General features: G+C 41.7%; 64 protein-coding genes, 1 pseudogene and 1 riboswitch (1 of these 66 only partly in view). Of the genes and pseudogenes, 43 read left to right on the top strand and 22 right to left on the bottom strand.

Features of this window, described 5'->3' with window-relative positions; translation table 11 throughout:
* A protein-coding gene (locus tag FGG79_RS16270) for an MFS transporter (protein WP_138780240.1) crosses the window boundary here: on the top strand, positions 1–992 show its 3' portion. The gene continues 214 nt to the left of window position 1, outside the view; 992 of the gene's 1,206 nt are visible here — the last part of the coding sequence; its start codon lies beyond the left edge, outside the window; it ends in the stop codon at positions 990–992.
* A gap of 66 nt (positions 993–1,058) precedes the next feature.
* On the opposite strand, the gene FGG79_RS16275 is transcribed toward FGG79_RS16270, so the two are convergent.
* The gene (locus FGG79_RS16275) at positions 1,059–1,334 is read right to left on the bottom strand and encodes a hypothetical protein (RefSeq protein WP_138780242.1); all 276 of its coding nucleotides are present in this window, start codon (positions 1,332–1,334) and stop codon (positions 1,059–1,061) included.
* Between the two features lie 143 nt (positions 1,335–1,477).
* Between FGG79_RS16275 and FGG79_RS16280 the strand changes: the two genes are divergently transcribed.
* Entirely contained in the window at positions 1,478–1,633 is a 156-nt protein-coding gene (locus FGG79_RS16280) for a DUF1540 domain-containing protein (protein WP_138780244.1), read from the top strand.
* A gap of 95 nt (positions 1,634–1,728) precedes the next feature.
* On the opposite strand, the gene FGG79_RS16285 is transcribed toward FGG79_RS16280, so the two are convergent.
* Positions 1,729–2,943 carry an MFS transporter gene (locus FGG79_RS16285; RefSeq protein ID WP_138780246.1) on the bottom strand — a complete coding sequence of 405 codons (1,215 nt, stop codon included), beginning with the start codon at positions 2,941–2,943 and terminating at the stop codon, positions 1,729–1,731.
* Positions 2,944–3,242: 299 nt separating this feature from the next.
* On the opposite strand from FGG79_RS16285, the gene FGG79_RS16290 reads away from it, so the two are divergent.
* Positions 3,243–4,235, top strand: a complete 993-nt coding sequence (locus FGG79_RS16290) for a nuclease-related domain-containing protein (protein ID WP_138780248.1) — start codon at positions 3,243–3,245, stop codon at positions 4,233–4,235.
* A gap of 12 nt (positions 4,236–4,247) precedes the next feature.
* Here FGG79_RS16290 and FGG79_RS16295 read toward each other — a convergent pair whose 3' ends face one another.
* Positions 4,248–4,562, bottom strand: a complete 315-nt coding sequence (locus FGG79_RS16295; RefSeq protein WP_138780250.1) for a winged helix-turn-helix transcriptional regulator — start codon at positions 4,560–4,562, stop codon at positions 4,248–4,250.
* Positions 4,563–4,728: 166 nt separating this feature from the next.
* On the opposite strand from FGG79_RS16295, the gene FGG79_RS16300 reads away from it, so the two are divergent.
* Positions 4,729–5,577 (top strand): VOC family protein, encoded by an 849-nt coding sequence (locus tag FGG79_RS16300; protein WP_138780252.1) that lies wholly within the window; start codon positions 4,729–4,731, stop codon positions 5,575–5,577.
* 223 nt (positions 5,578–5,800) lie between these two features.
* Positions 5,801–6,784 carry an LLM class flavin-dependent oxidoreductase gene (locus FGG79_RS16305; RefSeq protein WP_138780254.1) on the top strand — a complete coding sequence of 328 codons (984 nt, stop codon included), beginning with the start codon at positions 5,801–5,803 and terminating at the stop codon, positions 6,782–6,784.
* An 86-nt stretch (positions 6,785–6,870) separates the two neighbouring features.
* Here the strand turns inward: FGG79_RS16305 and FGG79_RS16310 are convergent, their stop codons facing one another.
* From FGG79_RS16310 to FGG79_RS16320, 3 genes are all read right to left on the bottom strand, one after another.
* A complete protein-coding gene (locus tag FGG79_RS16310) occupies positions 6,871–7,143 on the bottom strand; it encodes a spore coat protein (RefSeq protein WP_138780256.1) in 273 nt (90 codons plus the stop codon).
* A 207-nt stretch (positions 7,144–7,350) separates the two neighbouring features.
* On the bottom strand, positions 7,351–7,893 hold the full coding sequence (locus tag FGG79_RS16315) for a DUF6944 family repetitive protein (protein WP_138780258.1): 543 nt from the start codon (positions 7,891–7,893) through the stop codon (positions 7,351–7,353).
* Between the two features lie 58 nt (positions 7,894–7,951).
* Positions 7,952–9,034 carry an MBL fold metallo-hydrolase gene (locus FGG79_RS16320; RefSeq protein ID WP_138780260.1) on the bottom strand — a complete coding sequence of 361 codons (1,083 nt, stop codon included), beginning with the start codon at positions 9,032–9,034 and terminating at the stop codon, positions 7,952–7,954.
* Positions 9,035–9,198: 164 nt separating this feature from the next.
* Here FGG79_RS16320 and FGG79_RS16325 point away from each other — a divergent pair, with 164 nt between their 5' ends.
* Genes FGG79_RS16325 through FGG79_RS16345 form a run of 5 tightly spaced genes read left to right on the top strand, consistent with a single transcriptional unit; the run spans position 9,199 to position 13,350 of the window.
* Entirely contained in the window at positions 9,199–9,813 is a 615-nt protein-coding gene (locus FGG79_RS16325; RefSeq protein WP_171050977.1) for a DM13 domain-containing protein, read from the top strand.
* Positions 9,814–9,826: 13 nt separating this feature from the next.
* The gene (locus tag FGG79_RS16330) at positions 9,827–10,534 is read left to right on the top strand and encodes a response regulator transcription factor (protein ID WP_138780274.1); all 708 of its coding nucleotides are present in this window, start codon (positions 9,827–9,829) and stop codon (positions 10,532–10,534) included.
* Entirely contained in the window at positions 10,524–11,576 is a 1,053-nt protein-coding gene (locus FGG79_RS16335; RefSeq protein ID WP_171050978.1) for a sensor histidine kinase, read from the top strand. The genes FGG79_RS16330 and FGG79_RS16335 overlap by 11 nt, the downstream gene beginning before the upstream one ends.
* A complete protein-coding gene (gene msrB, locus FGG79_RS16340) occupies positions 11,573–12,715 on the top strand; it encodes a peptide-methionine (R)-S-oxide reductase MsrB (RefSeq protein WP_138780278.1) in 1,143 nt (380 codons plus the stop codon). Before FGG79_RS16335 ends, msrB begins: the two co-directional genes overlap by 4 nt.
* On the top strand, positions 12,712–13,350 hold the full coding sequence (locus FGG79_RS16345) for a Crp/Fnr family transcriptional regulator (RefSeq protein ID WP_138780279.1): 639 nt from the start codon (positions 12,712–12,714) through the stop codon (positions 13,348–13,350). The genes msrB and FGG79_RS16345 overlap by 4 nt, the downstream gene beginning before the upstream one ends.
* A gap of 150 nt (positions 13,351–13,500) precedes the next feature.
* Here the strand turns inward: FGG79_RS16345 and FGG79_RS16350 are convergent, their stop codons facing one another.
* Both FGG79_RS16350 and FGG79_RS16355 read right to left on the bottom strand, forming a co-directional pair.
* Entirely contained in the window at positions 13,501–13,911 is a 411-nt protein-coding gene (locus tag FGG79_RS16350) for a VOC family protein (RefSeq protein WP_138780281.1), read from the bottom strand.
* A gap of 138 nt (positions 13,912–14,049) precedes the next feature.
* On the bottom strand, positions 14,050–14,472 hold the full coding sequence (locus FGG79_RS16355; protein ID WP_138780283.1) for an organic hydroperoxide resistance protein: 423 nt from the start codon (positions 14,470–14,472) through the stop codon (positions 14,050–14,052).
* Positions 14,473–14,639: 167 nt separating this feature from the next.
* On the opposite strand from FGG79_RS16355, the gene FGG79_RS16360 reads away from it, so the two are divergent.
* Complete coding sequence (locus tag FGG79_RS16360) at positions 14,640–15,068, top strand: MarR family winged helix-turn-helix transcriptional regulator (protein ID WP_138780286.1); 429 nt, start codon at positions 14,640–14,642, stop codon at positions 15,066–15,068.
* Between the two features lie 61 nt (positions 15,069–15,129).
* Here FGG79_RS16360 and FGG79_RS16365 read toward each other — a convergent pair whose 3' ends face one another.
* The gene (locus FGG79_RS16365) at positions 15,130–15,417 is read right to left on the bottom strand and encodes a hypothetical protein (RefSeq protein ID WP_138780288.1); all 288 of its coding nucleotides are present in this window, start codon (positions 15,415–15,417) and stop codon (positions 15,130–15,132) included.
* An 87-nt stretch (positions 15,418–15,504) separates the two neighbouring features.
* A complete protein-coding gene (locus FGG79_RS16370) occupies positions 15,505–16,041 on the bottom strand; it encodes a flavodoxin family protein (protein WP_138780290.1) in 537 nt (178 codons plus the stop codon).
* A gap of 181 nt (positions 16,042–16,222) precedes the next feature.
* Between FGG79_RS16370 and FGG79_RS16375 the strand changes: the two genes are divergently transcribed.
* Together FGG79_RS16375 and FGG79_RS16380 are read left to right on the top strand one after the other, a co-directional pair.
* A complete protein-coding gene (locus FGG79_RS16375) occupies positions 16,223–17,098 on the top strand; it encodes a LysR family transcriptional regulator (protein ID WP_138780292.1) in 876 nt (291 codons plus the stop codon).
* A 99-nt stretch (positions 17,099–17,197) separates the two neighbouring features.
* On the top strand, positions 17,198–18,361 hold the full coding sequence (locus FGG79_RS16380) for an iron-containing alcohol dehydrogenase (RefSeq protein WP_138780294.1): 1,164 nt from the start codon (positions 17,198–17,200) through the stop codon (positions 18,359–18,361).
* A 104-nt stretch (positions 18,362–18,465) separates the two neighbouring features.
* Here FGG79_RS16380 and FGG79_RS16385 read toward each other — a convergent pair whose 3' ends face one another.
* The gene (locus FGG79_RS16385; protein ID WP_138780296.1) at positions 18,466–18,921 is read right to left on the bottom strand and encodes a hypothetical protein; all 456 of its coding nucleotides are present in this window, start codon (positions 18,919–18,921) and stop codon (positions 18,466–18,468) included.
* An 89-nt stretch (positions 18,922–19,010) separates the two neighbouring features.
* Here FGG79_RS16385 and FGG79_RS16390 point away from each other — a divergent pair, with 89 nt between their 5' ends.
* The 4 genes and pseudogenes from FGG79_RS16390 (at position 19,011) to FGG79_RS16405 (ending at position 24,179) form a co-directional block, all read left to right on the top strand.
* Positions 19,011–20,462, top strand: coding sequence for a DEAD/DEAH box helicase (locus tag FGG79_RS16390; protein WP_138780298.1), 1,452 nt, complete (start codon positions 19,011–19,013; stop codon positions 20,460–20,462).
* Positions 20,463–20,617: 155 nt separating this feature from the next.
* Positions 20,618–21,439, top strand: a pseudogene (locus FGG79_RS16395) (AMP-binding enzyme); the annotation flags it as partial.
* Between the two features lie 286 nt (positions 21,440–21,725).
* Positions 21,726–22,583 carry a dimethylarginine dimethylaminohydrolase family protein gene (locus tag FGG79_RS16400; protein WP_138780302.1) on the top strand — a complete coding sequence of 286 codons (858 nt, stop codon included), beginning with the start codon at positions 21,726–21,728 and terminating at the stop codon, positions 22,581–22,583.
* Between the two features lie 195 nt (positions 22,584–22,778).
* A complete protein-coding gene (locus FGG79_RS16405) occupies positions 22,779–24,179 on the top strand; it encodes an alkaline phosphatase (RefSeq protein WP_138780304.1) in 1,401 nt (466 codons plus the stop codon).
* Positions 24,180–24,250: 71 nt separating this feature from the next.
* On the opposite strand, the gene FGG79_RS16410 is transcribed toward FGG79_RS16405, so the two are convergent.
* Positions 24,251–24,430, bottom strand: a complete 180-nt coding sequence (locus FGG79_RS16410; protein ID WP_138780305.1) for an H-type small acid-soluble spore protein — start codon at positions 24,428–24,430, stop codon at positions 24,251–24,253.
* A 50-nt stretch (positions 24,431–24,480) separates the two neighbouring features.
* Positions 24,481–24,621: a hypothetical protein gene (locus FGG79_RS21885; protein WP_171050979.1), complete on the bottom strand. Its 141-nt coding sequence runs from the start codon at positions 24,619–24,621 to the stop codon at positions 24,481–24,483.
* A gap of 175 nt (positions 24,622–24,796) precedes the next feature.
* Between FGG79_RS21885 and FGG79_RS16415 the strand changes: the two genes are divergently transcribed.
* Positions 24,797–26,197 (top strand): esterase/lipase family protein, encoded by a 1,401-nt coding sequence (locus tag FGG79_RS16415; protein ID WP_138780307.1) that lies wholly within the window; start codon positions 24,797–24,799, stop codon positions 26,195–26,197.
* A 69-nt stretch (positions 26,198–26,266) separates the two neighbouring features.
* Here FGG79_RS16415 and FGG79_RS16420 read toward each other — a convergent pair whose 3' ends face one another.
* On the bottom strand, positions 26,267–26,581 hold the full coding sequence (locus tag FGG79_RS16420) for a thioredoxin family protein (RefSeq protein WP_138780309.1): 315 nt from the start codon (positions 26,579–26,581) through the stop codon (positions 26,267–26,269).
* Between the two features lie 123 nt (positions 26,582–26,704).
* On the opposite strand from FGG79_RS16420, the gene FGG79_RS16425 reads away from it, so the two are divergent.
* A complete protein-coding gene (locus tag FGG79_RS16425) occupies positions 26,705–27,748 on the top strand; it encodes an oxidoreductase (protein WP_138780550.1) in 1,044 nt (347 codons plus the stop codon).
* A 34-nt stretch (positions 27,749–27,782) separates the two neighbouring features.
* On the opposite strand, the gene FGG79_RS16430 is transcribed toward FGG79_RS16425, so the two are convergent.
* The 4 genes from FGG79_RS16430 to FGG79_RS16445 form a co-directional block, all read right to left on the bottom strand.
* The gene (locus FGG79_RS16430) at positions 27,783–28,880 is read right to left on the bottom strand and encodes a Ger(x)C family spore germination protein (RefSeq protein ID WP_138780311.1); all 1,098 of its coding nucleotides are present in this window, start codon (positions 28,878–28,880) and stop codon (positions 27,783–27,785) included.
* Positions 28,877–29,986, bottom strand: coding sequence for a GerAB/ArcD/ProY family transporter (locus FGG79_RS16435; protein WP_240794313.1), 1,110 nt, complete (start codon positions 29,984–29,986; stop codon positions 28,877–28,879). The genes FGG79_RS16430 and FGG79_RS16435 overlap by 4 nt, the downstream gene beginning before the upstream one ends.
* Positions 29,983–31,488 carry a spore germination protein gene (locus FGG79_RS16440; RefSeq protein ID WP_138780313.1) on the bottom strand — a complete coding sequence of 502 codons (1,506 nt, stop codon included), beginning with the start codon at positions 31,486–31,488 and terminating at the stop codon, positions 29,983–29,985. The genes FGG79_RS16435 and FGG79_RS16440 overlap by 4 nt, the downstream gene beginning before the upstream one ends.
* A 142-nt stretch (positions 31,489–31,630) precedes the next feature.
* Positions 31,631–32,587 carry an ABC transporter substrate-binding protein gene (locus tag FGG79_RS16445; protein WP_138780315.1) on the bottom strand — a complete coding sequence of 319 codons (957 nt, stop codon included), beginning with the start codon at positions 32,585–32,587 and terminating at the stop codon, positions 31,631–31,633.
* A 223-nt stretch (positions 32,588–32,810) separates the two neighbouring features.
* Between FGG79_RS16445 and FGG79_RS16450 the strand changes: the two genes are divergently transcribed.
* The 5 genes from FGG79_RS16450 to FGG79_RS16470 are packed head-to-tail and all read left to right on the top strand — an operon-like array spanning position 32,811 to position 36,743.
* A complete protein-coding gene (locus FGG79_RS16450; RefSeq protein WP_138780317.1) occupies positions 32,811–33,797 on the top strand; it encodes a FecCD family ABC transporter permease in 987 nt (328 codons plus the stop codon).
* Between the two features lie 3 nt (positions 33,798–33,800).
* Positions 33,801–34,856 (top strand): FecCD family ABC transporter permease, encoded by a 1,056-nt coding sequence (locus FGG79_RS16455; RefSeq protein ID WP_138780319.1) that lies wholly within the window; start codon positions 33,801–33,803, stop codon positions 34,854–34,856.
* Positions 34,857–34,871: 15 nt separating this feature from the next.
* The gene (locus FGG79_RS16460; protein ID WP_138780321.1) at positions 34,872–35,690 is read left to right on the top strand and encodes an ABC transporter ATP-binding protein; all 819 of its coding nucleotides are present in this window, start codon (positions 34,872–34,874) and stop codon (positions 35,688–35,690) included.
* On the top strand, positions 35,687–36,451 hold the full coding sequence (fhuF, locus tag FGG79_RS16465) for a siderophore-iron reductase FhuF (protein ID WP_138780323.1): 765 nt from the start codon (positions 35,687–35,689) through the stop codon (positions 36,449–36,451). The genes FGG79_RS16460 and fhuF overlap by 4 nt, the downstream gene beginning before the upstream one ends.
* Before the next feature lie 28 nt (positions 36,452–36,479).
* Positions 36,480–36,743 (top strand): DUF2573 family protein, encoded by a 264-nt coding sequence (locus FGG79_RS16470; protein ID WP_138780325.1) that lies wholly within the window; start codon positions 36,480–36,482, stop codon positions 36,741–36,743.
* Between the two features lie 101 nt (positions 36,744–36,844).
* Here FGG79_RS16470 and FGG79_RS16475 read toward each other — a convergent pair whose 3' ends face one another.
* Both FGG79_RS16475 and FGG79_RS16480 read right to left on the bottom strand, forming a co-directional pair.
* Complete coding sequence (locus FGG79_RS16475; RefSeq protein WP_240794314.1) at positions 36,845–37,192, bottom strand: spore coat protein; 348 nt, start codon at positions 37,190–37,192, stop codon at positions 36,845–36,847.
* A 17-nt stretch (positions 37,193–37,209) separates the two neighbouring features.
* A complete protein-coding gene (locus FGG79_RS16480) occupies positions 37,210–37,467 on the bottom strand; it encodes a hypothetical protein (protein WP_138780328.1) in 258 nt (85 codons plus the stop codon).
* A 288-nt stretch (positions 37,468–37,755) separates the two neighbouring features.
* On the opposite strand from FGG79_RS16480, the gene FGG79_RS16485 reads away from it, so the two are divergent.
* The 3 genes from FGG79_RS16485 (at position 37,756) to FGG79_RS16495 (ending at position 40,909) form a co-directional block, all read left to right on the top strand.
* Positions 37,756–38,673, top strand: a complete 918-nt coding sequence (locus tag FGG79_RS16485; protein WP_138780330.1) for a proline dehydrogenase family protein — start codon at positions 37,756–37,758, stop codon at positions 38,671–38,673.
* A 90-nt stretch (positions 38,674–38,763) separates the two neighbouring features.
* Positions 38,764–39,267 (top strand): GNAT family N-acetyltransferase, encoded by a 504-nt coding sequence (locus FGG79_RS16490; protein ID WP_138780332.1) that lies wholly within the window; start codon positions 38,764–38,766, stop codon positions 39,265–39,267.
* A gap of 178 nt (positions 39,268–39,445) precedes the next feature.
* Positions 39,446–40,909 (top strand): potassium/proton antiporter, encoded by a 1,464-nt coding sequence (locus FGG79_RS16495; RefSeq protein WP_138780334.1) that lies wholly within the window; start codon positions 39,446–39,448, stop codon positions 40,907–40,909.
* A gap of 144 nt (positions 40,910–41,053) precedes the next feature.
* Here FGG79_RS16495 and FGG79_RS16500 read toward each other — a convergent pair whose 3' ends face one another.
* Positions 41,054–41,680 (bottom strand): YczE/YyaS/YitT family protein, encoded by a 627-nt coding sequence (locus tag FGG79_RS16500; protein ID WP_138780336.1) that lies wholly within the window; start codon positions 41,678–41,680, stop codon positions 41,054–41,056.
* A gap of 331 nt (positions 41,681–42,011) precedes the next feature.
* Positions 42,012–42,149: a YuzL family protein gene (locus FGG79_RS16505; protein WP_138780338.1), complete on the bottom strand. Its 138-nt coding sequence runs from the start codon at positions 42,147–42,149 to the stop codon at positions 42,012–42,014.
* 477 nt (positions 42,150–42,626) lie between these two features.
* Between FGG79_RS16505 and FGG79_RS16510 the strand changes: the two genes are divergently transcribed.
* The 16 genes from FGG79_RS16510 (at position 42,627) to FGG79_RS21890 (ending at position 56,051) form a co-directional block, all read left to right on the top strand.
* A complete protein-coding gene (locus FGG79_RS16510; RefSeq protein WP_138780340.1) occupies positions 42,627–45,011 on the top strand; it encodes a 3-hydroxyacyl-CoA dehydrogenase/enoyl-CoA hydratase family protein in 2,385 nt (794 codons plus the stop codon).
* A gap of 37 nt (positions 45,012–45,048) precedes the next feature.
* Entirely contained in the window at positions 45,049–46,227 is a 1,179-nt protein-coding gene (locus FGG79_RS16515) for an acetyl-CoA C-acetyltransferase (RefSeq protein ID WP_138780342.1), read from the top strand.
* Positions 46,228–46,301: 74 nt separating this feature from the next.
* The gene (locus FGG79_RS16520) at positions 46,302–48,086 is read left to right on the top strand and encodes an acyl-CoA dehydrogenase family protein (RefSeq protein ID WP_138780344.1); all 1,785 of its coding nucleotides are present in this window, start codon (positions 46,302–46,304) and stop codon (positions 48,084–48,086) included.
* 152 nt (positions 48,087–48,238) lie between these two features.
* Positions 48,239–49,018, top strand: coding sequence for an SDR family NAD(P)-dependent oxidoreductase (locus tag FGG79_RS16525; protein ID WP_138780346.1), 780 nt, complete (start codon positions 48,239–48,241; stop codon positions 49,016–49,018).
* Positions 49,019–49,049: 31 nt separating this feature from the next.
* Positions 49,050–49,352: an ArsR/SmtB family transcription factor gene (locus FGG79_RS16530; protein ID WP_138780348.1), complete on the top strand. Its 303-nt coding sequence runs from the start codon at positions 49,050–49,052 to the stop codon at positions 49,350–49,352.
* Positions 49,353–49,473: 121 nt separating this feature from the next.
* The gene (locus tag FGG79_RS16535; protein WP_138780350.1) at positions 49,474–49,830 is read left to right on the top strand and encodes an arsenate reductase family protein; all 357 of its coding nucleotides are present in this window, start codon (positions 49,474–49,476) and stop codon (positions 49,828–49,830) included.
* 128 nt (positions 49,831–49,958) lie between these two features.
* Entirely contained in the window at positions 49,959–50,342 is a 384-nt protein-coding gene (gene gcvH, locus FGG79_RS16540; RefSeq protein ID WP_138780352.1) for a glycine cleavage system protein GcvH, read from the top strand.
* 99 nt (positions 50,343–50,441) lie between these two features.
* A complete protein-coding gene (locus FGG79_RS16545) occupies positions 50,442–50,678 on the top strand; it encodes a YusG family protein (protein WP_138780354.1) in 237 nt (78 codons plus the stop codon).
* A gap of 229 nt (positions 50,679–50,907) precedes the next feature.
* Positions 50,908–51,264 carry a toprim domain-containing protein gene (locus FGG79_RS16550; protein WP_138780555.1) on the top strand — a complete coding sequence of 119 codons (357 nt, stop codon included), beginning with the start codon at positions 50,908–50,910 and terminating at the stop codon, positions 51,262–51,264.
* Between the two features lie 5 nt (positions 51,265–51,269).
* On the top strand, positions 51,270–51,584 hold the full coding sequence (locus tag FGG79_RS16555; RefSeq protein WP_138780557.1) for a thioredoxin family protein: 315 nt from the start codon (positions 51,270–51,272) through the stop codon (positions 51,582–51,584).
* A gap of 254 nt (positions 51,585–51,838) precedes the next feature.
* Positions 51,839–52,189: an SCP2 sterol-binding domain-containing protein gene (locus tag FGG79_RS16560; protein ID WP_138780356.1), complete on the top strand. Its 351-nt coding sequence runs from the start codon at positions 51,839–51,841 to the stop codon at positions 52,187–52,189.
* A 108-nt stretch (positions 52,190–52,297) separates the two neighbouring features.
* Positions 52,298–52,404: riboswitch (SAM riboswitch) on the top strand.
* 151 nt (positions 52,405–52,555) lie between these two features.
* Complete coding sequence (locus FGG79_RS16565; protein WP_138780358.1) at positions 52,556–53,578, top strand: methionine ABC transporter ATP-binding protein; 1,023 nt, start codon at positions 52,556–52,558, stop codon at positions 53,576–53,578.
* Positions 53,575–54,243: a methionine ABC transporter permease gene (locus FGG79_RS16570; RefSeq protein ID WP_138780360.1), complete on the top strand. Its 669-nt coding sequence runs from the start codon at positions 53,575–53,577 to the stop codon at positions 54,241–54,243. Before FGG79_RS16565 ends, FGG79_RS16570 begins: the two co-directional genes overlap by 4 nt.
* Before the next feature lie 15 nt (positions 54,244–54,258).
* Positions 54,259–55,083 carry a MetQ/NlpA family ABC transporter substrate-binding protein gene (locus FGG79_RS16575; RefSeq protein ID WP_138780362.1) on the top strand — a complete coding sequence of 275 codons (825 nt, stop codon included), beginning with the start codon at positions 54,259–54,261 and terminating at the stop codon, positions 55,081–55,083.
* Positions 55,084–55,219: 136 nt separating this feature from the next.
* Positions 55,220–55,585, top strand: a complete 366-nt coding sequence (locus FGG79_RS16580) for a carboxymuconolactone decarboxylase family protein (RefSeq protein WP_138780559.1) — start codon at positions 55,220–55,222, stop codon at positions 55,583–55,585.
* A 319-nt stretch (positions 55,586–55,904) separates the two neighbouring features.
* A complete protein-coding gene (locus FGG79_RS21890; RefSeq protein WP_171050965.1) occupies positions 55,905–56,051 on the top strand; it encodes a YuzK family famiily protein in 147 nt (48 codons plus the stop codon).
* Positions 56,052–56,280 lie beyond the last annotated feature (229 nt).

Consider the following 56,280-nt stretch of genomic DNA (forward strand, 5'->3'; position numbering starts at 1 on the left):
TTGAACTGTTGGGAAAGAAGAGAACACTGATCATGAGTGTCATGTTATTTGGGGTGTCATCATTCATTTATTTCTGGATTAATGATTTTTATTTGTTAATGGGGTTGCGCTTTTTCCATGGCATTTGGTTTAGTATAGGTACGACGGTACTGGTCGCTATTGCTGCAGAAATGATTCCTTCTCACAGAAAGGGAGAGGGGCTTGGTTATTTTGCCATGTCCATGAACTTGGCTGTCGTGGTCGGACCGTTTATTTCGTTAGCACTTATTCAATGGATCCCTTATTCATCATTGTTTATGGGTCTTGCCTTAGTAATCGTCATCGGTTTCCTTTGTTCATTCGGCATTCAAGTTACGGAGGACGATGTGGTGGAAGCGAAAGTGTCGGGACGATTAACATTTAAGGATTTGATAGAAGTTAAAGCGATACCGATTGCCCTTGTAGGATTCTTAACATCATTTGCCTACTCCGGGATCATGTCGTTTATATCTGTATATGCTAAATCAATTCATTTATTTGAATCCGTCAGCTTATTCTTCGTTGTCTTTGCAGCTGCTATGCTACTATCGCGACCCTATACAGGACGTTTATTTGATCGATCAGGCCCGAACTCGGTCATCTATCCATCCCTCATTATTTTTGCCATCGGTTTGATTCTTTTGAGTGTCACTCATTCCGTCCTACTATTATTGATTGCAGGAACGCTTATCGGACTTGGTTACGGTGCTTTGCTTCCAAGTTTTCAAACCATGTCTATACAGGTCGCACCTAAAAGGAGAACAGGGCATGCGACGGCTACGTTCCTTATTTTTTATGACCTTGGGATTGCCATTGGATCGTTTGTATTGGGCGTCGTTTCATCCCAGTTTGGATTTCCTCCTTTGTATCTTATTTGCAGTGGGATGATATTCGTCACAATCGCGGTTTATACTGTAGTGACCAAACGTGGACAGCATGATGAAAATCAGAACGTGAGCGTATTGGAACTATAAATGAATATGTAAGAAAGAGGCCCAACATAAGTAGAGGACTTACCGAATCGCGGTAAGTCCTCTTTCTCATTCATTAAGTGAGGATACGGATTGTTTATCAAAGTGTATACGGGCAACTTTTTTCTCGTTTTTAAATAATAAATAATGGGCAATGGCAATCTTTTCTTCAACATATTCAAGGGAAAATGTCCCTGATGGATCTGTAAGACTCCCAATTGCACGGGATAAGTTGTCGATTACGTGCTTTAAATGATCAGTTCTCTTCAATTCATTATCTCTATTCATTTGATCCATAATTTCAAATGCAAGGTTTTGTACATGATACAAGCGTCTTTGCTCCATCCCGAAGATTCTCCCTTCTAATCCATCATATCTCTTTAATTATATGGTGGAAACTCCAGGTATATGATGATCCTTCACCACAAATCAAGTATGAATCAGGGGAGAAACGTACACTCTAAAGATAATAAGGGAGGTGTATGAAGATGGCACAAGATGTACTTTGTGAAGTAAGTAACTGTAAATACAATAGCGAAGGCAAAAAATGCTCCGCCGATCAGATTTTCGTTGTCAGTCATAAAGGAAACAAAGCCCACAACAGTGAAGAAACCGATTGTAAAACGTTCGAAGCTGGTATGTAATGTACGAGAAGGCAACCATAGGCGTGGTTGTCTTCTTTTTACATAGTATTGATAATAATTCTCATTCTTATACAAAAAAGCTCACAAGAGTGAGCTTAGTGTGTATTAAACTGCTGTTCCGATAGAGTGGTTGTTCTGATTTGCCGGTATCTCGAGTAGAAAAGTCCCGTCATGGCAAGGGAGAGGCATCCGAATAATACCGTCATGATCTGCAGTCCGACAAGATCAAATAGGAGCCCGGTTAAGAGAAGTACTACCTGGAATATTAATCGGTCCATCATATTTCTAAAAGAAAAGAAGCGGCCGTGAAACTCTTTCGGGATTCGCGTTTGAAAAATCGTGGCGGCAGTAGGGAAGAAGCACCCAACAGCAAAACCAAACACAGTAAACGCAAGCACCGACATGACCGGACTGGTGGCGAAATAAAGGAGCAGTTGGGCAATCCCAATGACAAAACTAAAGGTGAATAAGATTTTGTAAGGCGACACTTTCTCCCCGATTTTCTTTACAGTGAACGCACCCGTCATAAAGGCAATACCTTCAGCTGTGTAAATCCATCCCTTTATCGAAGAACTATCTTGAAGCTCACTGATGTTGATAACCATCAAGTTAAACCCCCCGATAAATAGCAGTGGTATGAGGGTCATCACAAGCGTCATAAGTACAATAGGAAGTCCTTTGATGACTGGGAATACGTCCTTAAAACCTGCTGCCTTTGGTTTGGAGCCAAGCTGTTCGGATGGTGCTGACTCTTCTGCAATTGATAGGAACAGGGTCATGATGAAGAGGGCAAGATACGCCAATAAGGAAAGAACATATAGCATGGATAAAGACATGACGACCAATAGAATGCCCGCTAATGCAGTACCAAGGATCCTCGAAAGGGTGGCGACATTCATATGGACCCCATTCATTTGCAATAGTTCCTTCTCTTTCACCACCATCGGAATGGCAGCTTGCAGAGCAGGGAAATAGAAAGCGGCAGAAATTTGAATGCTGATTAAGAACACGACCATCCATAGCACTGAGCCCGTGGCGATTGCAATCAGCATGAAAACAACACTTAATGCTCTGGTGAAGCCTGAAATGAGCATCACCGTCTTTTTATTCGCCTGATCCGTTACTCTACCGGCTAATGGTCCGACCACAAGACCCGCAAGCAGCCCGGAAGCCAGTATGACCGACTTCAGAAAATCAGAAGGCACCTTCTCCTGCATAAATTCCAGATTTCCGATGATCCCGAGCCATAATCCAAGACCAGCAATAAACTCTCCAATCAATAAGATCCACACATTTTTATTTCTCCACATATAGGTCCGTCCCTCGCAGTCGATTTATTTCGTTAGTCTAAATATACTATGGGTGGGGTGGTTATGGGAATGGTTTTTTTGTGAGGTGGAGTAAGGGGGAGTTGTGAAAAGGGGTGGAATTGGCTAATCGCTGATAAAATTGAGAATTCGCTGATAAAACTTGATTTTCGCTGATATATCGAAAATTCCGCTGATAAATTCAGAAATTCGCTGATATAATTTAAACCAACCTCTTTGAGCAGGATTTTCTCTCGGTTAAAGAGAATACAAGTAGTACAAAATCAGATTGGAGTGATTAAATGATTGAAAAGGAAAGAACTATTCCCCGAATTCTCCTCATTTTGCAAGCTTTACTTCGCAGGCTCCCTCTCAACCACCCTAAAATTCCTCAAATTTCAGAAGAGATCGGCAAAAGAATGGCAGGTTTTAAGGGAGAGAAATCTCTTGATTACCCGTTAAGCTTTTTAGAACCTAAAAAATACTTCATTCTCCATGATCTTAGAATTCCTTACAAAGATAGCTTTTTTCAACTAGATACCTTGCTCATCTCAACTAAATTCATCCTCATAATTGAAGTGAAGTACATTTCTGGCATTGCTTATTTCGACCCCGTTTTCAACCAATTAATACAAACAAAAGCCGGCACTGAACTGGCTTTACCGGACCCAACAGTGCAAATTAAAAGGCAGGGAGCCAAGCTTTTGAACTGGCTTACAAAGAACGGATTCTTCGATATTCCCTTATCTTCATTCGTAGTCATGAGCAACGACCGATCAATCATTAAAACCACTTCAGAAAACAAAACCCTTAATAAAATAGTCATTCATCGTCATAATCTTTTGGACAAGGTGAGGGATTATGAGAGACTTAATCGAAAAGAATCCCTTTCTACAAAAGACCTGAAAAAACTAATTCGCACATTGAAAAGACACCATACAGAAGCCCGTCCATCTATTTTAGAACGATTTAGTATTTCTGAAGAAGATCTATTAAAAGGGGTGATATGTCAAATGTGTAATAATCGCCCTCTAGTTAGAAAGCATAGTACTTGGGTTTGTATAAAATGTGAAAGGAAAGATAAATCTGCTCATATCCAGGCACTAAAAGATTATGAGCTATTAATAGGTCCAACGATAACTAATAATCAACTAAGAAAGTACTTGCAAATTGATTCCTCACATGTTGCCAAAAGGCTCCTCCAATCTCTAAACCTCTCCACCACAGGCACCAAAAAAGGCACAAAATACATCCTCTCATTAAATGAAAAATCCAAACAAAAAACCCATCAATAATCTGACGGGTTTTCAATCCTTCTCAATCCATTCCTGGGACCACTTCTCTATATCTTTCATTAAGGGCTCTAAAGAATAACCTTTTTTCGTTAATGAGTACTCAATACGCACGGGCGTTTCAGGGAAAACGTCTCGTTTGACGATTCCTTCTTCTTCAAGATCCTTTAAGCGTTCAGAAAGAAGTCTGCCACTTATGCCTATGCCGTCTTTGATGGTGCAGTTTCGTTGTGGACCGGAAAGCAATTGATAAATGATGAGCGCGGTCCATCGTTGACTTAAGATGCCAATCGCTTTCTCAAATCTTGGACAAATTTCTGATTGGTTCATTTTCAACGCCTCCTTTTTTAAATAGTATATCACATTTGGGTATAACTAGTAATTTAATTACTTGACGTCATAAAGTTATAAAAATAAAATAGGTTACATAAAGTAACTTGTTTTAATGAATTAAATTAATACGTTATCATAGTCAGAATGAAACGGAGGAATCAAGATGAACTTTCATAAAGAACCACACACATTTGTTGGGGAAGTAAATATAAAGGTACAAAACGTAGAGCAATCTCTTTCATTTTACCAAGAAGTAATCGGATTTAAAGTGTTAGACCAAACAGGGAAAAGAGCTACTCTAACGGCAGACGGTATACACCCATTATTATCGTTGGAACAACCTGATGATGTTACACCTAAGCAGCCTAGAACGACAGGTTTGTACCATTTTGCTTTGTTGTTACCGAATAGAGCAGATCTAGGAAGAATACTGGAACATTTTATCAAGTTGAACATTCAACTTGGATCTTCTGACCACCTTGTTAGTGAAGCACTGTATGTATCAGATCCAGATGGAAATGGTATCGAGATTTATAGGGATCGTTCTTCATCTGACTGGACGTGGGATGGGAATCAGGTTGTAATGGGCGTAGACCCAATCGATGCGCGTGGGATATTAACTGAGGCAGAAGGGCAATCGTGGGATGGACTTCCTGTCGGTACGGTTATGGGACATATCCATTTGCACGTTTCAGATTTGAAATCGACAGAAGAATTCTATGGGAAAGGACTGGGATTCGAGGTAGTCAGTCGATTTGGAAGCCAGGCACTATTCATCTCAACAGGTGGATACCATCATCATATTGGTCTTAATACCTGGAACGGGATCGGGGCTCCAAGACCTGCTGAGAACAGTGTGGGTCTCAATTGGTACACTCTTCACTTTCCAACCGAAGAAAAACGAAACACCATCCTTAGCCAACTCGAATCAATAGGGGCAACCATCCAAGAGCAAAACGGTAAACTCCTAACCCAAGACCCGTCAGGAAACAAAATATATTTAAGCTTGTAAGGAGAGAGGGACGGACCTCACTTTGAGGTCCGTCCCTCCTTCGCGTCATCCTCTAAAAAGCTATTCCAAAGCCAATTCTTTTTCTATTCAGCATGAGGTGACCACGATTCCTGTAATCTAACAAGGTCCGTCCCTCGAGCAAGGATTTTTGTTTGAGGATCATTCCGTGTGATAATTGTGGGTACAGAGGAAGTTATGTTTAGATTGTAAGGGAGTGGCTTGAATGAAGTTGAGCGTATTGGATCAGTCAGTGATTGTGAGGGGGAGGGATGCGGGTGCCGCGTTTAAGGATACGGTTAGCCTTGCCCAGCGGTCAGAGGAGTTGGGATATACACGGTTTTGGGTGGCGGAACATCATAATACGAATGGCCTTGCTGGATCAGCACCTCAAGTGTTGATATCACATATTGCTTCTATGACGAATTCGATCCGGGTTGGATCGGGAGGTGTTCTCCTTCCACAGTACAGCCCTTACAAAATTGCAGAGGATTTCAAAGTGTTAGAAACACTTTTTCCAAAACGGATTGATCTTGGAATCGGGCGTTCCCCTGGAGGTTCGTATGAAACGAGGATGGCTCTGACGGATGGGCTGAAAAAGAGTATGAATGAGTTCCCGAAACAGGTCGAGGAACTGATGGGTTATTTGCATGACGTGGATGGTCAGGAAGTACAAGCTTATCCCAAGGTCATATCTCCACCCATTCCCTGGATCCTGGGAATCACCCATCGTGGTGCACGAGTGGCGGCTGAACAAGGTACAGCCTTTACATATGGTCACTTCATCAATCCAGCAAATGGGAAGAGGGCGATTGATTATTATCAATCTCACTTCCAGCCTTCCCTCTCTTTACCCCAGCCTAAGAGTAATGTGTGCATCTTTGTCGTTTGTGCACCAACCCAAGAGGAAGCGGAAGAGATCGCCATTACCCAGGATTTGTGGTTATTGGCAGTGGAAAAGGGTAGGGATACTGAAATCCCGACGACAGAAGAAGCAAGGGCAAGGAAGCAGACACAATTGGAAAAAGAAAGAATCGTGGAAAACCGGAAAAGAACCATTGTAGGAACGCCACAAAAAGTGAGGGAAGAGCTCCACATGCTCAGTGAAGTCTATCAGACCGATGAATTTATGATCATCACCAATGTGGAAAAAAGAGAAGATAAAATAAAATCGTATGAGCTAATAGCTGACGCTGTTCTTAACGGATAGCTATTCCTGCCTTTATAGAAAGAAATAGAAGGAGCCGGTTCCCCTTAGTTAGGGGAACCGGCTCCAGTCTTATCTCTTTCGTTTCATTAATAATAAGGATATGGATAAGGCTGGTACCCGTAATAAGGTGGTGGGTAACCGTAACCATATCCATAACCGTACCCGTATGGACTTAAAAGGCTGGCTCCTAGCAGCCCTCCAGCAAGCCCTCCTAGAAACGGGTATCCAAATCCGAATGGCCTTCTCCCAAATCCTCCGTATCCGAATCCAGGCCTGCCGAACCCCACACGCCCGACTGGGCGACGGACATTAGTAAAATCCACATATGATTCATTACTGAAAGTCTGAAAATCATTCATAGCCAAAACCTCCTCTCTCTCTATGGTTATGAGTATTCGATTAGGGGAGGAATGGTATGGGTGTTCGCCCAGACAACAAGATTTTAAGAAAATGTACCCGGTTCATGTTTTTATCAGGAAATCTTCTTATAGATCGTTTCGGTCATACATGTAGAGCAGCTATTCAAGTTGCTCCACAATCTCAAAGTATGAGTATGTAAAACAACTTTATGTTGCGGGTTCCTCTGTTTGGACGAGTGCAGAAATAATGGAACCGATCGCTTGAATCCAACTGCCCACTACATTGAGTTTCCCACTTTCTTTACCATTGATTTCGAGGATACCGGAAATGGCTTGAAGGGAGTTCCCAATAATCTGTAAGAGATTTCCGTAAATTGAAAACAGCTCCTCAACTGTATGTTCTTCATTGAATGAATCATAGAGGGCAGCGGAACCTCCCAGCGCTTGAAGGAGATTTCCTTTAATATTAAGCTCCTGTTTTAGGATCTCGTTGAAATCGATGACAATTCCTGCTATGACGGTGGTATTCCCGATTGCTTGAATTTGATTTCCAGCTTTCGTCAGGGTGAATTCATCTATGGCATCTGCTTCAAGTGCATTTCCTGTGCCCTGCATTTCATTTCCTATGAGACTGAACGCATTAAGGGTATCCTTGGGAATCCTCTTGATGGGGGTACTGCCAATAGCGGCGAGGACGGTCCCGATGGCTGCAACCCATGCTCCAAACGTGGCTTTCTGCTTATTGCCCATAGTATAATCGCCTACTTTAAAGTTCTTAGATATTGTATACAACTAGGCGATTGTATGTTCATAGCCACCATTTTGAATCCGGATAGGCACCCTCTTCTACAAGAAATGTCTCACCAATTTTTGGAGTTGTAACGAGTATTCCCATTTCATTAGCTTTTTTCGTCACTCGTTCAATCGGATCTGTCCAATCATGAAAAGATAACGTGAAAGCCCCCCAATGAACAGGGAGAAGGCAATTCCCCTGAACATCTATATGTGCCTGCACTGTCTCTTCCGGAAGCATATGAATGGGTGCCCATCTGGGGTCATATTGACCACATTCCATCAGGGACAAGTCGAAGGGACCATATTCTCGTCCGATTTCTTTAAAGTGGGATCCATATCCGCTATCTCCGCTAAAAAAAATTCTTGACGATTTGCCGATGATACACCACGAGCACCATAAAGAAGCATTTCGATCATTCAGGCTTCGACCGGAAAAATGTCTTGCAGGGGTACAGACTAAAGTCAATCCGTTCCACTCTAACTTGTCCCACCAATCAAGTTCTGTAATATGAAGCGGATCTATTCCCCATCGCTCCAAGTGACTTCCAACCCCAATCGGGACGAAGAATTGCTTCACTCTATTCTTCAGCTTTTTAATGGTGCCGTAATCGAGATGATCGTAATGGTCATGAGAAAAAATCACTGCATCGATGGAGGGCAGCTCCTCTAATTGAAAGGGGAGGTCTTTGCTATACCGTTTCCCGCCAAACCAAGGAATTGGAGAGGGTGTTTTTCCAAACATGGGATCAAGTAAAAGCCTCTTCCCATCAATCTCGATCATCGATGCAGAATGTCCAAACCACGTAACATTCGTGACAGGATAGGGATGCTGAAAAGAAGGGAAGTCCACTCTTGGAAGATCTTCATGGGGTTTGCGGTTAGGATTTCTTATTAAAAGATCGCGAAACATTGAAACAGTGCTTGAGAGGCTTGTATCCATGGAAGTTGGAACTGAATTTTGAAAGGAGTCTTGTGAATACTGAGAAGATGATTGAACTTTCTCCTGTGCAGGCTTTCCCCCGAATGCCGGATAATACCGTACAACCAAGAAACCTATTATTAAGATCGTTAAAAGTGAAATCAGTGAAATAATCATGGAGATTCTCCTTTTTGTGAGATATCTTTTACTATCTCAGATTAGATAGGAACTGTCCAAAAAGAAGGGAATTCACAATTAAGGATTAATTAAGATTTTCGTTATGAATCCATAAGGTTTGTTTTTTATACTAACGTTAATTGTTAAAGGAAGGAATGATTACAATGAAAAAATGGATGATTGGACTAGTGGTAGTAGGAGTTCTTGGAGTGGGATGGTGGCTTGTCTCTCCGCTATTTTTAGATAAGGTAGTGAATGAGGCCCCTGTAATGTCAGATCACTCAAATATGAATGAAGAAGAAGAGAACACTATGGAAGAGAAGGATGCCATGTCAGGTGATTCAAAGATGGATCAAGAAGATATGAATGACGACACAATGGAAGAGCAAGATGACATGAAAGACGAAACAATGGAAGAAACCGATTCATCTTCGTCAGATGACATGACAAAGGATACAATGAAAACAGATGAATTAATGGGAACATTTTCAGGAGCAGATTCTGGTCATACTGCAAAAGGCAGCGTGATGGTGTCAGATAAAAATATTCGATTGGAAGATTTTGAAGTGACCAATGGGCCGGATCTTTACGTTTACTTAGTAGAGGAAGGTCAAGAAACAAAGGATGGGGTTTCCCTTGGCGAATTAAAAGGGAACATGGGTAATCAAAATTATGAGGTTCCTAAAGGCGAATCCGTATCAGCCGGGATGAAAATTGTGATTTGGTGCAAGCAATTTAATGTTGATTTCGGAAGTGCAGAATTAGGTTCAAAGATGTAAAGGAGCGTTTAAAATGGCAAACAAGGTGCTGTTAGTAGATGACGAAGAAAATATTGTTGATGTATGTTCACGCTATCTGGTGCGAGAAGGCTACGAAGTGAGCACAGCCTTTAACGGTAAAGAAGCAATCGAGCGGTATGAAACATTTCATCCGGACATTGTGGTCCTCGATATCATGATGCCTGAAATGGATGGGTGGCAGGTAGCCGAGAAGATAAGAGAGGACCACGATACCCCCATCATCATGCTAACAGCACTCGGACAAGAGAAGGACCGGATTTACGGGCTCACAATAGGGGCGGACGACTATGTCACGAAACCATTCAGCCCTCGTGAGCTACTGCTTCGGGTGAAAAATGTGTTAAGAAGGACCTACTCTGCACCTGCAAAGGATGAAAGGGGAGAGGTTCTGACTTGGAGTGGACTACTCATTGATCGAAATAAACGTAAGGTAATTGCAGGAGGGCAGGAAGTTGAGATGACAGTGAAAGAGTTTGAGTTGTTATCTTTACTGGCACAACACCCTTCTCAGGTGTTTTCCAAATCCCAACTGATCGAAACGTTATGGGGATACGAGTATTTGGGAGATGCGAATACCATTAATGTCCATATTCGTAGGTTAAGGGAAAAGATAGAGGAAGATGCATCTGAACCTAAATGGATTAAAACAGTCTGGGGAATTGGGTATAAATTTGAGGGGAATCAATCATATGAAAATTAGAACGCTGCTCATTTTAGCCAATACGATTTCTTTGGTTGTGATTCTTGTATTTCTCACCATCTCCTATATCCAAATGTTTATTTCAACCGATATCATTATTCTCCTTTCTATCATTACGATGGGAGCGGGGCTATTATCCTTTGCTGTGAATTTGATGATCACTTCCCCGCTGTTAATATCTGTGAAGCAGATGAGCAAGGAAGCGGAGAGGATGGCACGGGGTGACTTTGATGTGAAAGTGACAGAAACAGGCCCGCAGGAAATTAAAGAACTGGCTGCTAACTTTAATCATATGTCCACTCGGATCGAAGGGATGTTTGAGGAATTGAAGGAATCGGAAAAGTTTAAGAGCGAACTGATCGCCAATGTCTCTCATGATCTCAGAACTCCCTTGTCGTCGATCCATTCGTTTGTAGCTGCTTTGAATGATGACATTATTGAAGATCGGGAAACGCGGAAACGCTATTATGAAACGATACTGTCAGAAACGGAAAAATTAAGTGTATTGATTGAAGAGGTGTTGGAGTTTTCTCAGCTGGAGAACAGAAAGCTTTCTTGGAATCCTGAGCGTACCCTTATAGATAAGCTTCTCATCGAAACCATACAGCAATTCGAGCGGGTATTACAGGAGAAAGGGATGGAAGTGAAAGTTGAATATGATGAAAACTTGCCTCAGGTCCCTTTAATGCCCATACAAATAAAAAGGGTGATGACGAATCTTATCCAAAATGCTCTATCTTTTTCACCGGATCATACTTCTATGGACATCCGGGCAGTGAAGAAAGGGGAGCAGATGGTCTTTTCCGTGACAGATCAAGGAAAGGGTATCCCCCTTCAAGAACAGGCTTCAATCTTTGAACGATTCTACCGGGTAGAGAAGTCTAGGAATAAAGCGGGGGGAGGATCAGGCCTCGGACTCTCCATAAGCAGAGAAATCATTCAACTTCACGGCGGGGAAATTGGGGTTGAGAGTGATGGAAAGTCAGGAAGCACCTTTTGGTTTCAATTACCTCTAGAAAATATCGAGGAGGAGAGAAAATGAAAAAAGTGATGATCGGAATTGGCTTGGTACTCGTAGTGAGTCTTACAGCTTTTTTTGGACCGAAATTATATGCTAGTGTGACCCAGAAGTCTTTGGGGAGTGAAGCAGTGAAAACAGATATGCTCGATGAAGAACATGCCATCGCTACCTTCGCAGGAGGATGCTTCTGGTGCATGGAGCCTCCTTTTGAGAAATTGGATGGGGTGTACGCTGTCATTTCGGGATACACAGGTGGTGAGGAAAAGAATCCAACCTACGATGAAGTATCTTCCAAACAAACAGGACATGTGGAAGCCGTTCAAGTGGAGTACAATCCTGAAGTGATTACGTATAAGCAGTTATTAAAGGTGTTCTGGAGACAAATCGATCCGACCGATGCAGGTGGACAATTCGTTGATCGTGGTCCTCAATATGTTAGCGGCATTTTCTATCATGATGAGGAACAGAAACAAATGGCGCAGCAGTCAAAACAAGAACTAACAGACTCAGGTCGCTTTGAAGAAGAAATAGTAACGGAGATCCAACCGGCGAATACGTTCTACAAAGCGGAAGAGTACCACCAGGATTATTATAAGAAAAATGAATTGAGTTATAAGTTTTACCGAAGTAACTCAGGCAGAGATGATTTCTTGGATGAAGCTTGGGGGGATGATCGACATATCAAGCTTGAAACCAACTCTCTCTACCCTTCATATACGGACAAAGAATTAAAAGAAAAGCTGACAGATATTCAATACCAGGTCACGCAGGAAGAGGGAACAGAGGAAGCATTCAACAATGAGTATTGGGATAACAAAGAGGAAGGTATATATGTGGACGTTATTTCGGGTGAACCTTTGTTCAGCTCGAAAGATAAATTCAAAAGTGGAACAGGTTGGCCAAGTTTCTCACAGCCACTTGTTGAAGACAACATTGTAGAAGTAGAGGACCGGGGACTGTTCATGTCAAGAACGGAAGTCAGAAGTAAACATGCGGACTCACACCTGGGGCATGTATTTGACGATGGTCCGAAACCAACGGGATTAAGATATTGTATGAATTCTGCCGCTCTTCGTTTTGTGCCGAAAGCTGAGCTTGAAGAACAGGGATATGGTGACTTTGTGTCTCAATTTGAAATGAATGAGGAGGGGACATCATGAATTCTGCTTCCCAATTGCGACCTGCTTCGAACATACAGAAGCTCCTGGGGAAACTCGTGAATTACTCGAAAAAGGAAGTTATCTTTCAGCCTTTTTCTTTAGGGGAAAATCTATATATGATCCAGTCAGGGAAAATAAAACTATACAAAAACAGCGAGGATGGGCGTAACACCATCCTTACTGTACTAGGGGCGGGGGAGTTTTTTAGTAATATTCCACGTTTTAGCCTGGACGATGAAGGCGTGTATGCTGAATCGATCGAACCAACAGAAGTGTGTGTTCTATCCCTTAAACAGGTAGATAACTTACGCCTCACTCATCCACTGGTGATGACAGAGCTATATTCAGCCCTAAATCACCATATGAAGCAAAGAAACATGTTCTTGGAACGAATCATGTATGCACCTGTAAAAGAAAGAATCCTCCATCTCATGTCCTTTTTGATGAAAAGCTTTGGAGATAAACAAGGAAAGCTGATCAAAATCAATGTCCCCCTCACCCACCAAGACATCGCAAACTTCATAGGGTCAACGAGAGAAACGGTAACCAGCCTCACAAAAGAACTGATAACAGAAGGACATATCAAAAAAATCGATAAGTACTATCATATTATGAGAGTGACGGACCTTTATTAGGGTCTGTCACTCATCATCTGTTTAAGTGGAGCGCGATTGTTGGAGGGTGATTCCTTACTGTTTATCACTTGAAGAAAATGTAGCCATGTAGTTGTTTAGAGGAGAAAAGAGGCTACTGACAGGACGATATGGCAGTAGCCCTTATGAAAGTTATTTTTTCGTATAATTCAAGTCCCAATTGATTCCGTAGGGGTCCTTCACTTTTGCATAGAGGGCACCCCAGAAAGTGTCCTGAAGCTCCATAACAACTGTGCCTTTTTCAGTTAAACGACGATAATAAGTATGGATTTCCTCTTCACTTTCCAGTTCAAGGACAAGTGAGATATGATTTCCTGCAGTAGGTGCCTGGCCAGGAAAGCTGTCAGACATCATGAAGAAAAGTTCCCCTTTTTTGAATTGAGCATGCATGATATGCTCAGCTATTTCCGGAGGGCTTGGAAAATCCGCCTCGCCGAAAGTCATGACGCTAAGGATTTCCCCTTCAAACACTTCTTTGTAGTACTCTAATGCTTCCTTTGCTTGACCATCGAAACTAAAATAAGGTGTAGCCTGATGTTTCATATTTCTCCACTCCAGTTCGCATGTATTTTAGTACTCTTTTAGTATAAATCATTGAACAATAATAAAACAAGAACAAATGTTCGTTTTCTGATAAATAAAAAGGGATAGGCAGCAAGAGTGCCTATCCACGTTCATTCATTAAAATAATTCAGTTTGCAATTCAACTTCAATATTTCCGTTGGTAGCTTTGGAATAAGGGCATACCCCGTGTGCTTTATCAACTAGCTGCTTTGCTTCGTCTAGTTCAACTCCGTTAACAGCGACTGATAATACCACTGCTAATTTAAATCCGCCGTCTGTATCTTTGCCTATGGAAACTTCAGCTGTTACGTTCGATTCGATTCGTTTCTTTTCCTGACGAGCAACTAAATTAAGTGCGCTATCGAAACAAGCGGCATATCCGGCTGCGAAAAGCTGCTCTGGATTCGTTGATCCTTCTGATCCGTTTCCTCCAAGTGATTTAGGCATGGCCAAACCGATATCCAACACTCCGTCACTGCTTGTCACTTTTCCTGCACGACCACCCGTAGCGGTCGCTTTTGCTGTGTATAATGCATTCATTTCGTTCACTCCTCTTTTAGTTGTGTGCAATTAATTAGTACAATACTATAATAAAACCTTCAGTATTAATTGTCAACAATTTAATTGTGTGCAATTTAATTTGATAACCGAGGTTTATTTGTGTATGATAATCACAATTATTATGTACAAGAAAAGGACGGTCATTCATGAATAATCCACTTTTATTAGAAAATCAAATCTGCTTTAAAATTTATACGGCAGAACGTGAGATCACCAAGCTCTACAGAGGGTTACTGGAAGAAATCGGCGTGACGTATCCTCAATATTTGGCCTTGTTGGTATTATGGGAAGAGAAAACGATATCTGTGAAAGAATTGGGGAAAAAGCTATTCTTGGATTCGGGTACATTGACTCCAATGCTGAAAAGAATGGAAGCAAACGGACTGGTTGAGCGTAGGCGTTCTGTGGAGGATGAGAGAAGCGTGGTCATCACTCTTGCCAAAAAAGGCGAGGCGATGGAGGATAAAGCGGCTTGTGTGCCCAGTCGATTAGTGGAGAGGCTAGAAATGGAAGGGGAAGAGTTAGAGCAGTTGGATCGTACATTGACCACAATCTTGGGGAAATTGCAGAAATAATGGAGAGTTGAGGGTGGCATAGCCATCCTTTTCTTTAACTTTAAACAACCATTTTCAGCACTTATCGAGAAGTCTCCTTTTCCCTCCGGTAAGCAAGCACCGTTGTCTTTAAAGAAGCATAATTTCCAATCGCCGCGTACCCATAAAAGAATCCCATGAAGATTCCAGTTGCAAGATGTCCTTTATGACTGATGAAAATGGAGAAGAGGAGGCCGAGAATGACGGCGATATTCGGTACTAAGAAAGCAGGAGGTTTGAAGAAGATTTTAATAAGTTGTGTGAACACGATAATAATCGGAATTGCGATGACAGCATCCCAGATATTAGTGTGAATCGTTGGAAAATCCATGAAGCACCTCCCTTACCGTTTTGTTTATACTATGTCCCGAACGTATTTGAATTAACAAAAAAAATGACCCCTAAAAGGGATCATTGATTATTTAAACGATGCATTCCAACGCTCTGCCTTTTCAAGGGCAGCGAGATCATTCACGATTTCACCAGGTTTTACTCCCGCACCAATCATATAATCTGCAAATTCCATATTGACGAATTCAAAAATATAACCGAACTGCTGTACGAGAGGAAGACCTTTAATTTTTGCAGTGCTTCCACCGGTGATTACTACATATGCTTTTTTCTTCGTAAGCTCTTCCTTTAAGTTAAAGCGCTCATCCCTCAGGTACTGACTCCATCGATCAAAAAAGTTTTTCATTGGGCCACTCATTCCATACCAATAAAGCGGTGTGGCAAATAGGATTACGTCATGATTCTCCATTAATTGAACAAGTTGTTCATAATCATCATTGACTGGCAGGAAACCACCTTCTGTATGTCGTAAGTCTTCGATTGGCTCGATATGCATATCAGCAAGTGAGACAATGGTATGGTCGGTCCCTTCAACGATTTTCCTGGCAAGAAATTCAGAATTACCGTTTTTTCTTGTGCTTCCTAAAAGGGTTAATATTTTCATTCCTTAACACTCCTCTATGAATTCATTCTGCACATACATATGCATTGGAAATGTTTTTTGAAGTTGAGTCATCGTGAACCTCCGAAATGTTACGTTGGATTGGAGTATACCATTGATTGAAGGATTAAAGTTATCTATAATAATCGATACTAACTATCGAAAAAAATGATGGAGGAACAGCATGGATTTGAATTATTTATATACCTTTAAAGAAGTGGCTAAGTGGGGAAGTTATACAAAGACTGGTGAAGAGCTGGGCTATGCCCAATCGAGTGTGACAACTCAAATAAAAAAACTGGAACAGCATTACCGCATAAAGTTATTTGAGCGCGTGGGACGGAAAATGCGCCTGACACAATCCGGTGAAGAGCTCTATTATTATGTGGAAAAGATCATCTCCCTTTTAGATGAAGCGGAGGAGCGGATATCGAAGGAAAGCAATCTTCGGGGAACTCTCCGTGTGGGGACGGTGGAATCATTAGCTGCCTACTTCATCACCCCCTATATTAAGCAATTGAAAGAACATCACCCTGAGTTAAAGATTCTATTAGAATCGGGGCTTTGTCCCAATCTTAAAGATGGTACCCTTGAAGGGAAGTTCGACCTCTCCATTTTGCTGGACCGGTATGTGGAGCATCCGGAATTGACTACGATTCCTATTCGACAGGAACAGCTCGTTATGATCGCACCTCCGAAACATCACTTATGTGCAATGGAGGAGATGAATCTTCTAGAGCTTGAATCGGAAACTCTGATTTTAACGGAGGAAGGGTGCTCTTACAGAGTGCTCCTGGAGCAATTGCTGAAAGAGGAAAATGTGCAAGCAAAATCAGTGATTTCCTTTAGCAGTTTAGAGGCAATCAAGCAGTGTGTAGCCGACGATTTAGGACTTGCCATCTTACCTGCAATCGCAGTGAATAAAGAAATCGAGAGTGGTAAGGTGGTTCAGCTTCCTTTTGATCTTGAGAATATAATTGTTTATACACAAATTGTATACCAAAAAAAGAAATGGCTGACACCTCCAATAAATCAATTGATTTCATCCTTAACCGATTAACTATCAAAATTTTTGATGATATGAATGGGAAAGTATCAATATCAGTAGATATGATACTAGTGATAAAATGAAAACACATGACAAAAATGAGGTGCAAATATGAATACATTTTTACAATACAACCCTACAAAGCTTTACTTTGGGAAAAATGAAGTGAAACAATTGTCTTCTATATTGGATAAAGGGATGAACGTCCTACTTGTTTATGGTGGAGGCAGCATCAAACGGAATGGCATATACGATGATGTAATGGCTGAGTTGAAAAAAATCGATGCAGTCGTTTCAGAACTTAGCGGTGTAGAGCCGAATCCACGTTTGACGACTGTTCGAAAAGGAGTCGAGATCTGTAAAACAGAAGGCATTGATTTCTTATTAGCTGTCGGTGGGGGAAGCGTAATCGATTGTACAAAGGCCATCGCAGCGGGAGCAACCTATGAGGGGGATGCATGGGACCTGATTACAGGGAAGGCTTCCATCACTGATGCCCTGCCTTTTGGAACGGTTCTGACCCTAGCTGCGACCGGATCTGAAATGAACGCTGTTTCTGTCATAACTAATTGGGAAAAGAATGACAAATTAGGCTGGTCATCGCCGCATGTCTTTCCGACGTTTTCGATTCTTGATCCATCCTATACATTTTCTGTCCCTCGCGACCAGACGATCTATGGAATTGTGGACAGCATGTCTCATGCCCTTGAGCTTTATTTTCATCGCACGGAGAACACTCCGATGATTGATGGATTCATCGAGTCCTTGTTAAGAACCGCGATAGCAACAGGACCGAAACTGCTGGAAGACTTACAATCCTTTGAACATAGAGAAACGATGATGTATATCAGTACAACCGCATTTAATGGATCTCTTGCGAATGGGACGGATGGGGGAGATTGGGCAACGCACAGAGTTGAGCATGCCATTTCTGCAGTATATGATATTCCCCATGGCGGAGGACTTGCGATTTTGTTCCCTAATTGGCTGGAGCATGTCTTGGAAGAAGATCCATCACGAGTGAAGAAACTTGCTGTCAATGTGTTAGGAATATCAGCTGAAGGCAAAGAAGATATCCAAGTCGCACGAGAAGGAGCAAGAGCGCTTCGTGATTTCTGGAACTCATTAGGGGCTCCAAGCGCCCTCGCCGATTATGATATTGATGACACCGAATTCGATGCGATCGTAGAGAAGACTTTCATCAAGCCAGGTGTTGGAACGTATAAGGAAATGGATAATGAAAGTGTGAGGGATATTTTGAAGCGTTCTTTATAAATATTGTTGCTAGAATAAAATCCATAAAAAAATCCGAATCGACATCCGATTCGGCCTTTTTTTAGTAGTTAGCAATTTCTTCTCTGATGCTGCAGTTCGACCGATTACCTTCTGCGAAATCCTTCTTCACGAAGATACAAAGCCGCTTCATCATACCCGCCAAAGCTGTCTTCCAAGTTATCGCTGGCATAGATATTCCAACGATCGTCTTCTTCTTTCAACATAAGAGAATGGCCTTCAGCATCCTTCCAAAGTTGTTCGATTGGCGGGGTGATTTTTTCTTCCGTTGCCAGATGATCAATCGAAGCACGAATGATTTGTCGAAGCTCGTCCTCATGAAAATCACGGATATTGACGAGTCCTTTTGAATTGGCTTCATAATCGGGAAGGCTTCCTGTATAAACAAAGCCGTTACCGTTCGGGTGCAGATGGTACACTACGGTCGTTTTTTCATAGAGACTCTCTTCAAAATGAAAGTTCACCCTGTTTAATGAAACATCTTTTCGAGAAAGTTCATTGAACTCTTCTACAATGGATAATTTATCTTCAAATGGTAGCATTCTATTCCTCTTTTCATTTTACGATTTTCCCATTATAACATAGTGCCCTATTTTCTAGAGTGGATTACAGGTATACTAGTAACAAAGAGGTGACCCCATTGAATGATTTTACTTCCTTAGGAATTCAACCTAAGTACGTCAATGCATTAAAAGAACAATCCATCACAGAGCCGACACCCATTCAGAGCGAAACGATCCCTGTTTTATTGAATGGTAAAGACGTGATTGGACAAGCACAAACAGGAACAGGAAAGACGATGGCTTTTCTCTTACCGATGCTTGCTAAAATCAATCCGGAAAGAGATGAGATCCAATCCCTTATTGTCACACCTACAAGAGAGCTCGCCATTCAGGTAACGGCTGAATTAAATCAAATCCTTTCTTCTACGGAAGATGATATACATGTATTAGCTGTGTACGGAGGTCAAGATGTTGAGAAACAGATTAAGCGACTGAAGAATAAAGCGATTCATATCGTCATCGGAACTCCTGGTCGAATCCTTGATCATGTACGCCGGAAGACTGTAGACTTTTCAAACGTATCGTTCCTCGTATTAGATGAAGCAGATCAAATGCTTCATATCGGCTTCTTCGATGAAGTCGAATCGATTATTCGAGAGACACCGTTTACCCGCCAAACAGCCTTGTTTTCCGCTACCATGTCCAAGGATATACGGAAAATCGGCAAGAGGTATATGAACCAACCTCGTAATGTGCAAATCCGTGAAAAAGAAAAAATTGTACAGGAAATTCAACAGGAAATCGTGGAGACGACAGATCGTCAGAAACTGGATGCCCTTAGTCAAACGATTCACGACGTTCAGCCGTTTTTAGGCATCATTTTCTGTCGTACGAAAAGAAGGGTGAGCAAGCTGCTCGGCGACCTTAAAGCGAAAGGCTTCTTAGTCGATGAGCTCCACGGTGATCTGTCTCAAGCAAAGAGAGAGGGAGTGATGAAGAAGTTTAGAGATGCGAAACTCCAGCTTCTTATCGCAACCGATGTAGCGGCACGCGGGCTTGACGTAGAAGGCGTGACACATGTGTTTAATTATGATATCCCCCAAGATGTGGAGAGCTATATTCACAGGATCGGGCGCACCGGTCGTGCTGGAAAAGACGGTCTTGCAATCACGTTTGTTGCTTTAAAAGACAAACAGGATCTAGAGACGATCGAAAAAGGCATCGGCCTTATCTTGCCTCGCCGCATAGTGGAGGTAGCGCCTTCAAAATCATCATCAACAGTTGAAAAAGGATTCGATGAAAGTGCGAAAGACAGACGGGAAAAGCACATTCAAGCAAACAAAGATCGAAAGTCAAGATCTCCCCGTGGCGGCATGTCCCGTACCGGGGAAGCGAGTGGATCATCCCGCAGTCGAAGGTCGAAAGGCGAAGAAGGGACATCCCGGCGTGGCGGTGAATCGTCCGCTTCTTCCCGAGGAAGACAATCGAAACGAAGTGACTCTGGCAAACCTGGAAAAAGCGGTTCAGGTTCTCAGCGTAATAGCCAAGGCAGGTCCTCTTCCAGTAGAAGAGGCCGCTAATCCAAGGGCATGATGACGAATAGGTCATCATGCTTTTTCTTTTGAAAGTGTGGCATCTAACTTATAAAATCTGAATATTCAAATAAATAATCCGAATCTGTTAAAATAGTAAATATAAGGAAGTTACCACATTCATATTGAAACAGAGGGGATGGATATACATGGCTCCGACAGTTCTCAATATGGTGCTTGAAACCTACCCGAACAAGGGCCGAGTGATCGACCAAAATGTAAGGGTTGTCATTGCTGGATCAGCTCCGCCGCCAGCATTTGTTCGAAAGGTAGAGGAAGATCTGAATTGGGAATTCATCCAAGTGTACGGGATGACAGAAATTTCACCCCTTATCACCACCTCTATCTTAAGGTCATCGGAACAGGGGCGTCCGAAAGAAGAACAATACCGTCTGAAGGCGAAAGCAGGATACAGCATGATTGGAAGCAAGGTGAAGGTAGTTGACGAGCTTGGAAGTGAAGTCCCTCTTAACGGTCAGGCAATTGGAGAAATCGTCACAAGGACGAACACGGTGATGGAAGGTTATTATAAAAATCCGGAAGCAACCAATCAGGCAATCAGGGATGGATGGCTACATACAGGCGATATGGCAACCGTAGATCGGGATGGGTTCATTGAAATCGTTGATCGGATGAAAGATGTCATCATAAGCGGGGGAGAAAACATCTCGTCTATTGAAGTCGAGGGGGCTCTTTATGAGCATGACAGTGTATTGGAGGCAGCAGTCGTCGCCGTTCCCCATGAGCGTTGGGGAGAAGTGCCCCATGCAGTAGTTGTTTTGAGAGATGGGTACAGCTTAACAGAGAAAGATCTCATCGAGTTCAGCAGAGAAAAGCTCGCCCACTTCAAAGCCCCGCAGAGTGTCACCTTTGTCAGTGAATTACCGAAGACCGCTTCCGGGAAAATCCAAAAGGTTGTGATTCGGAAAGAATACTGGAAGGGTCATGACCGGATGGTTCATTAATGGGAAGGATGTTGGGTGGAACATAGAACATGAAAAGAATAGTTTGAGGAAAGAAGCTAACGTTTACGCTGTTAGCTTCTTTTATTTTGAGTACAAGATGATCTTTTACCTTTAAAGCAACTCGAACAAATGGCTTAGGTGATGGACAAATGCCCTAATTTCACGAATCCATGATGCACGTCGTCTCTGTTCAGGCTTATCCGGCATAACTTATAAAAAGAAAGTTTTATCATCATAATAAAAGGGAAAAGCGGTTTTTAAGAGTTAATAATTGGAGGGCATAAAGATGAGTTTAAATTCCCCATTGGTTCCAAAATCTAAAACCTATTGTTCCAATGAGTATGGAAAGCTAAAGAAGGTCGTTGTGGTTTCACCTGAAAATATGCAAATAAATGAAATCATAAATGAGACACAAAAGCATTTTCTTAAAGAAAATATCAATATAGATAAGGCTGTTCAACAACATGAAACATTTGTTGATACATTGAAGAAAAATGGTTCAGAAGTCATTCATCTCCAATCATCAAAAGAATTTAATGAGCAAGTCTTTACACGAGACATAGGCTTTACGATTCATGATCAGTTTTTCGTTTCAGCCATGAATACCGAAGTCAGGCGGGGAGAAGTGAATACGCTGAAGAAATGGCTTGAAACCAATGAGATTCCTTATCATGAACTTCTTCATTCCATCGAAGGAGGAGATGTTCTTGTTGATGAAGAGAATATCTGGATTGGGGTGAGTGGACGTACGAATCAATTGGCCATTCAATCATTACGGAATCAACTCCCCCAATTTAGCGTACATGAATTACCATTAAAAGAAGGGATTCTTCACTTAGATTGTGTATTTACGATCATTTCAGAAGAATGGGCCATTGTGTATCCTCAGGCATTTTCGAAAGAGGATCTTGAAACAATTAAGAAGCACTATAAAATCATAACAGTGTCAGATCATGAGCAATTTCAAATGGGTCCGAATGTATTGGCAATCGGTGATGAGAAAATCATCAGCCTCACTCAAAATCCAGCTCTTAATGAACGAATCAGAGCAGCCGGATTTGATGTGACCGAACTGGATTTATCTGAAATCATTAAGTCGGGCGGCTCATTCCGCTGCTGTACGCTCCCTCTTATAAGAGAGTAGACGAACTTAGGGTTTTGTCTAATTGCCCAATGAATGAGAACATTGATTTCATAAAAGGAAGGAAAACAGGGGGCTTTATACCTGTTTTTCTTCTGTTTACAGAAGCTTTACACTCCTGTATTGGTTCTGCAAATGGTTCTTCATATTTCTCCGTTATCCTTCAACATGTAGGATGAAATATAGGAGGTAGGGTAAATGAAGAAATCAATGAAAAAAGTTCTTCCTTTAGCGGTTGTATCGACGCTGGCTATTGGAAGCGTAATAGGAATGAATTTAGATAATAAAGAAGTAGAAGCGAAGGATTCCAAACACAGTAATCCTAAGAACGTCATCTTTATGATTGGTGATGGCATGGGAGTTCCTTACACGACAGGCCTTCGTTACATGAATGACAATCCGGATACAGTTGAAATGGAAAAAACGGCATTCGATCCTTACCTTGTCGGACTACAAACGACGTATCCAGAAGATGAAGAAGAAAACGTAACCGACTCTGCAGCTGCTGCGACAGCAATGAGCGGTGGAGTGAAAACATACAATAACGCTATTGCCGTTGATAATGATAAATCAAATGTGAAGACGGTATTGGAACAGGCGAAAGAAAACGGCATGTCCACAGGAATCGTCGCCACATCAGAAATCACTCATGCGACGCCTGCGTCTTACGGAGCCCATGAAGAGCAACGTAAAAGCGAAGATGCTATTGCGAACGACTATTATGATGAAATGATCAATGGGGAACATAAGATTGACGTGATGCTTGGTGGAGGAACGGATTTCTTTGAGCGTGATGACCGAAACCTTGCCAAACAGTTCCAAAATGATGGATACAGCTATGTGAAATCCGCTGATGAACTTAAAAATGATGACAATAAACAAGTGCTTGGTCTTTTCTCTGAAGTTGGAATGGACAAGATGATCGACCGTGAAGAAAAACAACCAAGTTTGGCAGACATGACCACATCTGCACTTGACCGCTTGAAAACGGACAAAGATGGCTTCTTCCTTATGGTAGAAGGAAGTCAAATCGACTGGGCGGGTCATGATAATGATGTAGTCAGTGGTATGAGTGAAATGAGAGACTTCGAACAAGCATTTGAAAAAGTAAGAGACTTTGCGAAGGAAAATGGAGAAACTCTTGTAATCGTAACGGCTGATCATTCAACCGGTGGAATCTCTATCGGTGCAGATGGTGAATACAATTGGGATCCAACACCAATACAAGCAGCTAAACATACACCGGACTTTATGGCAAAGCAAATTGTAGATGGTGCTTCTGTAGAAGACACACTTGCTGAAAATATTGATCTTGAACTTACAGAAGAAGAAGTCGCTTCTGTGAAAACAGCTGCCGAAAATGGTGATATAAAAGAAATTGACAATGCCATTGAAAAAATCTTCGACAAGCGTTCAGGTACTGGCTGGACAACGGATGGGCACACTGGTGATGACGTTCCAGTTTACGCGTTTGGTCCACAAAAAGAACGATTTGCTGGAAGAATCGATAATACGGATCAAGCGAAACTGATTTTTGATCTTTTAAAAGGAAAAGGCAAGCATAAAGGACATGATGATAAAGACAAAGATGAAGATTGAGATTATGATTAATCTCTAAGATCGTAAGAAGACTATTTGGCCCATTGATGGGGACCAAATAGTCTTCTTTTTTAAACTTCCTCTAAATCATCAATACTCACTTCCGACCTTTCTTCTAATGGTCCACGAAGATGTACAACGGCTGTTTTTCCGTCTTCATTGACAGAGTCGATCCATACTGAAGTATCCCGGTACTTTACCACTACGTCACCTGAAGATGAGAGGATCTGTTTTGCCCGATTATAATCCAAATTAATATCCTCCTTTCGGACAACCTGCCTGAAAGGTTTCAGGTTGTTTGTTATTTCGTTTTATTACGCTGGTCTTTATTATGCTTATTGCCTTTACTATTATCCCCACTAGTTATTTCAGTAGCAAATTCCGTCGTGCCCCGCTTAGGTGAGTTTTGGTTTTCGCTGCCTTTGTTTTTTTTCTTCGTCACGTTCAATTCCTCCTATTTAAGTAAAATCACATTTAGTCTTTGATAAAGGATACGGTGTTATTCAACTTATAGAGTTTATATGTCTTTCTTCCTGGATTTAACAACAAGGGTGGATTTTTTTCACTGCTTAACGATAATGAAGATAAGAAAGTCTTTCTAAAGGGAGGCAGTGCTGATGGTAGAAAGAATGAGAGGAAATAAAACAGTTTCCGTCATACCTGGCAGATGGTTTAGAGATGAAAAGGCAGTTAAATCAGCAAGTTATCCCATCGTATTTATTCATGGGATCAATGCATCATCAGAAACGTGGATACAAGAAAATGATATGCTGCAAATCCTTCGTGGAGCCGGTTATCAATCAGTATTAATTGACTTACATCCAGACGAAGACATGTGGAGGAATGGGGAGATCCTAGCTGGTAAGCTGAAGGAAATCTCCGCATACTTTGATGAAAAGCTGGTAATTGTGGGGCACAGCAAGGGAGGTGTCGATGCCCAAGCGGCATTGGTCCATTATGGTGCCTCTCCATATGTAGAAAGAGTCATAACACTTTCTACTCCTCATCATGGGTCAGAACTTGCAGATCTTGCCTTTAGTAAATGGGCAGGTTGGTTGACAGATGGGCTGAAAAGTAAGACACATGCCGTGTTTTCATTGCAAACCGGGTACATGAAAGGGTTTCGATCAGATACAGACGAGCTTGATCTTGCGAAGAAGGTTCCGTTCTACACTTTTGGTGGTACTGGCTGGGGCGGTGCGCATTCTGAGCTATTTTGGGGAGGACTGTACTTAAGCAGCTTTGGTCAAAGTGATGGAGCCGTGCTGGTGAAGAGCTCACGGCTTCCTTACAGCAAAGAGGTGGCAGTCAGAGACTGGACTCATACGACGATAAAAGAAGGGAAAGAGGTATTCCCGTATATAAAGGATCTTTTCATTGAAGAGGTGAAGGAGATTACACATGTTTCGGTGAATGAAATGCCTCTAGAAGGGGAAATATCAGCCCTTCACCGAGGTGGGCAATTCGAAGGTATGGGAGTGGAAGAGTTTTCAGTTGAGGAAGGCATAGCTCGTATTACGGTCGACTGGATTACCGATAAGAGAGATTCGGTTTATGAGCTACTCAGCCCGGACGGCCAGGTGTATACGAAATGGGAGTTGATTGTTGATGCTACAGGCTATTTCCCTGGTGCCTATCATCATTCTATCCATATATCACGACCTGTTAATGGAAAGTGGGAAGTAAGGGCTCGAGGGAGTAAGACAGAACATTACATGGTCACGATTCTATTTCAACATCAAGGGGGGAGTTATGGAGACTCAGTCATGAGCGCATTGAATGAACATGATCACTCTACGAAGAAGACTTATACGATTCACCATTTCCCACTAAGAAGTGGAAAGAAGCATTCAACAATCGTTACTTCAGGTGATCTTTCATCACTGCCTCTAGCTGACTTTGAAGAAGGAGTCCATAACATCACCCTCGACATTGAAGGAAAGACGACACTCGGAAACCAATTTCAGAGAACGATGGTTCGAACAGTGTATGTAGATGGGAAAGGCAATATCTATTGAGAATATGTCTAGATATGTTGAAAAAAACAAAGGTCCGTCCCTCTGCATAAACAGGGACGGACCTTTGACTTATAGTGTGTTAAGGAATTCTGTGACTTGCTCCGGTGATTTTGCGTTGGCGCTGTGCAAGTGAGCGATTTTTTCGCCATTTTTATACACAAGCAGGCTTGGGATACCCATGACATCATATTTTTCCGCGATTTCAGGAAATTCATCTTTATTGATGTCATACCATTTATATTGATTGAATTCATCCATGATTTCATCGATGAACATGTCCATACGACGGCAATCCGGGCACCAATCTGCATGGAATTTTACGATGACTGGTTCGGTTGACGCGATTAGATCGTCAAAGGTTTCTTTGTTTTTGATTGATTGCATGTTGTTAACCTCCCTTTTCACCTTATTTTATACAAAACGATACCAGGTTGTAAAACGAATCATTTTTCGTCTGATCTTGTACATGATAATATGAGAATACATTTTCAAGGAAAAGGTGACATTATGCAGTCCATTAAAGTTGGTTTAGCAGGATACGGTTTTTCAGGGCAAAGCTTTCATCGTCCGTTGCTTTCTCATTTAGAGGAATTTCATATTGGTGCGGTCCTATCTTCTAATGAAGAAAAGGTATTGAAAGACATCGAGGGAGCAACCGTCGTGTCGTCACTCGATGAGTTACTACAGGAAGATATTGAATTAATTGTGATTACCACTCCTAATCATCTTCACTATCGCATGATTAAACAATCCCTCTTAGCCGATAAGCATGTGATCGTAGAGAAGCCATTCGTTACGAATAGCAGGGAAGGGGAAGAGCTCCTGGCATTAGCTAAAGAAAGAGGATTACTTCTTTCCGTCTTTCATAATCGACGATGGGATGCTGACTTTTTAACGATTCAGCAATTATTGAAAGATGAAGCACTTGGAGAGATTTATACATATGAGGCCCATTTTGATCGTTTTCGTCCTGTCATTAAAGACAGATGGAAGGAGAACAAAATCGAGGGGGCAGGAGTGCTGTATGATTTAGGCTCCCATCTGCTGGATCAAGCGCTCACCCTGTTTGGTTCACCACAATGGGTGCAGGCAGATGTCTTCCCTCAACGAGATCCGGAAAAAGCGGAGGATTACTTCCTTATCACGCTCGGCTATGACGTATTGAGAGTGCAGCTATATTCACGTTCCATCGTACTTGATGCCGGGCCTCGCTATCAGATTCATGGACTCAAGGGAAGCTATGTAAAACACGGAATGGATCGCCAAGAAGAGGATTTAAAGGCTGGGAGAAATCCGCTTACTGAAGAGTGGGGAAGAGAAGACGAAGAGAACTGGGGTGTTCTCACGACAATCAGAGGAGAAGAGATTGTATCGGAAGTCATCCCTTCAGAAAAAGGGGATTATACTCAATTCTACCTGGGAATCTATCGTGCCTTAAGGGAAAATAATCCCCTTCCGGTTGACCCTGAGGAGGCTTTACAAGTCATAAAGGTAATTGAAGCTTGTAAAGAAAGCGCCGATAAAAAATGTGTGATTCAATTGAACAAATAGAAAGGAAGGCTCTAGTGGGCCTTCCTTTCTTCCTTTATTCCACTGTTCCAGCCTCTAAAATTTGTACATCTGCTTCTACCTTGAATTTTACTCGTGGGTAGATGCTTTCATCCCACTCTTTTATATCAAATCCGCGGATCCCATGCTTTTGATTTTGTCCGATCCCGATTGGGTCAATGCCTAATTCTTGAAACTCCTTTAGCATTCTTAAACAATTTTCTTCAATTTCTTGTTTCATTGTTTTTTCTACTTTTACCACTTTTTGAGACGTTAATTTCTTTCCCGTATATTCCCTTACAATTCCTTTGATTTTGATCTTTATCGTTACTTCAACTGGATCCGACTTATGCTTCACAATAATTTTATGCCTTGCGCTCAAGCTTGTAACCGAAGCCTCGACTGATTTTTCCGTCCGTCCTTTCTTTTTGCCAAGCTTGATGACATGATTTCCTTCAGCCAGCTTATCGACCATTATTTTAAAGAAGAACAAATCTTTTGCTGGGATCTTCTTTACCATCTTATCGTTTTCGAATAGCGCCATTCCTGAAATTTCCACACTCTCCTCGGAAAGTTGTTTTATCATTGGGAGATAAGGAGTTTGTCCGTCCTGAAAATAATCAAAAAGGAATAGATGTAAATTGGTTTCAGGCAATTCCCTTCTGGTGATGTTGTGGTGGATAAGGTTAGAAAGGTAGGTTCCATTCCCTCTTTGTCCATAGTTTCCTTTAATGAGTTCACCCGCGTCTCCTTCAGCTACAGTCAAGTATAGCCTCGCCCCAACACTTGCATCCCTTTGTAGGGAATCTCCGACGTCAATGATTCCTTTCTTTGCGAGCTTTTCACCGATTATTACGACATCCAAGCTTCCCCGTACGAGGGGTTGTTGAGAGCGCCTTTCCAATTTTTCAAGGACTTCACGTGTGGAGGATGCTTCAGCTGAGAGAGTTCCATTTTGAATGGATTTATCCGCTGAATAGATTGGGAATAGGGCAGTCCCTCTGATTTCAGTTTCGCTTACATAGTCATAAGCCTTCCCGGTTTCGATGTATAAGTCATCCAAAATTTCCCTTTCCACACAACCAGATACAAGTAGGGGACAAAGAAGAAAAAGTATGATAGAAAATCGTTTCATTGTTTTTGCTTCACCTTCTTTATAATGATCACAAGGACTAAGAGGATAGGTATGTAATAGAAGTTGAAATAAAACCCGATCTTTCCTGAAATATCATTTAAGAAGTTAACCTGTTTGCGGTCCGATATAAACGTTAAAGTACATAAACATAAGATACAGATCATCATTAGGGTGTACTTATGCTTTATAGGAGTAATTCGCTTCAAGGTCCTGCTGGCACACCATACGGATATGCATACGTTAGGCAGTATGACTAAACACCAATTGGCGATGCCGATATACTCAAAACGCTCAACAAAAGGCATCTCAACTATTTTCCACATGGAGAGCGTAGCCCAGACCGTTTTTTCCAATTGCTTTTGACTGAAAAAGGAAAATGAAATGAGGGCAATGATGGTGTAGACCGTAGTTGTTGTGAAAAGTGCCCAATGTGCATATTTTTGAGACTTTTTCGCATCTTTGATAAAAGGATAAATCATTAAGATTGATTCATAGCCAAGATAAGTTAAGGACATATTTTTCGTGGCAATTAAAATATCTTTTAGTGAGTGATCAAAAACGGGCAAGATATTCCGGAAATCAGCGTATTTAAATGTAAATATGAACGTTAAGGCAAGATAACTGGGCAGGATCGTTCCGAAAAAAGCGGTCCCCGTTACAGTCCTTACACCTCCATTTACAAGGTAGTAAACAAGGAATAGAAACAAAAGAGCGAAAATAAAGGTGCTTAATTCAGGATACATCCATACCTGAAGGACCTCGATATATGTTCGTAAAATCGTCACCACAAGCAAACTGAAATAGATGACATAAAACAGACTGAAAAGTTTCCCAATCCATTTACCGAAGACGAGAGTATGGGCGGAAACTAGATCACCATCTGCTTTATCGAGAATTATATACATGAATACCATCAGAACATGAGTGAGGATTCCGGCTAAAATGACCGCTATCCATCCATCGTACCCTGCGTTCATGGAGATGATTCTTTGAAATCCGAGTACACCTGCGCCAACCTGAATGGAATGTACCAAGAAAAACACGAGAAACGGTGATATTTTTCTTCTGTCAGGAACCGGCTGCATGTCATCACCTCCAATCTTCATTCGTCGATATCAACCTTTTTCTTCCCTTCAGAGGGGCGGAATCTGGCTGGTTTATTGGTCCTTAAAAACTCCGGTCGACTCGCTTGTTTATTAAAAGGGAATCGAATGAGGGCATCTTTTAAATCCTTTATTCTCGGTGGATAAAGAGGCTCCAAAAATGGTCTTCCTAAAGATGTTAATTGCAGCAGATGACCCATCAGCAAACAGAAACAAAATACGATGCCCACCAATCCCCATAGTTGTGCGAAAAATATGAACGGAAATCGTAATATCCGGATCGTATTACCCATCCGGTAGACCGGTGTCGTAAAGGAAGCGAGCGCTGCCAAGGCAACTAAGATGAGGAGAACATTACTTGTTAAACCTGCCTCGACGGACGCTGTTCCAATAACGATCCCGCCAACGATACCGATCGTTTGGCCGACCTTGGTGGGAAGGCGTGCCCCTGCTTCTCGTAATAACTCAATCGTTAACTCTAAGAATAATGCCTCTAAAATCGGGGGCAATGGAATTTCCTGACGGGACGTAATAAGAGTCGCCATTAGATCCTTTGGAATCAGTTCATAATGATAGGTTAACGCTGCCACATAAATTGGTGTAATCAAGATAGAAAACGCGACAGCAAAAACACGAACTAGACGTAAGAAGGAAGAGATATAGAAATTCAAGAAATAATCCTCATATGCATTAAAGAACTCTACCAAAGTAGTAGGGCCAATCAGGGCATGCGGTGATCCATCCACCATCACAGCCACTTTCCCTTCAACCAATACGGATGCGACACGATCCGGTCTTTCAGAGTCTAAAAGCTGGGGAAAGGGGGAGTAGCCATTATCGGCAATGATCTGTTCAATAAATGAACTATCAATGATCTGATCGAAATCAATTGCCCGGAGTCGTTGTCGCATCGTATTCACATTCGCTTCATCCACCAAACCGTCAAGGTAAATCAGGACGACTCTCGTGTGCGTCAGTTTCCCTATATTAAACTCTTCTACTAATAACTCTTTAATCGGCAATCGTTTCCGGATCAGGTTCAGATTGTCACTGAGAGACTCAACAAAGGCTTCTTTCGGACCTACGACACTGAATTCTACTTCAGGTTGAGATACTTGCCTTCCGATCTTGTTTTTCGTCGCAATGAACGCAAACTTTCGATTTGAGGCATCCATAGTCAGCAACGTGTAGCCATTATAAAGTTTCTGTTCAATCTGCGTTTCATCTGTAGAAACTTGAATATCCAATATTGGCACAAGCATTTTTAAATCATCAAAAGAATGGAAATCTTTCGATAGCAACGAGGGAAGGAGATCCTCTTGAAGAATTTTCCCGTCAATGATTGTGGTAATAAAATGTAAACTGAACTTTGCCCCCGTATGAGGATTTTTATAGAAGGCTTGTTTATAATCAGCGGATTTTTCTGCTTCTTGCTTTAGACTTTCATACGATTGTTTTTTTTGATTATTGTCTGTGCTTTTCTTGTTCTTAAAGAATGACAACATACTAATCCCTCATGTTCGATGTTTAGTCTATCCTCTAGTGTTTCCGAAAACAGAAGAATTATGAAAGATATGGAACTTTAGAATCCAAAAAAAAATGCCTGGAAGGGATATATCCCTTCCAGGCATGTCTTTTCTACAGAAGTTATTCCTGATCCAGGAAAAACTTCTCGATATCATCGAGCATTTCATTTGCTGCAATTACGCCGCCTGCTGTATTCCAGATAGCATCATTTACTTCATGCACTTGATCTTGTTTTGCTACTTCAAGGTTTTGGAATAGAGGGTCGTTGATCCATTCTTCAGCCAATTTATTCGCTTCTCCATCACCTGTTTCGTAGTTGAAGTAAAATAATACATCTCCATCCATTGCCGGTATGCGTTCTTTCGTGACGCCTTTTTCAGCAAAGTCGTCGACATCCTGACCTTCAGGACGGGCAAATCCTAACTGATCAAGGATGACACCTGAAAATGTATCTTTATGGTAAATGCGTACATCTCCGGACATAAAACGAACCATTGATACTTTTTGATTTAACTTATCTCCAAGCTTGCTCTTTAGATCTTCAATGCGTTGGTCATAAGAAGCGAGTACCTCTTGGCCTTTTTCTTCTTTATTTAACGCCTTTGCATATAATTCGAAGTTTTCCTTCCAGTTTCCTCGTAGGGTTTCGGCCATGACAGTAGGTGCGATTTCTTTCAGCTGGTTGTATTGCTCTTCCTGGCGCATTTTATTTCCAATGATCAGGTCAGGCTGAAGTTTCGCAATCGCTTCAACGTTTAGTTCACTTTCTGTCCCGACTACTTCAACATCTTTCATTTTATCAGCGATATGGTCATACCAAGGATCACCTGTCCACGATTGAACGGCCCCGACTGGCGTAACGCCCATAGAAAGCAGGGCCTCGGTTCCTTCATTGGTCAAGATAACGACCTTCTTAGGTGTTCCTTTTATTTCTGTCGTACCCATTGCATGTTCCACTGTGTATGAATCTTCTTTCATATCATTTCCTGATTCTTTCTTTTCCTCTTTGTTGCCACAAGCGGCTAGAAAGAGGAGGGTAGAGATAAGTAGTAAAGATAATAAGTTTCTTAATTTCATATGTATATCCTCCTGAATTTTTTAGTTGATAATGGTTATCAATTACACTCATAATAGTAGTTGAGAAGGTTTTCAATGTCAACACCTAATTGATAATGATTTTCAAAATCATTGACGGTTGTTTCACTCTTCTTTAAAATAGTATGGGAAGAGTCGCATGGAATTGTATAAATGAAATTCCTTTTCTTAATGGTTTCTTAAGAAAAAGAAAGGTTAGCACAATATGAAAACTCACAAACAGTTTATTTTTTTTATAGGAACATTCCTTCTTCTGATTGGGTGTATAGGAATAAGTATTGTTTACGGATACACGGATACGTCTTGGAAGGTTGCTTTCGAGGCTTTTACTAATCCAACGGGTTCAACAGAGCATATCGTTCTCCAGACGATCCGTTTGCCCAGGGCACTGATTGCAGCAACGGTAGGGGCTTCCCTTGCCATTTCAGGTGTGCTGATGCAAACCTTAACCAAGAATCCCCTGGCTTCACCAGGTATATTCGGAATCAATGCTGGCGGAGCTTTCATGGTGGTCGTAGCGGTTACGTTATTTGGCGTAACGAGTCTTCAATCATTTACGTGGCTGGCATTTTCAGGCGCTGGTTTAGCCGCAGTCGGCGTGTATGTCATAAGCTCAGTCGGGAATAAAGGCTTGACTCCGATGAAACTTACGTTAGCTGGTGCTGCCATCACAGCCATGTTTTCTTCCTTCACCCAAGGGTTGCTCGTACTGAATGAGGCGGCTTTGGAACAGGTATTATTCTGGCTTGCTGGATCTGTGCAAGGAAGAAGCCTTGAGCTGTTATATGGAGTATTTCCTTATATAGCGGGTGGTTGGATCCTCGCTCTCATCATAGCTGGTAAGATGAATATACTTGCCATGGGGGAAGATGTCGCCAAAGGGCTTGGGCTTAAAACAAACTTGTTCAAGTTTGTTGCATTATTGGTCGTTGTTCTCTTAGCGGGGGGATCCGTGGCCGTTGCCGGTCCTATCGGCTTTATCGGAATTGTGATCCCTCATCTTGCAAGAAAGATTATCGGAGTGGATCACCGATGGCTGATCCCTTACGCAGGACTCCTCGGAGCGATCTTATTGTTGGCCGCTGATATTGGAGCCCGCTACATTATCATGCCCCAGGAAGTACCGGTTGGTGTTATGACCGCCATCATTGGTGCACCATTCTTTGTGTACGTTGCCAGGAAGGGGTTTTAACAAATGAATCGATTCATAGGAAAACGTTGGCTTCGGGATCGGGTTTCCATACTCGTCGATTTATCAGCGATGAAAAAAGGAATGATCCTTTGCATGATTACACTGTTTGTGCTCATCATGAGCACAGGGATTGGTGATATGAAAATTGCACCGTGGAATGTGATCAGTGTTTTCTTTGGTGGTGGGACAAGCTTGGAACAGCTTGTGGTGACGTCTTTTCGACTTCCCAGAATCCTCATTGCACTGCTTTCTGGGATGGCTTTAGCTGTTGCAGGAGGGATCCTTCAGGGGATGATTCGAAACCCATTGGCTTCTCCTGATATTATCGGGATTACAGGGGGAGCGGGAGCAGCGGTCGTTGCATTCCTGACTTTATTCAGCAATGATGACAATTCACTGATGGTCAGTATTAAATGGCTTCCGGTTGCTGCTTTTCTCGGTGCTGCAGTCATTGCATTTTTAGTTTATTTTTTAGCTTGGCGAAAAGGGGTATCTCCTGTTAGACTCGTGCTAATCGGGATTGGCATCTCAGCTTTGACTCAAGCGTTGACGACATTGCTGATGATTCTCGGTCCTATTTACCGGGCTTCTCAGGCAAATATATGGATTACAGGTACGGTGAACGGATCGGATTGGCAGGATGTATGGATGCTACTTCCGTGGAGCCTGGCATTTATTCTGTTAAGCTTCTTAATCACCCGTCAACTGAATATACAGGAACTAGGCGAAGAAATCGCCACAAGTGTAGGAGGGAATGTTCAGCGACAACGCTTCTTTCTTCTTCTCATGTCAACAGCATTGGTAGGCGGAGCGGTTGCCTTTGCAGGAGGAATCGGCTTTGTAGGCTTAATGGCACCTCATATGGCAAGAAGAATGGTAGGATCTTCATTCGGTGCCTTGCTTCCGACTGCTGCTCTCATTGGCGGAATTCTCGTGATGGTAGCAGATTTAATTGGCCGTACATTATTCCTGCCCTTGGAAGTTCCAGCAGGAGTATTTACGGCAGCGATCGGAGCACCGTACTTTATCTACTTATTATTTAAAACAAGAAATTCTTAAAGGAGTTGGCCATATATGAGTGAAGGATTACAAACGAAGGATTTAACTCTATCTTACGGGGAACGGACGATCATTGATGAATTGACTATCGACATTCCACAGGGGGAAATTTCGGTCTTTATCGGTGGAAATGGATGTGGTAAATCCACGCTTCTCCGCTCCATTGCCAGATTACTTAAACCGAAACAGGGGTCAGTTCTGTTGGATGGAGAGGCAATCTCACGTTTATCCACGAAAGAAGTCGCTCGAAAAATGGCCATTCTTCCTCAATCACCAACGGCACCTGAGGGGTTGACGGTCCTGCAACTGGTCAAGCAGGGGCGTTATCCTCACCAGACATGGCTCAATACTTGGTCCCATAAAGATGAAGAAATTGTCCAGGATGCACTGAAGGCTACGAAGATGGAAGAGCTCCAGCATAGAAAAGTTGATGAACTATCAGGTGGCCAGAGACAGCGTGCGTGGATAGCCCTTACACTCGCTCAGGATACCGATATCATTCTATTGGATGAACCAACCACTTATCTTGATTTGACACATCAAATTGAAATCCTTGACTTATTATTCGAGCTCAATGAGAAAGAGGAGAGGACAATCGTCATGGTTCTTCACGACCTTAACTTAGCGTGCCGGTATGCTCATAATATTGTGGCGATACGGGATAAACAGATCTATGCACAAGGGAAGCCTGAAGATGTGATCAGCTGTGAACTCGTGAAAAATGTGTTTGATATGGACTGTCAAGTATCACGGGATCCACTATTCGGGACGCCATTATGCATCCCATTCGGGAAGGGACGTTGCATTTTGAATTCCGTGGGTGAGACGGGATGAATGCTCTTTCCCTTTCCCAAAAACAGTGGGAAACTCTTGAGAAATTTCGTGTTCATAAGGATTGGTTACCCGCTTTCGGAGGAGAGGAAGCAAGTACATTCTTAAGTGAGAAGGGTATGGAAGCCTATCTGTCGGACCGGTGTTCGTTAATCGGATCAGCTGATCTCAAAGTGGCGTCGTCCTTATTCATGAAACGATACGCCTTCGTAGCAGCAATGGGTTTAATGGTCATGACATATTGGAATAAGAAAATGAATCTTACTCCTGAAAATCTGGTGATTGTAGACGGTGACAAGAATGGATTGTGGATGCCGCAATTTTATCTCAAAGATGCATCTGTGAATGACTTTACATCCCATGAAGAAAAGGCAGAGTACATCGAATCCATTTTTCGCGGACATCTCAATCACGTGATACAATCGTTGAAAAAGGTGACGAATCTTTCCAATCTAATTCTGTGGGAAAACATCGCTGTATATGTTTTCTGGATATATGAGAATGATGATTTTCTTGTGGAAGAGGGGATGAGAAGGCGACGGGACGCACAATTTCGTCAGCTACTTTCAAATGAATTCAGTCATTGGTTCGGTCACTATCATAAAAATCCATTGGCACGTTACTATAGAAGTAAAGTAAACGTGGAACATGTTGCTGATAAGGTTCGAGTCAGGCAAACGTGTTGCTTCTCTTATAAGTTGGAAAACGGAGAACAGTATCGTTGTAAATCATGTCCGCAAACCTGTCGGGTGAAAGTAGATTAATTGAATCTTCACAAGGAGGTATGGAAAGATGAAAGAATTTCAGGAGCAATTTGATGCACTACTGGAGAAGTACACAGAGCTACTAGTGGGAGAGTCTGATCCATCTAAGAAAGAAATGGTCACTCACTATGCCCTTTACTCATTCATCGCGAAAAATATGCCAGCACTAGTGAAACATTGGAACGGATTATATCCTGAAGGTAAGGCTGAAATGAAACGGATTGTAGGCGAAATAAAAGAAATGAATGAAACCCATCGTGCAGAAGTGAATGAAAAGAAGAATGATGAATAAATGTTTTTGCTGAGAAAGCTCCCTTTCTGATGAAGAGGGTGCTTTTTTTGTTGGTACCTTTCCTGCATAGTACAAAAAGGCAGACCAAAGTCTGCCTTCCATTATTGAACCTGTCCACCATACCCATAAGGAAATTGAGACGAATACTGCTGATGCTGTTGATAGGACTGCTGAATTTTTTGGCTGTCGGCAGCCTCAAGCTTATACCATCCTTTTCGGAACATTTCATTATAAAGCTCCCGTTGAGCATTTTGTGTTTCGTTGAAAATCGTAAGTAAATCTTGATATAGGGATTGATGGCTCGCTTCATTCAAGGCTGTACAGTACGAAGCTGTCATATATTTCTCTTGGGATAGGACATCTGTTATAAAATCCCGATCGTTCATTTGCGGCGTTTCCGGTACTTGTTCCTGTGGATTTTGGATTTTTTGTTGATTCTGTTGATTCAAAAGTAAACATCTCCTTTCTACATCATGGTTTGGTTCGTCATATTCAAGTGGGGCAGGAGCTGTTGGTAGTGACGTTGATGCATCTGCCCACACTTATCCAAAGCTGCTTTAATGTCAGTATCTTGGCAATGAGCTGCTGCAAAATGACATTTCTTCATCGCATTTAAATTCCAAGCAAGCATGTCATTTAAGTATAGAGAATCCTTTGTCGTCAGCATTTGGGGCGGCTCTGTATAGGGCTGTTGCTGACCTCCCTGCTGAGGTTGTTGCTCCATAAGTACTTCCTCCTTCTTCATTCGGTTATTTCACCTGGGTCCATTTACCTTGCGAAAACGACAAGGCAGGTGAGAAACATTGGTTATTTTCCCTAAGGTACCCCGTCCTTATTCAGCGTTTTACAAATTTCGTCATATTCTACTAATAAATTACTGAAAGTATATTCAAAATGAGGAAAAGGTGATAAAATATTGGTAGATATACTAATCGTTTGAACCTTTTCATTTTAGCAATAAAGAAAGCGTTTTCATAGGTTGGTATATATGTTTTTTCAGGGGGTAAGCAACATGGAGCAATCAATGCGTAATTTCTTTTTATTCCTTTCAAAAAATAAACCTATGACGAAGCTGGCTAAGAAATATGGCCTGCGTTTCGGAGCAGGTCGATTTGTTGCGGGATCTTCCATCCTGCAGGCTATTGAGGCTATTCGTGAGCTAAATAGTCAGAATCTTGTTGTAACGATCGATTATTTAGGAGAGTTCGTGGATAATGAGCGTGAAGCAAATGAAATGGCCCTTGAATGTGTAGAGGCTATTCGTGCTATTGGTAAAGAAAATCTCAAATCTCAACTTTCCCTAAAAATGACATCGATGGGGTTGGATATTTCTGAAGAAGTTGTCATGAAGAATATGAGATTGATTCTTGAGGAAGCAACCAAACAAAATGTATTTGTGACCATTGATATGGAAGACTACTCCCGTTGTGGAAAGACCATTGATATTTTCACACGATTAAAGTCTGAATACGATAATATTGGTACGGTTATCCAAGCCTATTTATATAGAACAGAAAAGGATATCGATGATTTGAATGCGTATTCCCCCAACCTGCGTCTAGTAAAAGGGGCTTATAAAGAGTCACCTGAAGTTGCTTTTCCCGATAAGAAAGATGTGGACGATAATTTCAGAAAAATCATCAAAACTCATTTGTTAAATGGCAATTATACAGCCATTGCCACACATGATGATGAGATGATCGAATATACAAAAAGGCTCGTAGAAGAGCATAATATCCCTCGTGAACAATTCGAGTTTCAAATGCTCTTTGGAATCAGAGTAGAACGGCAGCACGAACTGGTCAAAGAAGGATATAAAATGCGCGTGTACGTTCCATACGGTACAGACTGGTACGGTTACTTCATGAGAAGACTGGCCGAAAGACCTGCTAACGTCGCCTTTGTTCTAAAAGGCATCATGAAAAAATAATAGTAGTTAGTAACAAGACTTCATGGATCGTCATGGAGTCTTGTTTGCTTATCATGACTATTAGTAACTTGACGGGAGGCTTGGGGAAAAATGAAGATTGTCCCATTTCGTGTGGAAGGAAAGTATTTTAAGAAAATGATCAGGTTATATTGTCAGCTCTTTCAGGTAGATGCCGCTGCCATGGAAGCACAGTTTAGACGACATTCAACCTATCCACGGTTTGAAGGGTATCTTGCTATTATCGATGAAAGAGTGGCAGGGTACATATATGGATATTCTTCTCAAAAAGGACAATACTATCACGACCTGCTTGCAAGACATTTGCATTCGAGTCGTGAATGGATGAACCATTCCATGGAACTGGTAGAGCTCGGCGTCGATCCACTTTACAGAGGCAGGGGGATCGCGAAGCACTTAGTCGAAAGATTAATCCAAAATAGAGAAGAGGAAAACGTCCTTCTCACCACTCGTAAAGATAATCAAAACGCCATCGACTTTTACCATTCTCAAGGCTTTCGTACATTGCGTAAGGGATTCTTCCCCAATATACCTCACGAGTATATCATCATGGGTAAATCCTTACAGGGACTGTGACCTACAGATCGATCCACATTAAGTTTGTTTTATTGTGAAAGTGAGCCCACTTGCGCCATCATGTGTATCGAAATAAAGGGTTACCCCATTCAGAGCTCGTAAAGCATTAAAATTGTTACGTTATTCACAATATTATATAATAAACGTGAATAATCTTCATGAAATAAGAGGCGATACAATGGAAATCACCATTAATAATATGACTTTACTGCTTGGCCTCTTGCTATTGGTTGGTGTCATAACCGCTAAATTCTCCACCCGATTGGGCGTTCCCTCACTCATCTTATTTATCATTGTCGGCATGATATTAAACAGGTATTTCTTCTTTGACAATGCATCTATCACTCAATTTATCGGGACGCTCGCTCTCATTATCATTTTATTCGAAGGTGGACTTCAAACAAAATGGAACAATGTGAGGCGAGTCTATAAACCCGCTTTGTCACTAGCAACGATTGGTGTGCTAGTGACCACTGTTTCCATCGGTGTGGCCGCCAAGTACATACTTGATCTCAACTGGCTTGAAGGGATGCTCTTTGGGGCAATCGTTGGATCAACGGATGCTGCAGCAGTATTCTCAGTATTAGGGAACAAAAATATCAAACCGAAAATTTCCTCCACACTAGAAGCCGAGTCAGGCAGTAATGATCCCATGGCTATCTTTTTAACAGTGGCATTTTTGCAATTAATTCAATTTCCGGCATTGAATCCTGCCAGCTTAATCGTAAGCTTCTTTTGGCAGATGGGAATGGGATTGGTTCTTGGGTTGGCACTTGGATGGACATCCGTGTGGATTATCAATCGGATCAATCTCGATTCATCCGGTCTGTACCCGGTCTTGTCCGTTTCTCTAGCGATTTTCACCTATGCCTTCACGAGTATCCTGGATGCAAGTGGACTACTAGCTGTTTATATTATGGCGATTGTAGTGGGGAATCAGGAACTAACCTATCGCCATTCGATTGTCCGTTTCAATGAAGGATTTGCTTGGATGATGCAGATCGTTATGTTCATCCTATTGGGATTATTGGTCTTCCCACAGCATCTGCCAAGCATTGCATGGCAAGGGATTGTCCTCTCGATTCTACTGATAGTCGTAGCGAGGCCACTCGGGGTTTATTTAAGCTTAGCTCTTGCGAAGAACTTTTCTATTAAAGAGAAATTCTTCATTTCATGGGCGGGATTGAAGGGAGCTGTACCGATTGTATTGGCAACGTACCCAATGGTGGCCAATATCGAGAACAACGAAGTCATCTTCAATGTTGTATTTTTCGTCGTGCTTCTATCTGCCCTCATCCAAGGAACGACGATCTCACCTTTGGCTAACTATCTCAAGCTTGCGGGAGAGGAAAAATCTCCTGTAGCACACAGTATTGAACTCGTTTCGATTGGGAAGACCAACAATGAGATGCTTGAAGTATTCATTAACTCAGATGCTCACATTACGAATAAGGCAATCAAAAACATTAATCTCCCTGACAAAACGTTGATTTCTGCTGTTATAAGAAACAATGAGCTGATCACTCCTATGGGAGACACGGTCATCAAAGCGAACGATACACTCTATGTGCTTGCAGATAAAAGTCAGAGAAAACGTATTAATGAGCTTCTGAATTCTAAAGGGGGATTAAACCCCTCATGAAAATATAATTGCAGCATGAGAAAAAGCTCTCCTATGTGTTAAAGTATTTATGTTTTTTTATATCACGTTTATAAGGATCCATCTTTGAATTTTCTCCAACAAAAAAAGCAATCTCCTCCTTGGAAGATTGCTTTTTTCATTGAATCATTCAGCAGATACGGCTGCTTTACCCATTGGTTTTCGTTGATAGAGTTGTTCGAATATCGGGAAACTATATTGAACGACAAATCCTAATAGAAGCGTCACAAGGATCGTTCCGATTCCAATATCTCCTCTAAAAAGGAATGCAAGTGATAGTGCAAATCCTTCACTAATAATACGGGAGTTACGAAGGTTTAACCCGAAACGAGTATGAATGGCTACCATAAGGGTATCCATTGGACTTGCCGGGAACTTAGCCTGTAGGTAGATTGCAATACCAAGACCCATCGTCAATATACCGGAAGCAAGAGCAAAGAGTTGGTTCATCAAAATCTCAGGAGCAAAATTGTTGAAAACGACCAATAACCAGAAATCAATTAACATACCGATCACAAGAATCGATCCTGCTGCCAATACATCCGGCTTCTTCTTCATAATAAGTGCATTGAGACCAATCAAAACAATCCCATTAATAAATACTGCCGTCCCAACGGTGAACCCGAACATATTTGATTCACCAACAGCAAGGGCATCCCATGCCGAGGCACCGAGGCCAGATTTAATGATCAAGGCAACCCCCATCGTTAGAATAAATAGTCCAATCGTAAAAAACATAAATCTGCGTTTCATCCACACAATCCCCTTATCTGTAAACGTTATCATTCATGTACTTTAAAAAACAGACGAGCTACTCTGAATATGTAACAAAGTAGGAGGTCTGACATCTCCGAAAATATATTATTAGTTTACTGTATTTGTAGAAAGAAGGCAAAGTTAATTTTTGTATTGGAAGAAAAATATGTTGGGGGGAGAATCCGTTGAATGGGTCGATCTTTGAAAAAAAACGGATAATAAGGATGAATGAAGATTAACCACAAGACAGATAATTATAACAGCTAAGGATAGGACACATGAAATGGCACCCGATCACAAATCACCGGGTGCCATTTCCACTCTTATACTAGGGTTGCTTCTTAAATTGATTGTTTTGACTGTTCCTCTTCCCGCCTCCGTCCCTCTCAACCGTAGGACCGGCATCTCCCTTCACACTCGCTGCACTAACCCCAGCCTTAGAAGGATCCTTCTTCTGCTTCGCCATAACAAACACCTCCATTCCTAACATTCCCGGATCCAGAAATTATATGAGGGACGGACCTCGAAATTATAGTTTAAACCAAGGGAGGAACATGATGAAAAACGGAGGAGAGAACCTAAGTAAGAAGGTCTGTTCGGTAATTGAGGAATGAGTATCTGTATCATTTTTAAGGTCCGTCCCTCAAAAAGATGTTGGCAAATCTACAGCTTGTTTCATATATATAGTAGGAAGAATAAAATTAATATGGATTTTTTTCACCTTTGGGGGAGTGGTTGAATAGGTTGATTTGGATGATATGCCCATATATGTGCGTGGGCCGAAAATGAATTTTTTGTTAATTTATAATTTTTTAACCGTTTAAATATTGCGATATTTTAGAAAATCCGATATATTAGATGTAACAGGAACTCATTCGGGTCTTTTTTTTGAAAGAAAAATGAATGAGTATTCATTCAAAGTGTTAAAAAGGGGGAAATACCAATGGTTCGTAGAATTCAGAAAGCCGCAGTATTAGGATCAGGAGTCATGGGTTCAGGCATTGCCGCTCATCTAGCAAATATCGGCATCCCGACAATGTTATTAGATATCGTACCAAGAGAATTAACTGATGAACATAAAGCCAAAGGCCTTACAGAAGAAAGCAAAGCGTTTCGTAATCAATTTAGTGAAAACGCTTTAAAAAAGCTCTTCAAACAAAAGCCGGCTCCTTTAACATCAAAACAAAACGCTTCACTTATTACAACAGGCAACTTTGAGGATGATCTTTCAAAAATCGGAGATTGTGACTGGGTAATTGAAGTAGTCGTTGAGAATTTAGATATTAAGAAGAAAGTGTTCGAGCAAGTGGAACGTTATCGTAAACCGGGAAGCATTATCAGCTCCAATACGTCAGGGATTTCAATCGAGGCCATGTCAGAAGGACGCACAGATGACTTCCAGAAGAATTTCTTAGGAACGCATTTCTTCAATCCGCCTCGTTACTTGAAACTTCTTGAAGTGATCCCGACGAAAAAGACGGATCCGGAAGTCGTCGGTTTCATGAAGACATTTGGAGAAGACGTTCTCGGTAAAGGTGTGGTAATGGCAAAGGATACACCGAACTTCATTGCCAATCGTATTGGAACATATGGATTACTGATCACGGTTCAAGAAATGCTTAAGGGCGGATACTCTGTTGGTGAAGTTGATTCCATTACAGGTCCACTGATCGGAAGACCGAAAAGTGCGACCTTCCGTACGCTTGATGTAGTTGGCCTTGATACATTCGCCCATGTTGCGAAAAATGTATACGACCAGGTGGAAGGCGAAGAGCAAAAGGTATTTGAAGTACCAGCATTCATGAAGAAAATGCTTGAAAATGGCTGGCTTGGTAGCAAGAGCGGACAGGGATTCTTCCTGAAAAAAGGGAAAGAGATTCTGGAGCTTAATCCTGAAACGCTGGATTATCAACCTCGTCAAAAACTGAAAACCGCTTCACTTGAAATGGCTAAAAATGAAAAAGGACTAAAAAATAAATTAAAATCACTTGTTTATGCAAAAGACCAGGCAGGCACACTTCTATGGAATATTGTGTCACCAGTCTTAACGTATTCAGGAGAGCTACACGGTGAAATCGCAGATGATATCGTAGGCGTCGATCAAGCCATGAAATGGGGCTTCGGCTGGGAGATGGGTCCATTTGAAACATGGGACGCAATCGGAGTTGAAAAATCGGTAAACCGTATGAAGGAAGAAGGCCAAAAGGTCCCTGAGTGGATCGAAACTATGCTTTCTGAAGGTCACTCCACTTTCTATAAAGAAGAAGATGGAGAGCGATACTTCTATCATAATGGAGACTTTCAACTTGTAGAGCGAAACCCTAAAGCACTTGATTTGAAGTCGCTTAAGAAGCAAGGGAAGCTGATTAAAAAGAATTCGGGTGCAAGTTTAATTGACATCGGGGACGGTGTAGCCCTTCTTGAATTCCATTCTCCAAATAACGCTATTGGATTAGATATCACGCAAATGATCAATTTTGCAGTGGATGAAGTAGAGAAGAATTACAAAGGACTCGTCATTGGTAACCAGGGCAAGAACTTCTGTGTGGGAGCGAACCTTGCCATGATTCTAATGGAGGCGCAGGATGATAACGTCTTTGAAATCGATATGGTCGTCCGTCACTTCCAGCAGGCGATGATGAAGATCAAATATTCTCAGAAACCTGTAGTAGCGGCCCCGTTCGGCATGACTTTGGGCGGTGGAAGTGAAGTTTGCTTACCGGCTGCCCACATTCAGGCGTCAATGGAAACGTACATGGGCTTAGTTGAAGTCGGAGTCGGTTTGATCCCTGGTGGCGGAGGAAACAAAGAGCTTTATATGAAGCACTTAGCCAATCTGCCGAACGGAGTGGAATTCGATCTTCAAAAGGTAGCCAATAAAGTATTCGAGACTATTGCGATGGCGAAGGTTTCCACCTCAGGTGATGAAGCAAGAGATAACAACTTCTTAAATAAAGCAGATGGTGTAAGTGTAAACAATGATCATCTGTTATATGATGCAAAACAAGCGGCTTTAAGCCTATACGAAGGCGGGTACTCTGCACCAATCCGTAAAAAGGTGCCCGTTGTAGGTGAACCAGGATATGCTACTCTTCTTCTCGGAGCTCAATCCATGCTTCAATCGGGCTTTATTTCAGAACATGATCTGATGATCGCAAAAAAACTTGCTTACGTGATCGCAGGTGGAAAAGTGCCATACGGAACCGAGGTAGACGAACAGTATCTATTGGATCTTGAAAGAGAAGCGTTCCTTAGTCTGGTTGCACAGCCGAAATCTCAACAAAGAATGCAACACATGCTTGTAAAAGGAAAACCACTACGCAATTAATCAGCGTTTATACCATATTAGAAAGCGGGGGAATTTCATGCGCGAAGCAGTCATTGTTGCTGGTGCAAGAACACCAGTCGGTAAATCAAGAAAAGGATCATTGGCTCAAGTTAGACCAGATGATCTTGGAGCACTTGTAGTTAAAGAAACCCTCAAGCGTGCAGGAAATTATGAAGGTAACATCGATGATCTTATTATAGGATGTGCTATGCCGGAGGCGGAACAGGGATTAAATATGGCACGTAATATCGGGGGACTTGCAGGTCTGCCTGACTCAGTACCGGCGATCACAATCAACCGATATTGCTCATCTGGATTACAATCCATTGCTTATGCGGCAGAAAAAATCATGCTCGGTCACTCTGATACCGCTATTGCAGGAGGAGCAGAATCCATGAGTCTTGTCCCAATGATGGGTCATGTGGTTCGTCCTAATGTCAGATTAGCTGAAAATGCACCACAATACTACATGAGTATGGGCCATACTGCAGAACAAGTGGCGACAAAGTTCGGCGTATCCCGTGAGGAGCAGGATGCCTTTGCTGTAAGAAGTCACCAAAAAGCAGCCAAAGCTATTGCTGAAGGGAAGTTCGACGATGAAATTGTGCCGGTAGATGTAATTCAGCGTTCAGTAAACGGAGAAAATAAGCTCATCGAGAAGTCCTTCCAATTTTCAAAAGACGAAGGCGTCCGTGCTGGAACAAGTTCTGAGGTTCTGGGTAAGTTACGCCCGGCATTCAATGTGAAAGGATCTGTAACAGCAGGTAATTCATCCCAGACAAGTGACGGTGCAGCAGCTGTCATGGTGATGGATCGAGAAAAGGCTGGGTCCCTTGGACTTCAGCCTATGGCAAAGTTCAGAAGCTTTGCGGTAGCAGGAGTTCCACCTGAAATCATGGGGATTGGCCCGGTTGAAGCGATTCCTCGCGCTTTGAAGATGGCAGGACTGGAGCTTTCAGACATCGGATTGTTTGAACTGAACGAAGCATTTGCTTCTCAATCCATCCAAGTCATTCGTCAACTGGGTATCGACGAAGCCAGAGTAAACGTAAACGGTGGAGCCATCGCTCTTGGTCATCCGCTTGGCTGTACCGGAGCGAAGCTGACTCTTTCCCTTGTACATGAAATGAAACGCAGAAACCAGCAATTCGGAATCGTCACAATGTGCATCGGAGGCGGAATGGGAGCAGCCGGAGTCTTTGAATTAATCGGTTAATAGGGGAGGGACGGACCTCTGAATTTTGGCCCCTCCCAGCTCCTTCAAAATAATTATTTTTAGGGGGATTCGAAATGGCGAATCAAACAGATAAGTTAATCAAAGGTGGAAGTTTCTTAATTGAAGATGTAAGTTATGAGCAAGTTTTCACGCCGGAAGAGTATTCCGATGAACAAAAAATGATTGCCAAAACGACGGAAGATTATGTGTTGAATGAAGTGGTACCTGTCATTGATAATCTGGAAAACCATGAGTTCGATCACTCTGTTCGCCTTCTTAAAGAAGCAGGGGACCTTGGCCTTCTTGGGGCAGATGTTCCTGAAGAGTACGGCGGATTAGGACTGGATAAAGTAAGCTCGGCACTAATTGCAGAAAAAATGTCCCGTGCTGGCGGATTCTCAATCTCCCACGGAGCACATGTCGGAATCGGATCTCTTCCAATCGTGTTGTTCGGTAACGAAGAGCAAAAGCAAAAATACCTTCCACCACTTGCAACTGGTGAAAAGCTGGCAGCATATGCGTTAACAGAGCCCGGTTCAGGATCTGATGCACTAGGCGCTAAAACAACAGCAAAACTGAATGCAGAAGGCACTCATTACATTTTAAACGGTGAAAAGCAATGGATCACCAACTCTGCATTTGCGGATGTGTTCGTTGTGTATGCGAAAATTGATGGAGAGCATTTCTCAGCATTCATCGTTGAAAAAGAATTCCCTGGTGTTTCCACAGGTCCTGAAGAAAAGAAAATGGGAATCAAGAGCTCATCCACTCGTACACTGATCCTGGAAGATGCTGAAATTCCAGTAGAAAACCTTCTTGGAGATGCTGGAAAAGGTCATATCATTGCCTTCAATATCTTAAATATCGGCCGCTACAAATTAGGTGTAGGTGCTGTGGGGGCGAGTAAACGTGCGTTTGAAGTAACGGTACAATACACAAATCAACGCCAACAGTTCAAAACACCAATTTCAGGTTTTAACTTAACGAAAGAAAAGTTAGCCACAATGGCTTCTAAATTATATGCTGCTGAAAGCTCCGTCTACCGTACAGTAGGACTGTTCGAGGATCGTATGAGCCAATTGACAGATGAAGAAGTGAAAAACGGGACCGAAGTTGCGAAATCAATCGCAGAATATGCAATCGAATGTTCATTAAACAAATTCTTTGCAACGGAAGTTCTGGATTATGTAGTAGATGAAGGCGTTCAACTTCATGGTGGATACGGCTTTATGCAAGAATACGAAATTGAAAGAATGTACCGAGACTCCCGTATCAACCGTATCTTCGAAGGAACGAATGAAATTAACCGCCTTCTTGTTCCGGGCACATACCTTCGTAAAGCAATGAAAGGTGAACTTCCATTGCTTCAAAAAGCACAGGCCCTTCAAGAAGAATTGATGATGCTTATGCCTGAAGAAGTTGGCGATGAGCCATTGGCACAAGAGAAATACCTTGTGAAAAATGCGAAGAAAATCGGCTTGATGCTTGCTGGATTAGCCGCTCAAAAGTTTGGAAAAGCACTTGAAAAAGAGCAAGAAATCCTTGTGAACATTGCCGATATCGTTTCTAACGCGTACGCAATGGAATCGGTTGTCCTTAGAACAGAAAAAGCGATTCAAAAGGGTGGAGTAGAGAAAGCGAAGCAAAAGCTTCTTTACACACAAATCTTCTGTCAAGAGGCTTTCAACGAAATCGAACAGCATGCGAAAGAAACATTGGTAGGTACTGAAACGGGAGACTCACTACGGATGATGCTTTCAGCTCTTCGTAAATTCACCCGCCATACACCAATCAATGTAATCGCAGTGAAACGTACTGCCTCTGAAAAACTGATCGACGCAGAAAAATATACAGTGTAATTGAACTAAGTCAGGGACGGACCTCCGATTCGGAGGTCCGTCCCTTTGTTGATTTACTTCTAACTTGACATCCATATCTTAATAAATTATTATATGTTTAAACACTTAAACGTTTAAGTGTTTAAACATTAAAGATAAGGTGGTTTCCATAGATGAATAAAAACGTGTTAATTACAGGTGCTTCAAGTGGAATTGGGCTGAACTTCAGTCATAAGTTTGCAGAATCCGGCCATGACGTTATTCTTGTAGCGAGAAGTGAAGGAAGGCTCCTTACTCTGTCACAGGAACTCGAGAGCAAGTACGGAGTAAAGGCTCATGTGTTCACTTCAGACCTTTCCAAGCCCCAAGCATCAAAGAGACTTTATGATGAACTCAAATCGCAAGAACTTCAGGTGGATATTCTCATCAATAATGCTGGATTCGGCTTGTTTGGAGAGTTTGAGGAAACAGAGATGTCCAAGGAACTGGATATGATTCAAGTAAACATCACTGCCTTGACGGAGTTGAGCAAGTACTTTGGAAAAGAGATGGTCAGTCGTGGAGATGGCCAAATTTTAAATGTCGCATCAACAGCGGCATTTCAGCCTGGTCCACTGATGGCCGTTTACTATGCAACCAAGGCATACGTCCTCTCTTTCTCAGAAGCACTGGCAAATGAATGGGGTCCACACGGTGTGAAGGTAGCTGCCTTATGCCCTGGTGCAACCAAAACCGGATTCAGTGATGCAGCGGAACTTCAATCCTCCAAGCTCTTTCAGTCAGGTGTGATGAGTGTGGATGATGTCGTGGAAGAAGGCTATAAGCAAATGATGACCAACAACAAAACCGTTATTGTCCCTGGTCTGAAAAATAGAATATTGACTCAGTCTATTAGATTTATGCCACGTAAATTGATTACAAATATTGTTCGCAAGGTACAAGAACGGGTATAATTAAATGTGAATGAGTTGAAGGGAGAAAGCTATGGGTCAAAAAGCAATTGATACATTTCGTGCTTGTATTCCATTATTTCAAGCGCTGAGTGATTCTTATCGTCAGGACATAATATTACTACTGGCCGAACAAGAACCTCTTACAGTTAATCAGATAACAGAAAATCTAACGTTATCCCGACCGGCTGTTTCCCATCATTTGAAAATCTTGAGGGAGCAGAAATTAGTGTCATTAGAGCAAAAGGGAACGCAGCGCTTCTATTCTCTAGAGTTGGATAATGCAACCGTTCTTCTTAAAGAACTGGTTGAAACAGTTGAAAAACAATGTGAGTAATGCTTCATAAAAGAAGGATACTAGTGAAGATTGGCGAATGTAAGAATATAGATGAGATGGAATCCCATTTCCGGGTGGGATTGCTTATCCCGCCCAGAAACAATTGAAAGGTGGTGGAATGATGTCGTTGTCTTTTTATTCTTATCCGAAGTGTGGTACGTGTCAGAAAGCAAAGAAATGGCTGGAAGAAGTGCCTATAACATTAACCGAAATACATATCGTTGAAAACCCTCCTTCTAAGGAGGAGTTGAAAAGCTTATATGAAAAAAGCGGTTTACCTCTTAAAAAGTTTTTTAATACAAGTGGTAAAAAGTATCGAGAACTGGGCTTGAAGGATAAAGTGAACTCAGCTTCTGATGATGAGTTATTAGAAATTCTCTCCACTGACGGGATGCTCATCAAGCGCCCGATCACAACAGATGGAAATAAGGTTACAGTGGGATTTAAAGAAGAAACGTTTGAAGAAACGTGGAAGTAAATTAGGGCTTGCCAGTACAAGATTATGCGCAATGAAAAACTTTCATTAATCACACGTAGTTTTCTTGCTTTTTCAATGAAAAGTGTGTCAATATTAGGTTGTATAACTAGCATTTGGAGGGATAGAGAATGAGTACACCGAAAGAACTTCGTTATTCAGAAGAACATGAGTGGGTCAAAGTTGAAGGGGAAAATGCACGCATTGGAATCACATCATTTGCGCAATCTGAGCTTGGCGATATCGTATTCGTTGAGTTACCAGAGGTTGGAGATGAGATTAAAGCGGACGAGCCTTTCGGCAGTGTGGAATCAGTTAAAACTGTTTCTGAGCTATATGCACCTGTATCAGGTAAGGTAGTAGAAGTGAATGAAGAGCTAACGGATAGCCCTGAATTCGTGAACGAATCACCTTATGAAAAAGCGTGGATGATCGTTGTTGAACCTTCAGATGCTGGAGAAGTAGACAAGCTTATGACGTCTGAACAGTATGATGAAATGATTAATGAAGGCTAATTTTTTACAGAAACACCTTGAGAACTTCTCAAGGTGTTTTGTTTTTCTTTTTGGGCACCATAGGGGTATACGTTTTTAATAAAGAAAGGGTGAACACGTATGGTGTTAGAACCAAAAAAATTAGATGTTACAAGCAGAGTGACAGGAAAACTTAAAAATGGCGAAGTAGAATTGTTTTTGGATAATCAGCCCATTGGCAAAATGGCTTTGTCTCTTGATGGTTTAAGCATGGAACCGAACTTTGAGGCAAAAGAGAATAAGATTTATCAAAGCTACACCTCATCAGAAGGTCATGAAGCTAGGTATACCGATTGTGATGAGGGTGGCTGGTGTTAATGTTTCGCCTGGTGCCAGTTTCCCGAGAAGGAACTGGCATCATTTGTCTACACGACCTGTTAGGATGAGCGGTTTGTCGATGCATGCTGTTTCCTGTTTTTTAATTGAGCATGGGACTTGCGCTTTTTTTAATATACATGAGAAAATATAGGTAGAAAGTGGACATCATCTCTTGTTATTTGAATATACTATCTTAATCTTCATTCTGAAAGATAAGGTGATGATCATGATGGAACTTGACGAAAAAGTAATCATTGTTGAAGGTACAAGTGACAAGCGAAAAGTAAGAGACATCATCAAAGAACCAATTGAAATTATTTGTACAAATGGAACAATCAGCATCACGAAAATGGACGAACTCATCGATGAGCTATTTGAAAGGGATGTATATATCCTTGTTGATGCTGATGATGCAGGTGAAAAATTACGAAAGCAATTTAAGCGTGAATTTCCTGAAGCAGAACATCTATACATTGATCGAATGTATAAGGAAGTTGCAGCAGCTCCGGAGTATCACCTAGCGTATGTGCTGATAGGTGCAAATATCGACGTTCATAAAGAATACCTGGGGAAAAGGATGATCTAGTTTTGATTGAGGTAAGTAATACTGAAGCGTTACATGATTTGATTGAAGACCATGCGTTAGAAGCCGTATACCTTTATACACCGATGTGTGGTACATGCCAGGTGGCGAGTAAAATGATGGAAGTCGTTAAGAAACTCCCACAGCCATTCCACTTTACGAAAGCCAACTTGAATTACTTGCCCCAATTTGCAGAACACCAGTCCATCGAAAGTGTACCCTGCTTGATATTATTTAAGGATGGTGTCGAGAAAGAAAGAGTTTATGCTTTTCAGTCGGTACCATTTTTATATGAGACGTTAAACAAAATCGCCACTGATTAATTGGGAAAAAAGGCCTTTTCGAAAAGGTCTTTTTTATTTGCATCGGAATAAGAAAACCAATTTTCTTTCAACATACGAAGACATATTTCTCAGGAAATTTTGCGAAAGTCATCATTTTTTGGCAAGTCATTATCAGAATTCTTATCGTTCGACAAATAAGTCGTTTCCGTTCAAAACATGTCGAGAATGTATTGAAGGAATAAATGCCTAAAAGTGGAATTTTATTGTATAGATGATTCACTGGGAGGGTATTCATGCGAATCTATTTACAGGAATTAATAGATCAATGTCATTCGAGGTATCACTTACGGCTGTTGTTTCCAGATAGTCCATTTGTTCTTCAGTTTCATTGTGGGGATGAAATCTATGGAATATCCGTTTCGACCAATGGTTGTTCTGTTTTGGACCAGTTGAATGGAGAAGCGCATTTTGTTATTGAAGGAGAAGAAGAAAGAGTGATCGCCTTACTCACTGGGGAAGAGCGATTGTCACAGCTTATAGATGGAGGGTTGCTGCAAGTCAAAGGCGGGTATCGTCCGCTTTTATTTGTAGAGTCCGTCCTCTGGCTTACCAGGTCCAGAGGCAAGGAACCGGTTGAAGTCTAAAATTGAAAGAAAAGAATTGACATATTTCTATATCCGATGATAGAATCTCTCTTGTAGCAAATTTTCAGAGTCTTTAACTAATCATAATAATTAAATAATAATACTTTACTCTTATTAAGAGAGGTGGAGGGACGTGCCCTATGAAACCCGGCAACCGTCAATGAAAATTGAAATGGTGCCAATTCACTCAAAGCTTTTGCTTTGAAAGATAAGAGAAAGGATAGTCCTATATGATTATGCCTTTCTGCTTATCGCAGAAAGGCATTTTTTTTATTATATCGGAAAAGGGCAGAGAGAGTGCAGGGTATGTACAAGCATAATCCTGATTAAAAAGGTCGTTTTACTTAGAAAAAAGGTGGTCTCTACATGATTTCAATTTCAGATATTAAAAAAATCTATCAGTCAAAATCTGGACCGATTTCAGCCGTTGATGGTGTAAATATCGACATAGCTGAAGGAGAAATTTTCGGGGTGATTGGCTATAGCGGAGCTGGTAAAAGTACATTAATCCGTATGCTCAATGGCCTTGAGGTTCCAACGGAAGGAATCGTGGACGTGAATGGGCAAATCGTTTCTCAGGTAAAAGGAAAAAAGCTTAGGGAAGCAAGACAGTCCATAGGGATGATCTTCCAGCATTTTAATCTTCTATGGTCACGGACCGTACTGGAAAACATTCAGTTCCCGTTGGAAATCGCCGGATTATCGAAGAAAGAAAGAGTTCAAAGGGCCAACGAACTTTTGAAACTAGTGGGCTTGGAAGGAAGAGGGGATGCATACCCGTCACAGTTGAGTGGTGGACAGAAGCAGCGGGTAGGAATAGCAAGAGCTCTTGCAAACAATCCTAATGTTCTTCTGTGTGATGAAGCAACTTCGGCATTAGATCCTCAGACTACCGACTCCATTCTGGATTTATTGGTGGATATTAATAAACGCCTAGGGCTCACAATCGTCCTGATCACACATGAAATGCACGTGATTCAAAAGATTTGTCACCGTGTCGCGGTCATGGAGAAGGGGAAGGTTGTAGAACTCGGCGATGTTCTGGACGTGTTCCGGAATCCGCAAGAGAAGGTGACAAAGCGATTTGTGAAGGAAGTATCACAAAGGGAGGAAACGGGTGAAACCGTCGAACACCTTTTAGCTCAATATCCAAATGGGAAAGTTCTGAAACTTACGTTTGTAGGTGAAGCCACGGAACAACCTCTCATTACGAGTCTAATCAGAAAATTCGACCTCGACGTCAATATCCTTCAAGGACAAATTTCCCAAACACAAAAAGGGGCATATGGAACATTGTTTGTCCATTTGGATGGGAAAGAACAAACCATTCATGAAGCGGTTGCGTTTTCTGAGGAGCAGTTGGTTAAGGTGGAGGTGTTACGAGGATGATCGAAAGTGTATTTCCAAATGTGGATTGGGAGAAGATGGGGGAAGCCACCTTTGAAACCCTCTATATGACTGGTATGTCAGTAATAATTACATTTGTATTAGGAATGATTCTAGGGGTTCTACTATTCCTTACTTCCAAAGAAAATTTATGGGAAAACAAACTCACATATACGATTACAAGTGCAGTGGTCAATGTATTTCGTTCGATTCCTTTCATTATATTAATCGTATTATTGATCCCATTCACTAAATTTTTATTAGACACGATTCGTGGTGCGAATGCGGCACTTCCTGCTTTAATTATTGGAGCTGCGCCTTTCTATGCACGTATGGTTGAGATTGCTTTAAGAGAAGTGAACAAAGGAGTCGTCGAAGCAGCGAAAGCTATGGGGGCCAAAACGAGTACGATTATTTGGAAAGTGTTGATTCCAGAATCAATGCCGGCATTGGTATCAGGAATCACCGTGACCGCGATCGCATTGGTTGGATACACGGCGATGGCAGGCGTTATCGGAGCAGGTGGTTTAGGGAACTTAGCCTATCTGGATGGGTTCCAAAGAAGCAGGGAAGATGTAACCTTTGCCGCCACCATTATGATTTTGCTCATTGTGTTTGCGATTCAAATTCTGGGTGATTTCTTTACAAATAAATTAGACAAACGATAAGAGGAGAGAATGAAAATGAAAAAATGGATAGCAGGAATTGTGGCAGCAACAAGTATCTTTGGTTTAGCAGCATGCGGGAGTGATTCAGGATCTGGAAGCAGCGACGAAAAGGAATTGGTAGTAGGAGCTTCAAATGTCCCACATGCAGAAATTCTTGAACAAGTAAAGCCAATCTTAGAAGAGAAAGGCATCGACTTACAAATTGAAACATATCAAGACTATATCCTGCCAAATAAAGACCTCGATAATGGGGACCTTGATGCGAACTATTTCCAAACCACACCTTATATGGATTTGCAAATGAAAGAAAATAAATATGACTTTGTCAATGCAGGCGGAATTCATATTGAGCCAATTGGAGTCTATTCTAAGAAATACAAATCTCTTGAGGATTTACCAAAGGGTGCTACGATTTTAATGAGTAACTCTGTATCAGATCATGGACGTATCCTTACATTACTAGAGAAAAAAGGTCTGATTACGTTAAAGGATGGAGTGGAAAATACGCAGGCGCAACTTGAGGATATCAAAGAAAACCCTCAAAACCTCCAATTCGATTATGAATACGAGGCAGCCCTCCTTCCACAAATGTACGAAAACGAAGAAGGGGACGCGGTTGTGATCAATTCCAACTATGCCATTGATGCAGGCTTGAAACCTCTTGAAGATTCAATTGCTATTGAAGATAGTAACTCTCCTTATGTGAACGTGATCGCTGTTAACAAAGGAGATGAAAAGAAAGAGGAAGTAAAAGCTTTGGTTGAAGCCCTGCATTCAAAAGAAATTCAGGACTTTATTAATGAAGAGTGGGATGGAGCCGTAGTCCCGGTTACTGAATAAAAACAAGATCCCGTTGCTGATTATGTTCAGTATCGGGTTTTTTTAAAAGTGCATTTCACGTAATTTAATAACATAATCATGCCCCGATTTGCTCATACTACTTTCGATGAATATTTTTGAAATGGAGCTGAATGAAATGCAGATGGAACCACGAAACACAACAGAAGCTGCCCTCCTTGATTATAAAACGGGACTTGGAATCTTCACTGAAAAAATGCCTGAGCTTGCAGAGCATTATAATACATTTACGGAGCACTGCTTTAGAGAAGGCGTTCTTTCCAAAAAGGACAAGCAGTTGATTGCACTCGGAATCAGTCTTTACTCCCAAGATGAATATTGCATCATCTATCATACTAAAGGATGCCTAGATCAGGGGTGCTCTGAAGAAGAAATCCTTGAAGCTATCGGCGTAACAGCTGCATTCGGTGGAGGGGCGGTCATGAGCCAGGCCGTTACACTGGTTCAACAATCGATGCAGGATTTGAATCAACTAAAGCAATAGTCAGTCGAATTGAGAGGGAGAAATCCTTCTCTTTTTTATTGGGAAGTTCACACCTTTAATAATAAATATACATTTGGATTTATAAAATCTCACTAACACACTAGTAATTGGTAGTATAATGGCGGAATTTTGTGAAAACTTAATAATAAACCCTTGGTGTCATCACGGAAAGAAGAATTCAAGAAAAAATGGGAAAATACCGGTTTTGTCTTGTGAACCAGGGGGTAGTATAGTTGTAAAGTAATTAAAAACCTGAAAGGAATGATTTATTATCGACTCTCTTGAGAGTATCTCGTACACAAGTGAAATGGAGAAAGCAATGTATGGAGCCCATGGGATTGGTTATGAGGTGTACAAACGAAAGCATGAAGTCAGAATGCAAGTAGAGAAGAAAAGAGAGCAGGATTATAAGGAAAGCAGAAGAATGATTGCGGCACTTGATCGCAAGGTGCACGCTAATATATAATAAGGAAGAAAAAAGGAAACCAGTGTAGAAGATGCACTGGTTTTTTTATTTTATAGAATTGACGAGTCCATGAATTCAGCTGGAAACGCCCTTGGAATGGACACTTGAATTTTTAAAAACAAAGCAACAGAGTTACGAAAATGTCCTTACTAAAATAGCTCAGCGGCAAGCTACATTTTTCCACCTGTTTAGGCCGACACTAGGAAGGGCTTCTAATGTAAGGGTATGA

This window comes from Bacillus sp. BHET2, assembly GCF_005938125.1.
Taxonomy (GTDB): Bacteria; Bacillota; Bacilli; order Bacillales; family Bacillaceae_B; genus Rossellomorea.

Coding starts and splice junctions, on each gene's coding strand:
- FGG79_RS16470 (WP_138780325.1), top strand. CDS start 36,480: ATGAAAGAATTTCAGGAGCAATTTGATGCACTACTGGAGAAGTACACA.
- FGG79_RS16505 (WP_138780338.1), bottom strand. CDS start 42,149: ATGGCGAAGCAGAAGAAGGATCCTTCTAAGGCTGGGGTTAGTGCAGCG.
- FGG79_RS16575 (WP_138780362.1), top strand. CDS start 54,259: ATGAAAAAATGGATAGCAGGAATTGTGGCAGCAACAAGTATCTTTGGT.
- FGG79_RS16335 (WP_171050978.1), top strand. CDS start 10,524: ATGAAAATTAGAACGCTGCTCATTTTAGCCAATACGATTTCTTTGGTT.
- FGG79_RS16295 (WP_138780250.1), bottom strand. CDS start 4,562: ATGAACCAATCAGAAATTTGTCCAAGATTTGAGAAAGCGATTGGCATC.
- FGG79_RS16285 (WP_138780246.1), bottom strand. CDS start 2,943: ATGTGGAGAAATAAAAATGTGTGGATCTTATTGATTGGAGAGTTTATT.
- FGG79_RS16460 (WP_138780321.1), top strand. CDS start 34,872: ATGAGTGAAGGATTACAAACGAAGGATTTAACTCTATCTTACGGGGAA.
- msrB (WP_138780278.1), top strand. CDS start 11,573: ATGAAAAAAGTGATGATCGGAATTGGCTTGGTACTCGTAGTGAGTCTT.
- FGG79_RS21890 (WP_171050965.1), top strand. CDS start 55,905: ATGTATGGAGCCCATGGGATTGGTTATGAGGTGTACAAACGAAAGCAT.
- FGG79_RS16550 (WP_138780555.1), top strand. CDS start 50,908: ATGGAACTTGACGAAAAAGTAATCATTGTTGAAGGTACAAGTGACAAG.
- FGG79_RS16415 (WP_138780307.1), top strand. CDS start 24,797: ATGGTAGAAAGAATGAGAGGAAATAAAACAGTTTCCGTCATACCTGGC.
- FGG79_RS16480 (WP_138780328.1), bottom strand. CDS start 37,467: ATGGAGCAACAACCTCAGCAGGGAGGTCAGCAACAGCCCTATACAGAG.
- FGG79_RS16485 (WP_138780330.1), top strand. CDS start 37,756: ATGGAGCAATCAATGCGTAATTTCTTTTTATTCCTTTCAAAAAATAAA.
- FGG79_RS16530 (WP_138780348.1), top strand. CDS start 49,050: ATGGGTCAAAAAGCAATTGATACATTTCGTGCTTGTATTCCATTATTT.
- FGG79_RS16365 (WP_138780288.1), bottom strand. CDS start 15,417: ATGGATTTTCCAACGATTCACACTAATATCTGGGATGCTGTCATCGCA.
- FGG79_RS16435 (WP_240794313.1), bottom strand. CDS start 29,986: ATGAAGATTGGAGGTGATGACATGCAGCCGGTTCCTGACAGAAGAAAA.
- FGG79_RS16325 (WP_171050977.1), top strand. CDS start 9,199: ATGAAAAAATGGATGATTGGACTAGTGGTAGTAGGAGTTCTTGGAGTG.
- FGG79_RS16420 (WP_138780309.1), bottom strand. CDS start 26,581: ATGCAATCAATCAAAAACAAAGAAACCTTTGACGATCTAATCGCGTCA.
- FGG79_RS16535 (WP_138780350.1), top strand. CDS start 49,474: ATGTCGTTGTCTTTTTATTCTTATCCGAAGTGTGGTACGTGTCAGAAA.
- FGG79_RS16520 (WP_138780344.1), top strand. CDS start 46,302: ATGGCGAATCAAACAGATAAGTTAATCAAAGGTGGAAGTTTCTTAATT.
- FGG79_RS16455 (WP_138780319.1), top strand. CDS start 33,801: ATGAATCGATTCATAGGAAAACGTTGGCTTCGGGATCGGGTTTCCATA.
- FGG79_RS16545 (WP_138780354.1), top strand. CDS start 50,442: ATGGTGTTAGAACCAAAAAAATTAGATGTTACAAGCAGAGTGACAGGA.
- FGG79_RS16445 (WP_138780315.1), bottom strand. CDS start 32,587: ATGAAATTAAGAAACTTATTATCTTTACTACTTATCTCTACCCTCCTC.
- FGG79_RS16580 (WP_138780559.1), top strand. CDS start 55,220: ATGCAGATGGAACCACGAAACACAACAGAAGCTGCCCTCCTTGATTAT.
- FGG79_RS16525 (WP_138780346.1), top strand. CDS start 48,239: ATGAATAAAAACGTGTTAATTACAGGTGCTTCAAGTGGAATTGGGCTG.
- FGG79_RS16560 (WP_138780356.1), top strand. CDS start 51,839: ATGCGAATCTATTTACAGGAATTAATAGATCAATGTCATTCGAGGTAT.
- FGG79_RS16280 (WP_138780244.1), top strand. CDS start 1,478: ATGGCACAAGATGTACTTTGTGAAGTAAGTAACTGTAAATACAATAGC.
- FGG79_RS16300 (WP_138780252.1), top strand. CDS start 4,729: ATGAACTTTCATAAAGAACCACACACATTTGTTGGGGAAGTAAATATA.
- FGG79_RS16355 (WP_138780283.1), bottom strand. CDS start 14,472: ATGAATGCATTATACACAGCAAAAGCGACCGCTACGGGTGGTCGTGCA.
- FGG79_RS16305 (WP_138780254.1), top strand. CDS start 5,801: ATGAAGTTGAGCGTATTGGATCAGTCAGTGATTGTGAGGGGGAGGGAT.
- FGG79_RS16405 (WP_138780304.1), top strand. CDS start 22,779: ATGAAGAAATCAATGAAAAAAGTTCTTCCTTTAGCGGTTGTATCGACG.
- FGG79_RS16310 (WP_138780256.1), bottom strand. CDS start 7,143: ATGAATGATTTTCAGACTTTCAGTAATGAATCATATGTGGATTTTACT.
- FGG79_RS16490 (WP_138780332.1), top strand. CDS start 38,764: ATGAAGATTGTCCCATTTCGTGTGGAAGGAAAGTATTTTAAGAAAATG.
- FGG79_RS16385 (WP_138780296.1), bottom strand. CDS start 18,921: ATGCTACCATTTGAAGATAAATTATCCATTGTAGAAGAGTTCAATGAA.
- FGG79_RS16515 (WP_138780342.1), top strand. CDS start 45,049: ATGCGCGAAGCAGTCATTGTTGCTGGTGCAAGAACACCAGTCGGTAAA.
- fhuF (WP_138780323.1), top strand. CDS start 35,687: ATGAATGCTCTTTCCCTTTCCCAAAAACAGTGGGAAACTCTTGAGAAA.
- FGG79_RS16380 (WP_138780294.1), top strand. CDS start 17,198: ATGAATACATTTTTACAATACAACCCTACAAAGCTTTACTTTGGGAAA.
- FGG79_RS16290 (WP_138780248.1), top strand. CDS start 3,243: ATGATTGAAAAGGAAAGAACTATTCCCCGAATTCTCCTCATTTTGCAA.
- FGG79_RS16360 (WP_138780286.1), top strand. CDS start 14,640: ATGAATAATCCACTTTTATTAGAAAATCAAATCTGCTTTAAAATTTAT.
- FGG79_RS16350 (WP_138780281.1), bottom strand. CDS start 13,911: ATGAAACATCAGGCTACACCTTATTTTAGTTTCGATGGTCAAGCAAAG.
- gcvH (WP_138780352.1), top strand. CDS start 49,959: ATGAGTACACCGAAAGAACTTCGTTATTCAGAAGAACATGAGTGGGTC.
- FGG79_RS16400 (WP_138780302.1), top strand. CDS start 21,726: ATGAGTTTAAATTCCCCATTGGTTCCAAAATCTAAAACCTATTGTTCC.
- FGG79_RS16430 (WP_138780311.1), bottom strand. CDS start 28,880: ATGAAACGATTTTCTATCATACTTTTTCTTCTTTGTCCCCTACTTGTA.
- FGG79_RS16495 (WP_138780334.1), top strand. CDS start 39,446: ATGGAAATCACCATTAATAATATGACTTTACTGCTTGGCCTCTTGCTA.
- FGG79_RS16330 (WP_138780274.1), top strand. CDS start 9,827: ATGGCAAACAAGGTGCTGTTAGTAGATGACGAAGAAAATATTGTTGAT.
- FGG79_RS16450 (WP_138780317.1), top strand. CDS start 32,811: ATGAAAACTCACAAACAGTTTATTTTTTTTATAGGAACATTCCTTCTT.
- FGG79_RS16370 (WP_138780290.1), bottom strand. CDS start 16,041: ATGAAAATATTAACCCTTTTAGGAAGCACAAGAAAAAACGGTAATTCT.
- FGG79_RS16320 (WP_138780260.1), bottom strand. CDS start 9,034: ATGATTATTTCACTGATTTCACTTTTAACGATCTTAATAATAGGTTTC.
- FGG79_RS16275 (WP_138780242.1), bottom strand. CDS start 1,334: ATGGAGCAAAGACGCTTGTATCATGTACAAAACCTTGCATTTGAAATT.
- FGG79_RS16500 (WP_138780336.1), bottom strand. CDS start 41,680: ATGAAACGCAGATTTATGTTTTTTACGATTGGACTATTTATTCTAACG.
- FGG79_RS16440 (WP_138780313.1), bottom strand. CDS start 31,488: ATGTTGTCATTCTTTAAGAACAAGAAAAGCACAGACAATAATCAAAAA.
- FGG79_RS16425 (WP_138780550.1), top strand. CDS start 26,705: ATGCAGTCCATTAAAGTTGGTTTAGCAGGATACGGTTTTTCAGGGCAA.
- FGG79_RS16510 (WP_138780340.1), top strand. CDS start 42,627: ATGGTTCGTAGAATTCAGAAAGCCGCAGTATTAGGATCAGGAGTCATG.
- FGG79_RS16345 (WP_138780279.1), top strand. CDS start 12,712: ATGAATTCTGCTTCCCAATTGCGACCTGCTTCGAACATACAGAAGCTC.
- FGG79_RS16315 (WP_138780258.1), bottom strand. CDS start 7,893: ATGGGCAATAAGCAGAAAGCCACGTTTGGAGCATGGGTTGCAGCCATC.
- FGG79_RS16570 (WP_138780360.1), top strand. CDS start 53,575: ATGATCGAAAGTGTATTTCCAAATGTGGATTGGGAGAAGATGGGGGAA.
- FGG79_RS16375 (WP_138780292.1), top strand. CDS start 16,223: ATGGATTTGAATTATTTATATACCTTTAAAGAAGTGGCTAAGTGGGGA.
- FGG79_RS16565 (WP_138780358.1), top strand. CDS start 52,556: ATGATTTCAATTTCAGATATTAAAAAAATCTATCAGTCAAAATCTGGA.